Source organism: Streptomyces roseirectus (assembly GCF_014489635.1).
In the GTDB taxonomy this organism is placed as follows: domain Bacteria; phylum Actinomycetota; class Actinomycetes; order Streptomycetales; family Streptomycetaceae; genus Streptomyces; species Streptomyces roseirectus.
Window position 1 is genome coordinate 6820795 of record NZ_CP060828.1, and the last position, 57671, is coordinate 6878465.

The 57671-nt window shown below is 70.8% G+C and carries 50 protein-coding genes, 2 pseudogenes and 1 riboswitch (2 of these 53 only partly in view); of the genes and pseudogenes, 29 read left to right on the forward strand and 23 right to left on the reverse strand.

Translation table 11 applies throughout. From position 1 onward, the window contains the following. From aceE to IAG44_RS29270, 5 genes are all read right to left on the reverse strand, one after another. Positions 1-2128, reverse strand: partial view of a pyruvate dehydrogenase (acetyl-transferring), homodimeric type gene (gene aceE / locus IAG44_RS29250; protein ID WP_187750064.1) — the 5' portion only. Its footprint begins 575 nt before the window's first position; the window shows 2128 of its 2703 coding nt (coding positions 1-2128); it begins with the start codon at positions 2126-2128; the stop codon falls past the left edge of the window. Between the two features lie 514 nt (positions 2129-2642). Next, the gene (locus IAG44_RS29255; protein WP_187750065.1) at positions 2643-3266 is read right to left on the reverse strand and encodes a GntR family transcriptional regulator; all 624 of its coding nucleotides are present in this window, start codon (positions 3264-3266) and stop codon (positions 2643-2645) included. A gap of 173 nt (positions 3267-3439) precedes the next feature. Next, positions 3440-5227, reverse strand: coding sequence for a 2-oxoglutarate dehydrogenase, E2 component, dihydrolipoamide succinyltransferase (gene sucB, locus IAG44_RS29260; protein ID WP_187750066.1), 1788 nt, complete (start codon positions 5225-5227; stop codon positions 3440-3442). A 62-nt stretch (positions 5228-5289) separates the two neighbouring features. Then, positions 5290-6678 (reverse strand): dihydrolipoyl dehydrogenase, encoded by a 1389-nt coding sequence (gene lpdA, locus IAG44_RS29265; protein WP_187750067.1) that lies wholly within the window; start codon positions 6676-6678, stop codon positions 5290-5292. A 528-nt stretch (positions 6679-7206) separates the two neighbouring features. Next, on the reverse strand, positions 7207-8730 hold the full coding sequence (locus IAG44_RS29270; RefSeq protein WP_187750068.1) for a leucyl aminopeptidase: 1524 nt from the start codon (positions 8728-8730) through the stop codon (positions 7207-7209). Between the two features lie 308 nt (positions 8731-9038). On the opposite strand from IAG44_RS29270, the gene IAG44_RS29275 reads away from it, so the two are divergent. Further along, positions 9039-9857, forward strand: coding sequence for an endo alpha-1,4 polygalactosaminidase (locus tag IAG44_RS29275; RefSeq protein WP_246562166.1), 819 nt, complete (start codon positions 9039-9041; stop codon positions 9855-9857). A 16-nt stretch (positions 9858-9873) separates the two neighbouring features. Here IAG44_RS29275 and IAG44_RS29280 read toward each other — a convergent pair whose 3' ends face one another. Then, on the reverse strand, positions 9874-10647 hold the full coding sequence (locus IAG44_RS29280; RefSeq protein ID WP_187752901.1) for an adenosylcobinamide-GDP ribazoletransferase: 774 nt from the start codon (positions 10645-10647) through the stop codon (positions 9874-9876). A gap of 87 nt (positions 10648-10734) precedes the next feature. Here IAG44_RS29280 and IAG44_RS29285 point away from each other — a divergent pair, with 87 nt between their 5' ends. Next, on the forward strand, positions 10735-11487 hold the full coding sequence (locus IAG44_RS29285) for a hypothetical protein (RefSeq protein ID WP_187750070.1): 753 nt from the start codon (positions 10735-10737) through the stop codon (positions 11485-11487). A 570-nt stretch (positions 11488-12057) separates the two neighbouring features. Here IAG44_RS29285 and IAG44_RS29290 read toward each other — a convergent pair. From IAG44_RS29290 to cobT, 3 genes and pseudogenes are all read right to left on the reverse strand, one after another. Beyond that, positions 12058-12729 (reverse strand): annotated as a pseudogene (locus IAG44_RS29290) (hypothetical protein); the annotation flags it as partial. Beyond that, positions 12726-14417: a phosphatidylglycerol lysyltransferase domain-containing protein gene (locus tag IAG44_RS29295; protein WP_187750071.1), complete on the reverse strand. Its 1692-nt coding sequence runs from the start codon at positions 14415-14417 to the stop codon at positions 12726-12728. The gene IAG44_RS29295 and the pseudogene IAG44_RS29290, both read right to left, overlap by 4 nt. Before the next feature lie 69 nt (positions 14418-14486). Further along, positions 14487-15593: a nicotinate-nucleotide--dimethylbenzimidazole phosphoribosyltransferase gene (cobT, locus tag IAG44_RS29300; RefSeq protein ID WP_187750072.1), complete on the reverse strand. Its 1107-nt coding sequence runs from the start codon at positions 15591-15593 to the stop codon at positions 14487-14489. 138 nt (positions 15594-15731) lie between these two features. Between cobT and IAG44_RS29305 the strand changes: the two genes are divergently transcribed. Continuing rightward, the gene (locus IAG44_RS29305) at positions 15732-16610 is read left to right on the forward strand and encodes a class I SAM-dependent methyltransferase (protein ID WP_187750073.1); all 879 of its coding nucleotides are present in this window, start codon (positions 15732-15734) and stop codon (positions 16608-16610) included. A gap of 33 nt (positions 16611-16643) precedes the next feature. Here the strand turns inward: IAG44_RS29305 and IAG44_RS29310 are convergent, their stop codons facing one another. Beyond that, positions 16644-17843, reverse strand: a complete 1200-nt coding sequence (locus IAG44_RS29310) for a bifunctional adenosylcobinamide kinase/adenosylcobinamide-phosphate guanylyltransferase (protein WP_187750074.1) — start codon at positions 17841-17843, stop codon at positions 16644-16646. Between the two features lie 221 nt (positions 17844-18064). On the opposite strand from IAG44_RS29310, the gene IAG44_RS29315 reads away from it, so the two are divergent. Further along, on the forward strand, positions 18065-18274 hold the full coding sequence (locus tag IAG44_RS29315; protein WP_187750075.1) for a hypothetical protein: 210 nt from the start codon (positions 18065-18067) through the stop codon (positions 18272-18274). Between the two features lie 55 nt (positions 18275-18329). Here IAG44_RS29315 and IAG44_RS29320 read toward each other — a convergent pair whose 3' ends face one another. Both IAG44_RS29320 and IAG44_RS29325 read right to left on the reverse strand, forming a co-directional pair. Then, on the reverse strand, positions 18330-19031 hold the full coding sequence (locus IAG44_RS29320; RefSeq protein ID WP_187750076.1) for a class I SAM-dependent methyltransferase: 702 nt from the start codon (positions 19029-19031) through the stop codon (positions 18330-18332). An 86-nt stretch (positions 19032-19117) separates the two neighbouring features. Continuing rightward, positions 19118-19747 carry a DUF3043 domain-containing protein gene (locus IAG44_RS29325; protein WP_187750077.1) on the reverse strand — a complete coding sequence of 210 codons (630 nt, stop codon included), beginning with the start codon at positions 19745-19747 and terminating at the stop codon, positions 19118-19120. Between the two features lie 215 nt (positions 19748-19962). On the opposite strand from IAG44_RS29325, the gene IAG44_RS29330 reads away from it, so the two are divergent. Both IAG44_RS29330 and pspAA read left to right on the forward strand, forming a co-directional pair. Then, positions 19963-20763, forward strand: coding sequence for a PspA/IM30 family protein (locus tag IAG44_RS29330; RefSeq protein WP_187750078.1), 801 nt, complete (start codon positions 19963-19965; stop codon positions 20761-20763). Positions 20764-20786: 23 nt separating this feature from the next. Beyond that, positions 20787-21065 (forward strand): PspA-associated protein PspAA, encoded by a 279-nt coding sequence (gene pspAA, locus IAG44_RS29335; protein ID WP_187750079.1) that lies wholly within the window; start codon positions 20787-20789, stop codon positions 21063-21065. Positions 21066-21067: 2 nt separating this feature from the next. On the opposite strand, the gene IAG44_RS29340 is transcribed toward pspAA, so the two are convergent. Continuing rightward, positions 21068-21508 (reverse strand): VOC family protein, encoded by a 441-nt coding sequence (locus IAG44_RS29340; RefSeq protein ID WP_187750080.1) that lies wholly within the window; start codon positions 21506-21508, stop codon positions 21068-21070. A gap of 187 nt (positions 21509-21695) precedes the next feature. Here IAG44_RS29340 and IAG44_RS29345 point away from each other — a divergent pair, with 187 nt between their 5' ends. The 6 genes and pseudogenes from IAG44_RS29345 to IAG44_RS29365 all read left to right on the forward strand — a co-directional run bounded on the left by IAG44_RS29345 (position 21696) and on the right by IAG44_RS29365 (position 31241). Beyond that, positions 21696-22922, forward strand: a complete 1227-nt coding sequence (locus tag IAG44_RS29345) for a sensor histidine kinase (protein ID WP_187750081.1) — start codon at positions 21696-21698, stop codon at positions 22920-22922. After that, entirely contained in the window at positions 22919-23602 is a 684-nt protein-coding gene (locus IAG44_RS29350; protein WP_187750082.1) for a response regulator, read from the forward strand. Before IAG44_RS29345 ends, IAG44_RS29350 begins: the two co-directional genes overlap by 4 nt. A 135-nt stretch (positions 23603-23737) precedes the next feature. Further along, on the forward strand, positions 23738-26839 hold the full coding sequence (locus IAG44_RS29355) for an efflux RND transporter permease subunit (protein ID WP_187750083.1): 3102 nt from the start codon (positions 23738-23740) through the stop codon (positions 26837-26839). Between the two features lie 94 nt (positions 26840-26933). After that, a pseudogene (locus IAG44_RS43800) lies at positions 26934-27776 on the forward strand (serine/threonine-protein kinase); the annotation flags it as partial. Between the two features lie 93 nt (positions 27777-27869). Then, a complete protein-coding gene (locus IAG44_RS44585; RefSeq protein ID WP_343075772.1) occupies positions 27870-30041 on the forward strand; it encodes an outer membrane protein assembly factor BamB family protein in 2172 nt (723 codons plus the stop codon). A 207-nt stretch (positions 30042-30248) separates the two neighbouring features. Beyond that, positions 30249-31241, forward strand: a complete 993-nt coding sequence (locus tag IAG44_RS29365) for a PLL family lectin (protein WP_187750085.1) — start codon at positions 30249-30251, stop codon at positions 31239-31241. A 5-nt stretch (positions 31242-31246) separates the two neighbouring features. On the opposite strand, the gene IAG44_RS29370 is transcribed toward IAG44_RS29365, so the two are convergent. From IAG44_RS29370 to IAG44_RS29385, 4 genes are all read right to left on the reverse strand, one after another. Further along, entirely contained in the window at positions 31247-31825 is a 579-nt protein-coding gene (locus IAG44_RS29370) for a Uma2 family endonuclease (RefSeq protein ID WP_246562168.1), read from the reverse strand. 84 nt (positions 31826-31909) lie between these two features. Continuing rightward, entirely contained in the window at positions 31910-32089 is a 180-nt protein-coding gene (locus IAG44_RS29375) for a DUF397 domain-containing protein (protein WP_187750086.1), read from the reverse strand. A gap of 23 nt (positions 32090-32112) precedes the next feature. Next, positions 32113-32310 (reverse strand): DUF397 domain-containing protein, encoded by a 198-nt coding sequence (locus tag IAG44_RS29380; RefSeq protein ID WP_187750087.1) that lies wholly within the window; start codon positions 32308-32310, stop codon positions 32113-32115. 2 nt (positions 32311-32312) lie between these two features. Further along, on the reverse strand, positions 32313-33134 hold the full coding sequence (locus IAG44_RS29385) for a helix-turn-helix domain-containing protein (protein WP_187750088.1): 822 nt from the start codon (positions 33132-33134) through the stop codon (positions 32313-32315). A 154-nt stretch (positions 33135-33288) separates the two neighbouring features. On the opposite strand from IAG44_RS29385, the gene IAG44_RS29390 reads away from it, so the two are divergent. Beyond that, positions 33289-33561, forward strand: coding sequence for a hypothetical protein (locus tag IAG44_RS29390; RefSeq protein WP_187750089.1), 273 nt, complete (start codon positions 33289-33291; stop codon positions 33559-33561). 87 nt (positions 33562-33648) lie between these two features. On the opposite strand, the gene nadA is transcribed toward IAG44_RS29390, so the two are convergent. After that, entirely contained in the window at positions 33649-34833 is a 1185-nt protein-coding gene (nadA, locus tag IAG44_RS29395; RefSeq protein WP_187750090.1) for a quinolinate synthase NadA, read from the reverse strand. 253 nt (positions 34834-35086) lie between these two features. Here nadA and IAG44_RS29400 point away from each other — a divergent pair, with 253 nt between their 5' ends. Continuing rightward, positions 35087-35443, forward strand: coding sequence for an iron-sulfur cluster assembly accessory protein (locus tag IAG44_RS29400; protein ID WP_030951236.1), 357 nt, complete (start codon positions 35087-35089; stop codon positions 35441-35443). A gap of 60 nt (positions 35444-35503) precedes the next feature. Here IAG44_RS29400 and IAG44_RS29405 read toward each other — a convergent pair whose 3' ends face one another. Then, positions 35504-37273, reverse strand: coding sequence for a hypothetical protein (locus IAG44_RS29405; protein WP_187750091.1), 1770 nt, complete (start codon positions 37271-37273; stop codon positions 35504-35506). Positions 37274-37609: 336 nt separating this feature from the next. Between IAG44_RS29405 and IAG44_RS29410 the strand changes: the two genes are divergently transcribed. Next, complete coding sequence (locus IAG44_RS29410) at positions 37610-38584, forward strand: carbohydrate kinase family protein (RefSeq protein ID WP_187750092.1); 975 nt, start codon at positions 37610-37612, stop codon at positions 38582-38584. 94 nt (positions 38585-38678) lie between these two features. Here the strand turns inward: IAG44_RS29410 and IAG44_RS29415 are convergent, their stop codons facing one another. Next, on the reverse strand, positions 38679-39995 hold the full coding sequence (locus IAG44_RS29415; protein ID WP_187750093.1) for a cysteine desulfurase/sulfurtransferase TusA family protein: 1317 nt from the start codon (positions 39993-39995) through the stop codon (positions 38679-38681). A 270-nt stretch (positions 39996-40265) separates the two neighbouring features. Between IAG44_RS29415 and ctaC the strand changes: the two genes are divergently transcribed. The 4 genes from ctaC (at position 40266) to IAG44_RS29435 (ending at position 44755) form a co-directional block, all read left to right on the forward strand. Further along, a complete protein-coding gene (gene ctaC / locus IAG44_RS29420; protein WP_187750094.1) occupies positions 40266-41225 on the forward strand; it encodes an aa3-type cytochrome oxidase subunit II in 960 nt (319 codons plus the stop codon). After that, positions 41222-42952 (forward strand): aa3-type cytochrome oxidase subunit I, encoded by a 1731-nt coding sequence (gene ctaD / locus IAG44_RS29425; RefSeq protein ID WP_187750095.1) that lies wholly within the window; start codon positions 41222-41224, stop codon positions 42950-42952. The genes ctaC and ctaD overlap by 4 nt, the downstream gene beginning before the upstream one ends. Then, entirely contained in the window at positions 42949-43347 is a 399-nt protein-coding gene (locus tag IAG44_RS29430) for a cytochrome c oxidase subunit 4 (protein WP_187750096.1), read from the forward strand. The genes ctaD and IAG44_RS29430 overlap by 4 nt, the downstream gene beginning before the upstream one ends. 151 nt (positions 43348-43498) lie before the next feature. After that, positions 43499-44755, forward strand: coding sequence for a L,D-transpeptidase (locus tag IAG44_RS29435; protein ID WP_187750097.1), 1257 nt, complete (start codon positions 43499-43501; stop codon positions 44753-44755). Positions 44756-44790: 35 nt separating this feature from the next. Here the strand turns inward: IAG44_RS29435 and IAG44_RS29440 are convergent, their stop codons facing one another. Next, positions 44791-45192, reverse strand: a complete 402-nt coding sequence (locus tag IAG44_RS29440; protein WP_187750098.1) for a response regulator transcription factor — start codon at positions 45190-45192, stop codon at positions 44791-44793. Positions 45193-45359: 167 nt separating this feature from the next. On the opposite strand from IAG44_RS29440, the gene ctaE reads away from it, so the two are divergent. The 6 genes from ctaE (at position 45360) to IAG44_RS29470 (ending at position 52469) form a co-directional block, all read left to right on the forward strand. Then, complete coding sequence (gene ctaE, locus IAG44_RS29445) at positions 45360-45980, forward strand: aa3-type cytochrome oxidase subunit III (RefSeq protein WP_187750099.1); 621 nt, start codon at positions 45360-45362, stop codon at positions 45978-45980. Positions 45981-46061: 81 nt separating this feature from the next. After that, positions 46062-46874, forward strand: a complete 813-nt coding sequence (gene qcrC, locus IAG44_RS29450) for a cytochrome bc1 complex diheme cytochrome c subunit (protein ID WP_187750100.1) — start codon at positions 46062-46064, stop codon at positions 46872-46874. Beyond that, complete coding sequence (qcrA, locus tag IAG44_RS29455; RefSeq protein WP_187750101.1) at positions 46871-47929, forward strand: cytochrome bc1 complex Rieske iron-sulfur subunit; 1059 nt, start codon at positions 46871-46873, stop codon at positions 47927-47929. Before qcrC ends, qcrA begins: the two co-directional genes overlap by 4 nt. Further along, complete coding sequence (gene qcrB / locus IAG44_RS29460) at positions 47926-49569, forward strand: cytochrome bc1 complex cytochrome b subunit (protein WP_187750102.1); 1644 nt, start codon at positions 47926-47928, stop codon at positions 49567-49569. The genes qcrA and qcrB overlap by 4 nt, the downstream gene beginning before the upstream one ends. Positions 49570-49702: 133 nt before the next feature. Then, positions 49703-50767 (forward strand): anthranilate phosphoribosyltransferase, encoded by a 1065-nt coding sequence (gene trpD / locus IAG44_RS29465; RefSeq protein WP_187750103.1) that lies wholly within the window; start codon positions 49703-49705, stop codon positions 50765-50767. A gap of 201 nt (positions 50768-50968) precedes the next feature. Then, positions 50969-51085: riboswitch (SAM riboswitch) on the forward strand. Positions 51086-51125: 40 nt separating this feature from the next. Then, complete coding sequence (locus IAG44_RS29470; RefSeq protein WP_187750104.1) at positions 51126-52469, forward strand: aminotransferase class V-fold PLP-dependent enzyme; 1344 nt, start codon at positions 51126-51128, stop codon at positions 52467-52469. Positions 52470-52475: 6 nt separating this feature from the next. Here IAG44_RS29470 and IAG44_RS29475 read toward each other — a convergent pair whose 3' ends face one another. Together IAG44_RS29475 and IAG44_RS29480 are read right to left on the reverse strand one after the other, a co-directional pair. Then, the gene (locus tag IAG44_RS29475) at positions 52476-52757 is read right to left on the reverse strand and encodes an Lrp/AsnC family transcriptional regulator (protein ID WP_055722347.1); all 282 of its coding nucleotides are present in this window, start codon (positions 52755-52757) and stop codon (positions 52476-52478) included. After that, positions 52754-53461 (reverse strand): rhomboid family intramembrane serine protease, encoded by a 708-nt coding sequence (locus IAG44_RS29480; RefSeq protein WP_187750105.1) that lies wholly within the window; start codon positions 53459-53461, stop codon positions 52754-52756. Before IAG44_RS29480 ends, IAG44_RS29475 begins: the two co-directional genes overlap by 4 nt. Before the next feature lie 155 nt (positions 53462-53616). Between IAG44_RS29480 and IAG44_RS29485 the strand changes: the two genes are divergently transcribed. The 4 genes from IAG44_RS29485 to IAG44_RS29500 form a co-directional block, all read left to right on the forward strand. Beyond that, positions 53617-53856: a hypothetical protein gene (locus tag IAG44_RS29485; protein ID WP_187750106.1), complete on the forward strand. Its 240-nt coding sequence runs from the start codon at positions 53617-53619 to the stop codon at positions 53854-53856. Between the two features lie 37 nt (positions 53857-53893). Next, on the forward strand, positions 53894-55234 hold the full coding sequence (locus IAG44_RS29490; protein ID WP_187750107.1) for an NYN domain-containing protein: 1341 nt from the start codon (positions 53894-53896) through the stop codon (positions 55232-55234). A gap of 196 nt (positions 55235-55430) precedes the next feature. After that, entirely contained in the window at positions 55431-56471 is a 1041-nt protein-coding gene (locus tag IAG44_RS29495; protein WP_187750108.1) for a C40 family peptidase, read from the forward strand. Between the two features lie 198 nt (positions 56472-56669). Beyond that, positions 56670-57671, forward strand: partial view of a C40 family peptidase gene (locus IAG44_RS29500; RefSeq protein ID WP_187750109.1) — the 5' portion only. It continues 15 nt past the right edge of the window; only the first 1002 of its 1017 coding nucleotides appear in the window; it begins with the start codon at positions 56670-56672; the stop codon falls past the right edge of the window.

Sequence of the window (57671 nt, forward strand, 5' to 3'; positions counted from 1 at the left end):
TGTAGACGGTGAGGTAGTAGAAGACGTCCGGGTCCTCACCCGGCGCCGCCTCGCCGTACATCCGGCGCAGCCCGTCCTTGACGATCGTGGCGATCTCGTAGGCGAACGCGGGGTCGTAGGAGAGCGCGGCGGGGTTCGTCGCGGCGATCACCGGCGAGTGGCCGTCGGCGTGCTGCAGACCCTCGCCCGTCAGCGTCGTCCGCCCGGCCGTCGCGCCGACGAGGAAGCCACGGCCGAGCTGGTCGCCGAGCTGCCACATCTGGTCGGCCGTGCGCTGCCAGCCGAACATCGAGTAGAAGATGTAGAACGGGATCATCGCCTCGCCGTGCGTCGCGTACGACGTCGCCGCGGCGATGAAGTCGGCCATCGAACCGGCCTCGGTGATCCCCTCGTTGAGGATCTGCCCGTTCTTCGCCTCCTTGTAGTACATCAGCTGGTCACGGTCGACCGGCTCGTACGTCTGGCCCTTGGGGGAGTAGATCCCCAGCGACGGGAACAGCGACTCCATGCCGAACGTCCGCGCCTCGTCGGGCACGATCGGCACCCAGCGCTTGCCGGTCTCCTTGTCGCGGACCAGGTCCTTGACGAGCCGGACGAACGCCATCGTCGTCGCCACGTTCTGCGAGCCGGAGCCCTTGTCGAAGGACGCGAACGCCTTCTCCGACGCGGACGGCAGCGGCGCGATCGCGTGCGTACGGCGGGCCGGGGCCGGACCGCCGAGGGCCGCGCGGCGCTCCTGGAGGTAACGGACCTCGGGCGAGTCGGCGCCGGGGTGGCCGTACGGCACCTTGCCGTCGACGAACGCGCTGTCCGGGATGGGGAGTTCGAGCAGGTCCCGCATCGTCTTGAACTCGTCCACCGACAGTTTCTTCATCTGGTGGTTGGCGTTCTTCGACGCGAAGCCGGTGCCGAGGGTGTGGCCCTTGACCGTCTGGGCCAGGATCACGGTCGGCGCGCCCTTGAACTCCAGCGCCGCCTTGTACGCCGCGTACACCTTGCGCGACTCGTGCCCACCGCGCGAGAGGTGGAAGCACTCGAGGATCTTGTCGTCGCTCAGCAGCTTCGCCATCTCGGCGAGCGCCGGGTCCTTGCCGAAGAAGTCGGCACGGATGTAGGCCGCGTCACGCGTCTGGTACGTCTGCACCTGCGCGTCCGGGACCTCACGCAGACGACGGACCAGCGCGCCGGTCGTGTCCAGCGCGAACAGCTCGTCCCACGCGTTGCCCCACAGGGACTTCACGACGTTCCAGCCGGCGCCCCGGAACTGGGCCTCCAGCTCCTGCACGATCTTGAAGTTCGCGCGGACCGGGCCGTCGAGCCGCTGGAGGTTGCAGTTGATGACGAACGTGAGGTTGTCCAGACCCTCACGGGACGCCAGCGCGAGAGCCGCCGTCGACTCCGGCTCGTCCATCTCGCCGTCACCGAGGAACGCCCAGACGTGCGAGCCCGAGACGTCCTTGATGCCGCGCGCGGTGAGGTAGCGGTTGAAGCGGGCCTGGTAGATCGCCGAGAGCGGGCCGAGGCCCATGCTCACGGTCGGGAACTCCCACAGCCACGGCAGGCGGCGCGGGTGCGGGTACGACGGCAGACCGTTGCCGCCCGCCTCCTGGCGGAAGTTGTCCAGGTGCGCCTCGGTGAGACGGCCGTCCAGGAACGCGCGGGCGTAGATGCCGGGGGAGGCGTGGCCCTGGATGTAGAGCTGGTCGCCGGAGCCGTCCGCCTCCTTGCCCTTGAAGAAGTGGTTGAAGCCGGTCTCGTACAGCCAGGCCGCCGACGCGAACGTCGCGATGTGGCCGCCGACGCCGTACTTGGAGCCCCGGGTCACCATCGCGGCGGCGTTCCACCGGTTCCACGCGGTGATCCGGCGCTCCAGCGCCTCGTCACCGGGGACGCCGGGCTCGCCGGACGTCGGGATGGTGTTGACGTAGTCCGTCTCCAGCAGCTTGGGCAGCGCGATGCCGGTGCCCTCGGCCCTCTCCAGCGTGCGCCGCATCAGGTACGCGGCACGGTGCGGTCCGGCCGCCTTCGCGACGGCGTCCAAAGACGCCTGCCACTCGGCAGTCTCCTCCGGGTCACGGTCGGGGAGCTGGTCGAGTGCGCTCGGCCGGATGGCGTTGGGGTCGGTCATGTCGCCGCCTTCCTCAGTCGAAGGGGGGTGCCCTTGGTCTTTGGCAGGACAGGGCTACGGACCTCGGTGGAGGTCCGCCCGTGACTGTAACCCCCTGATCGATGATCGATCAAAGGGTTGAAGGGCAAAACTTCCCGAACGAGAGAAAGTAGGCACGCGGTGCCTTTCGGGCAGGCACGGGGTGCCGCACATTTTGACGGTTTGCGCAGGTGGGGGTGCGTTCCGTAGTTCGGCGGCCGCGGGTGGTGGGTGGCCGTTCGCGCAGTTCCCCGCGCCCCTGAAAAGCGGCGCGAAGCGCCGGCTTTTGTCTTTCAGGGGCGCGGGGCTGTGTCGATATGCGGCTTCGCCGCGGGGCGCGACCAGGCTACGGCGCACGCGTACTTGCCACCGCTGCGGTGGCAGCCGAAGAACTCACCGCAACCACGTCTTTCAGGGGCGCGGGGAACTGCGCGAACGGCCACGACGCACCCGCACTCGCCAGACCCCCGACACCACCCCACCCCTTAGGCACCCCTCACGTGCTCGGCGCACACCCCAGCACATGCGCCTTCACCAGTTCCGCGATCCGAGGATCACGCCTCTTGAAGGCCGCCACCAACTCCTCGTGCTCCTCCGCGTACGACTGCTGAACGGTCCCCAGCCACCGGATGGACAACGCGGTGAACACCTCGATCCCCAGCCCCTCCCACGTGTGCAGCAGCACGGAGTTCCCCGCCGCCCGCACCAGCTCACGGTGGAAGGCGACCGTGTGCCGCACCTGCCCGGTCCCGTCCGCGAGGCGATCCGCCTCGTACAGGGCCGTCACATGCGGCTCCAACGCCGAGCAGTCCACCGCAAGCCGCTCCGCCGCCAACTCCGCCGCGATGGCCTCGAGCCCGGCCCGCACGGGGTAGCTCTCCTCAAGATCCGCCGCCGTCAGATTCCGCACCCGCACGCCCTTGTTCGGCGCGGACTCGATCAGCCGCAGCGACTCCAGCTCACGCAACGCCTCCCGCACCGGCGTCTGGCTGACCTCCAGCTCCGTCGCGATCCGCCGCTCCACGATCCGCTCGCCCGGCTTCCAGCGCCCGCTGACGATCCCCTCCACGATGTGCTCGCGGATCTGTTCGCGCAGCGAGTGGACGACGGGCGCGGTCATGTGTGCTCCTTAAGGCGTTTGACGTTTAGACAATAAGGCCGGGAGCTGTCGTGAGCAGGGCACGTGGACGGCCTTTTACGCAGGTGAGACGAGACTTACATGGCCCTGACGAGAGAACACGACGATGCCCTCGCCGGAAGATTTCCGGCGAGGGCATCGACGCACAGCAGGAGTTACAGCCCGAGCTCGACCTCGAACTCGCCCGCCTCCAGGATCGCCTTGACGGCGGTCAGGTAGCGGGCCGCGTCCGCGCCGTCCACCAGACGGTGGTCGTAGGACAGCGTCAGGTAGGTCATGTCGCGGACGGCGATGACCGTACCCTCCTCCGTCTCCAGCACGGCCGGACGCTTGACGGTGGCACCGATCCCGAGGATCGCGACCTGACCCGGCGGCACGATGATCGTGTCGAAGAGCGCGCCACGCGACCCCGTGTTGGAGATCGTGAACGTCGCCCCGGACAGCTCGTCAGGCGTGATCTTGCTGGCGCGGACCTTGCCGGCGAGGTCGGCCGTGGCCTTGGCGATACCGGCGATGTTGAGCCCGCCGGCGCCCTTGATGACCGGGGTCATCAGGCCCTTCTCGGAGTCCACCGCGATCCCGATGTTCTCGGAGTCGAAGTAGGTGATGGTCCCCTCGGCCTCGTTGATCTTCGCGTTGATGACCGGGTGCGCCTTGAGCGCCTGCGCCGCGGCCTTCACGAAGAACGGCATCGGGGAGAGCTTGACGCCCTCACGCGCCGCGAAGGAGTCCTTCGCCTGCGCGCGCAGCTTCATCAGCTTGGTGATGTCGACCTCGACGACCGAGGACAGCTGCGCCTGCTCGTGCAGCGCCTTGACCATGTTGTCGCCGATGACCTTGCGGATGCGCGGCATCTTGACGGTCTGGCCCCGCAGCGGCGACGCCTCCAGAACGGGGGCCGTCTTCTTCGGCGCGGCGGCAGCGGCCGGGGCGGCGGCGGGCGCCGGAGCGGCGGCGGCCTTCGCGGCCTCGGCGGCGGCGACGACGTCCTGCTTGCGGATCCGGCCACCGACGCCCGTGCCCTTGACCGACGCGAGGTCGACACCGTTCTCGGCGGCGAGCTTGCGGACCAGCGGCGTGACGTACGCACCGTCGTCACCGGCGGTGGCGGCGGGCGCGGGGGTGACCGGCGCGGCGACGGGCGCCGGAGCGGCGGCCGGAGCCGGGGCGGCGGCGACCGGCGCGGGGGCCGGAGCAGCAGCGGGGGCCGGGGCCGGGGCGGGCGCCGGGGCAGCGGCCGGAGCCGGAGCCGGAGCCGGGGCGGCCGGGGCAGGCGCCGGAGCAGCGGCCGGAGCCGGGGCGGCAGCGGCGGGCGCGGCGGCCGGAGCGGCACCGGGCGCACCGATGACGGCCAGCTTGGCACCGACCTCGGCCGTCTCGTCCTCGCCGACGACGATCTCGAGGAGGACACCCGCGACGGGCGCCGGGATCTCGGTGTCGACCTTGTCGGTCGAGACCTCAAGCAGCGGCTCGTCCTCCGCGACCTCCTCGCCGACCGACTTCAGCCAGCGGGTGACGGTGCCCTCGGTGACGGACTCACCGAGCGCGGGCAGGACGACGTCCGTGCCGGACGCGCCACCGGCGGGCGCGGCGGCGGGGGCCTCGGCCACGGGGGCCGGAGCGGCGGGGGCCTCGGCGACGGGCGCCGGGGCAGCGGCAGGGGCCGGCTCAGCCGCCGGCGCCGGAGCGGCAGCGGGCGCGCCGGAGCCGTCGTCGATGATGGCCAGCTCGGCGCCGACCTCGACCGTCTCGTCCTCGGCGACCTTGATGGACGCGAGGATGCCGGACGCGGGCGCGGGGATCTCGGTGTCGACCTTGTCGGTCGAGACCTCGAGCAAGGGCTCGTCGGCCTCGACGCGCTCACCCTCGGCCTTCAGCCAGCGGGTGACGGTGCCCTCGGTGACGCTCTCGCCGAGCGCCGGAAGGGTTACGGAAACCGCCATGGTTTCGGTTGCTCCTTACGAGTTGCGGAAAGTCTGTGTCGTCGCTTCGGTGACCGAGGGGGTCAGTCGTGCGCGTGAAGCGGCTTGCCGGCCAGGGCCAGGTGGGCCTCGCCGAGCGCTTCGTTCTGGGTCGGGTGGGCGTGGATGAGCTGGGCGACCTCGGCCGGCAGCGCCTCCCAGTTGTAGATCAGCTGGGCCTCGCCGACCTGCTCGCCCATGCGGTCGCCGACCATGTGGACGCCGACCACGGCACCGTCCTTGACCTGGACGAGCTTGATCTCGCCCGCGGTCTTCAGGATCTTGCTCTTTCCGTTGCCCGCCAGGCTGTACTTCAGGGCGACGACCTTGTCCGCACCGTAGATCTCCTTGGCCTTGGCCTCGGTGATGCCCACGGAGGCGACCTCGGGGTGGCAGTACGTCACCCGCGGGACACCGTCGTAGTCGATCGGGACGGCCTTGAGGCCGGCCAGCCGCTCCGCCACCAGGATGCCCTCGGCGAAGCCGACGTGCGCGAGCTGGAGCGTCGGGACGAGGTCGCCGACGGCGGAGATGGTCGGAACGTTGGTGCGCATGTACTCGTCGACCAGGACGTAGCCGCGGTCCATCGCGACGCCCTGCTCCTCGTAGCCGAGACCGGCGGAGACGGGCCCGCGGCCCACCGCGACCAGCAGGACCTCGGCCTCGAACTCCTTGCCGTCGGCCAGAGTGACCTTGACGCCGTCGGCGGTGTACTCGGCCTTCGAGAAGAAGGTGCCCAGGTTGAACTTGATGCCGCGCTTGCGGAACGCGCGCTCAAGGAGCTTGGAGGAGTTCTCGTCCTCGACGGGGACGAGGTGCTTCAGGCCCTCGATGACCGTGACGTCGGCGCCGAAGGACTTCCACGCGGAGGCGAACTCGACGCCGATGACGCCGCCGCCCAGGATGATCGCGGACTGCGGGACGCGGTCCAGGACGAGGGCGTGGTCCGAGGAGATGATCCGGTTGCCGTCGATCTCCAGGCCCGGCAGCGACTTCGGCACGGAGCCGGTCGCCAGCAGGACGTGACGGCCCTGGATGCGCTGGCCGTTGACGTCCACCGAGGTCGGCGACGACAGACGCCCCTCACCCTCGATGTACGTCACCTTGCGGGAGGCGACGAGACCCTGGAGGCCCTTGTACAGGCCCGAGATGACGTCGTCCTTGTACTTGTGGACGCCCGCGATGTCGATGCCCTCGAAGGTGGCCTTGACACCGAACTGCTCGCTCTCCCGAGCCTGGTCCGCGACTTCGCCCGCGTGCAGCAGGGCCTTGGTGGGGATGCAACCCCGGTGCAGGCAGGTGCCGCCGACCTTGTCCTTCTCGATCAGGGCGACGTCCAGACCCAGCTGCGCCCCGCGCAGGGCCGCGGCGTAACCACCGCTACCACCGCCGAGGATCACTAGGTCGAAAACGGTGCTGGCGTCGTTCGCCACGTCACGTCCTCCATGCTGTGCGCCGTACGCCGGTCGTCACTGACCGGCAGGCGGCTGGTGTCCGGCCGCTCTTTGCTTCGGCCCTTCGGTGGGGGCCCTGTCCTGCCGAGCCCCATCCTCGCACTTGTCAGACCTGGACGAGACACGGGGCTGGGGTGTGAGACACCACACGGAAGGCTTGATCGAGATGGAGAGAGGGGGGACTTCCTAACAGGAAGAGAGGGGGCCTCTTGACGTACGAGGCGGATATGTCCCTAAGGGGCGCGGGGCTGTGTCCATGTGCGGCTCCGCCGCGCGGGCGCGACCAACCTCGGATGGCGGATCGGTGACGACGGGCAGCAACCACCCTCCAGGGGTGCGGGGCTGTGTCCATATGCGGCTCCGCCGCGCGGGCGTGACCAGCCCCGGACGGCGGATCGGTGACGACGGACAGCAACCCCTCTCCAGGGGCGCGGGGAACTGCGCGATCAGCCCCCGCGCACCTGAAGCCGCCCTACGACGGAAGCACCCCTCTCAGTGGGCGAACATTCAGCCCAGGTCACCCGAGGCGGTCAGCTCGGCGAGACGGACCAGCGTCCGCACCGCAGACCCCGTCCCCCCCTTGGGCGTGTACCCGAACGGCCCACCGTCGTTGAAGGCCGGCCCGGCGATGTCGAGGTGCGCCCAGGTGATGCCCTCGCCGACGAACTCCTGGAGGAAGAGCCCGGCGACGAGCCCGCCACCCATCCGCTCACCCATGTTGGCGATGTCGGCGGTCGGCGAGTCCATCCCCTTGCGCAGGTGCTCCGGCAGCGGCATGGGCCACGCCGGCTCCCCGACCTCCTCGGCGGCGTCGTAGATCGCGGAGCGGAACGCGTCGTCGTTGGCCATGACCCCGAACGTCCGGTTCCCCAGCGCCAGCATCATCGCCCCGGTCAGCGTCGCGACGTCCACGATCGCGTCCGGCTTCTCCAGCGACGCCGCCCACAGCGCGTCCGCGAGGACGAGCCGGCCCTCCGCGTCCGTGTTCAGCACCTCGACGGTCTTCCCGCTGAACATCCGCAGCACGTCACCGGGCCGCACCGCCGTCCCGGACGGCATGTTCTCGGCGAGCGCCAGCCACCCGGTGATGTTCACCTCCAGCTCGAGCCGCGCGGCGGAGACGACCGCGGCGAACACGGCGGCGGCCCCGCTCATGTCGCACTTCATCGTCTCGTTGTGCCCGGCGGGCTTCAGCGAGATACCACCGGAGTCGTACGTGATCCCCTTGCCGACGAACGCGAGGTTCTTGCCCGCCTTCGGGTGGCTGTACGACAGCTTGACCAGCCGGGGCGCCGCCGCGGACCCCCCGCCGACGCCGAGGATCCCGCCGTACCCGCCCTTCGTGAGCGCCTTCTCGTCCAGGACCTCGACCTTGAGGCCGTGCTCCTTGCCCGCGTCGACGACGAGCGCGGCGAACGCGGCCGGGTCGAGGTCGTTCGGCGGCATGTTGATCAGGTCACGCGCCCGGTTCAGCTCCTCGGACACGGCGACGGCACGGGCCAGCGCCGCCTTCTGGACGGCGTCCCGGGGCTTGCCCCCGAGCAGCGCGGCCTCGCCGAGCGGCGCCTTGCCGCCCTTGCCCTTGCCCGCGCCGTTGCCCTTGTACGTGTCGAAGGAGTACGCCCCGAGCAGCACGCCCTCCGCGACCGCCCCGACGTCCCCGGCGTCCCCGAGCGGCAGCGCGAACGCGGCCTTCTTGGTCCCGGCCAGCGCCCGCGCGGCCGACCCCGCGGCCCGGCGCAGCGCCTCCGCGTCGTACGCGGCGTCCTTCGCGGGCTCGGCGCCCAGGCCCACCGCGACGACGAGCGGTGCCTTGAAGCCGGCCGGCGCCGGCAGCTTCGTGATCTCCCCCTCGGCGCCGGACGCGCCAAGGGTCTCCAGGACGGCGGCGAGCTTGCCGTCGTAGGACTGGTCCACGGCTTCCGCGCCCGGCGCGACGACCGGGCCCTTCGCGCCCTTGGCGACACCGATCACGATCGCGTCGGCCCGGAGGCCGGGCGCCGCGGCGGTGCTGAGAGTGAGAGCAGTCACGGTGGTGATTTCTCCGCTTCCGATATGTGTTGCAGTGGCCGAACGGTGTGGGTCGACCGGTCCCGGCGGACGACCTTAGGTCGGACGTGGGGGCACGGCCGTGCCGGGGTCGTCCCGTCGGCGCGGCGAACCGGCGTGACAGATCCCGCCATGAGCCTACGCGGGTGTGTGCGTTCGCTCACGCCTGCGCTGATTCACCTCTCGGTGAAGCCATGGCCATACCTGCCTTCCCCTACGCCATGAGGTGGGTCACAGTCGACGGGAGATCATCCCTGGGGAACCCCGCCGCACAGTCTGGAGCCGGTCCGTTGAGACGCGCCCCCCTCGCCCTCCTCCCGTTGCTGCTGCTCATCGGCTGCACGAGTACATCGACCACATCGACGCCGGACGACAAGCCGACGCCGGCGCCGAACCCCGCCTCTCCCGGCGGGCGTTGGCAGCCCAGGCCCGGTGTCGCCTGGCAGTGGCAGCTCAACGGCAAGCTCGACACGTCCGTCGACGTCCCCGTCTACGACATCGATGGCTTCGACCAGCCCGAGTCCACGGTCGCCGCGCTGCACGCCGCGCACCGCAGGGTCATCTGCTACATATCCACCGGCGCGTACGAGGACTGGCGCCCGGACGCCGCGAAGTTCCCCAAGTCCGTCATCGGCAAAGGCAACGGCTGGGACGGCGAAAGTTGGCTCGACATCCGTCAACTCGACGTCCTCGAACCCCTGATGGCCGCCCGCTTCGACATGTGCGAGGCGAAGGGCTTCGACGCGGTCGAGCCCGACAATATGGACGGCTATCTCAACGACACCGGTTTCCCCCTGAGTTCGGCCGACCAACTCGCCTACAACCGCCTCATCGCCGAACTGGCCCACGACCGCGGCATGTCCGTCGGCCTGAAGAACGACATGGACCAAATCCCCCAGCTCATCGACGACTTCGACTTCGCGGTCAACGAACAGTGCGCCCAGTACAAGGAATGCGACACCCTCACCCCGTTCATCGACGCGGGCAAGGCGGTCTTCCACGTCGAGTACGAACTCTCGGCGTCCGAGTTCTGCGCGGAATCAAGGAAGTTGAAGCTCAGCTCGTTGGAGAAGAAGTACGAACTGGGGGCGTGGCGCAAGAGCTGCTGAGCCGTCGGACGGGGGGTCACCCCACCGCCGTCACCACCAGGCTCACCACCGCCGCCACCTCCGCGACCCCGCCGAACACATCCCCCGTCACTCCGCCGAACCGCTCCCGGCAGCGCCGCAGCAGCAGTTCCGCCGCCCCCACCCCCAGCACGACGGCCGGCACGGCCGTGACCACCCCGGCCCACCAGCCGACCGCCCCCGCGCACAGGGTCACCGCGCCCCCGACCGCCCAGGCCCACCGCCCCGGCACGACCCCCGCGACGGCCGCCCCCAGCCCCTCCGGCCGGGCGGCCGGCACGCCGGCGCGCGCGGTGAACGTGAGCGCGAGCCGCGCCACGACCGCCGACAGCACGACCGCGAAGGCGCCCCGCACCCAGGACTCCCCGTACGTGTCGTACAGCGCGGCCACCTGGGCCAGCAGCACCAGCACCAGCGTCAGCACACCGAACGGCCCGATGTCGGACTGCTTCATGATCCGCAGCGCGTCCTCCGCCGGCTTCCCGCTGCCCAGCCCGTCCGCCGTGTCCGCGAGCCCGTCCAGATGCAGCCCCCGGGTGAGCGCGGCGGGAACGGCGACGGAGGCGACGGCGGCCAGCATCGCCCCCGTCCCCAGCGCGAGCAGCCCCACCCCCAGCGCGGCCGCGCACACCCCCACGACCACCCCCACGACCGGCGCGGCCAGCATCCCGCCCCGCGCGGCCTCCCGGTCCCACCGGTGCACGCGCACGGGGACGACCGTCAGCGTGCCGAAGGCGAAGCGCAGACCGTGCAGGGGGAGACTGGCGGACATCGAGGGCATCGGGGCAGATTATCCGACGGTCGCCAGAGCCTCACCGGTACCGCTGGCCCCCACCACCAACAGGGATAAAGTGCGCACATGGGACATTGGCTGCAACGGAACATCGTGGAACCGGGCAAACTCCCCCTCCTCCTCGCCCTCACCGCCTTCGTCCTGACGTTCCTCCTCACCCGCCTGATCACCCGCCTCATCCGCGCGGGCAAGGGCCCCTTCGGCAACGTCAAGGCGGGCGGCCTGCACATCCACCACGTCGTCCCCGGCGTCGTCCTCACGGTCATCGGCGGCTTCGGCGCGATCGCGACCGGCGCGCACGGCGCCGGCGTCGGCGCGGGCGTCTCCGCCGTCTGCTTCGGCGTCGGCGCGGGCCTGGTGCTGGACGAGTTCGCGCTGATCCTCCACCTGGACGACGTCTACTGGAGCGAGGAGGGCCGCAAGAGCGTCGAGGTGGTCGTCCTCACCGCCGCGCTGGTCGGCCTGGTCCTCCTCGGCTACTCCCCGCTCGGCGTCGACGACCTCTCCCACGACGAGGTCGCGGGCCGGGGCGTCGCCCTGTCGACGATCGTCATCAACTTCCTCCTCTCCCTCGTCTCCCTCGCCAAGGGCAAACCCCGCACCGCCCTCTTCGGCGCCGTCGTCCCCACCGTCGCCCTCATCGGCGCCCTCCGCCTGGCCCGCCCCACCTCCCCCTGGGCCCGCCGCTTCTACACCCACCGCCCCCGCACCCGCGCCCGCGCCCAACGCCGGGCCGAAGCCCACGACCGCCGCTGGTCCCGCCTGCGCCGAACCATGGAAGAACTCCTCGGCGGCAAACCGAACCCTTCGTCACGGTGAGGCCGAGCACCCTGAGGCGAACCGGGGCCCTGTGCTGCCGAGCGGCGTGAGCGGAGACGGGGCGGCCGGGGGTCGGGTTGGCGGAGATTGGGCCGGCGGAGACCGGGTCGGTGGGCACGGTGTCCGGGCGGAGCACGCCGGCTGAAAGCCGAGTCGGCTCTGCCGGGGCCGGCTGAGGCGACGCGCTCGTCCGGCCCGCCGCCGGAACGGCCGAAGGGCGGGCCCCGTCTGACGAGGGGGTCGGGCGGGCTGGTCCGCGTCGGTCGCCCTTCACCGGAGCGGGCACCGGCAGCGTGACCGTTCTCCTCGCACCGCGTCCACGCCCCCGTGGCCTGGCGCCGTTCAGTCGGCCGACGGCCGGTGCGCCCCGCCGTCGGAACGGCCCGGTACCGACCGGAAGCGGTCGTCGAAGTGGCCGGGGACCGGCTCGGGCCGGCTGCCGGCGCGTCCGGCGGGGGAGCCGGTGGTGTCGTCCGGGGCGGCGGCGCCGTCCGGGTCGCGTGACGGACGCCCGTCCCCCGAGCCCCGGCGCCCGGCCCTGTCGTCCCGGCGCCCGGCCCTGTCGTCCCGGCGCCCGGCCCCGTCGTCCCGACGTCGGCCCTCAGCCCGCCGTCTCCGCCACTCCCCGACCCCCGCCACCCCCGCGACGGCGACGATCGCGGCGACGTGCTCCTTGCCCGCCAGGTTCGGCTTGATCGCGACCTCGACCAGCATCGCCAGCACGACCACCGCTCCCGTCGCGTACGCCCGGTACCGCCAGGCGAGGTACACCGCGAGCCCCACGACGGCGGCGGACGGCCCGGTGTCGACGGTGTGCGCGTCCGAGGCGGGGAGCCCGAGGACCGGCACGTCGGGACCCAGGGCGACGCCGACGCGCGCGTACAACGTCCCCGCGAGCGTCGCCGCGTACGCGACCGCGAGGGTCCGCGCCCACCCCAGGCACAACTCCGCGACCCCGAACACCAGCAGAATCTGGGCCAGCGCACCCCAGACCGGCAGATCGAGCGCGGGGACGAAGAGCGACAGCGGCGTCCGGGCGAGCGCGAGCGGCAGCGGATCGGCCGCGCGGACGGCACCGAGATCCTGGACGACCTGATACCCCCAGTCGAGGTTCTGGACGGCCTGAAGCACCGAGGTCGTACAGACGGCCGCGACGGTCATCACCGGCACCGCCCACCCCCGCCGCACAGCGAGCCAGAGCGCTCCCCACTCCCCGCGCACCCACCGACCGACGACGTTCACGACCGCCCCCCGAACGACCACCCCGGTGTCTCCAGGAACCCCTCCGCGCGGGCCGACGCCAAGCCGATCCGGGGCAGGTCCGCGGTCTTCTCGAACAGCAGGAACCGGGGCTCCCAGACGGGCCGGTACTTCGCGTTGGCGCGGTAAAGGGACTCGATCTGCCACCACCGTGAGAAGAAGCTGAGCAGCGACCGCCACAGCCGCAGCACGGGACCGGCCCCGAGCCGGGCCCCGCGTTCGAAGACGGACCGGAACATCGCGAAGTTGAGCGAGACCTGCGTGATCCCGATCTCCCGCCCGCGCCGCAGGAGTTCGATGACCATGAACTCCATGAGCCCGTTGTCGCTGTCGCGGTCCCGCCGCATGAGGTCGAGGGAGAGCCCGGAAGGACCCCAGGGCACGAAGGACAGCAGGGCCCGCGGCACACCGTCCGCGTCGGCGCACTCGACGACCACGCACCGCCCGTCCGCGGGGTCCCCCAGCCGCCCGAGCGCCATGCTGAACCCTCGCTCGGTGGCCCCGTCCCGCCACGCCTCGGCCCGCCTGAGGAGCCCGGCCATCTCGTCGGCGGAGATCTCCCCGTGCCGCCGGACCCGCACGGAGTACCCCGCCCGCCGCACCCGGTTGTACGCCTGCCGGACCGTCCGCATCGCCCTGCCCTCCAGCGTGAACTCGGCCACCTCCACGATCGCCTCGTCGCCGAGTTCCAGCGCGTCGAGCCCGTGCCGCCGGTAGACGGTGCCCGCCTCCTCGCTCGCCCCCATGACCGCCGGAACCCACCCGTGCGCCCGCGCCCGCGCGAGCCACGGCTCGATCGCCCCCGGCCACGCCTCGGGATCCCCGAGCGGATCCCCGGACGCGAGACACACCCCGCCGACGACCCGATAGGCGACGGCCGCTTTCCGCGTCGGCGACCACACCACGCTTTTCTCCCGGCGCAGCGAGAAATACCCGAGGGAATCCCGCTCACCGTGTCGTTCGAGCAGTTCCCGGAGCCTTTCCTCGTCCTCCGGGGACAACGGGTCGACGGTCCGCCGGGAACGGAACGCCGCATACAGCACGGCGAGCACCAGGGCCGTACTCATCCCGTTGACGGCGACGTCCACCCACACCGGCGGCGCGACCCCGGCGGCCCCCGCCCCGGCGCCCTCCTCGGACACGGAGACGAGCCGCAGCGTCCCGTACCACCACCGCTGGAGGAACCCCGACGTCCCCTGGTCGGTGAGGCTCACCAGGGCCCCGGCCAGCAACGACGCCCCCAGCAGCCCGCCCCCGCCGACCAGCGCCGCCAGCCTGGGGTTCGCCCGGTCCCCCTTCGCGTAGAACTCACGCCGCCCCGCGACCAGCGCCCCCACGAAGGCGGCGGTCACCCCGAAAGAGACCCAGTTCTGCGGATACCGCCGGATCTCCGGCAGCAGCAACGCCACCCCGAACAACACGAGAAAAGCCCCGCTGAGCCCGAGATTCAGAATCCACGCGGCTCTTTTCCGCCGTCTCATCATCACGGCGAGAAACGCGGCGAAAACCCCGGACGAGAAACCGGCGGTCAGCAGATAGGGCGTGAAGAAATCCGCCTGATTGTGCCGCCGCACGCCCTGCCCCAGCGAAACCCACACCCCGCTGAGGACATTGACGAACGCGACCACCCGCAGATACCAGACGACGACAGCAACCCGAACGCTTCCCATGCGACGGGATGCTATGTCGCCTTTTGTCCGGATCGGCCGACCGCAACTCCCCGGCCCGCGCCGAGCCCTTTACTCCTCAGCAGCCTCCTCAGCAGCCTCCTCGGCGTCCTTCTCGGCCACCTCCACCTCGGCCTCCTTCTCCGGCAGCTCCGCCGCCAACGCCGCCGCGGCCCGCACCAACGGCAACGCCAGCACGCCCCCGGCACCCTCGCCGACCTGCACGCCCTGCTCAAGCAGCGGCTCCAGAGCCATCCGGTCCAGCGCCTTGACCTGCCCCGGCTCCCCGCTCCGATGCGCCGCGAGCCACCAGTCGGGCGCCCGGAACGCCACCCGCTGCCCCACGAGCGCGCACGCCGCGGCCACCACCCCGTCAAGCACGACCGGCAGCTTCCGCACGGCGCACTGGAGCAGGAACCCGGTCATGGCGGCGAGATCCGCGCCCCCGACCGTCGCCAGCAACTGCAACTGATCGCCCAGCACGGGCCGGGCCCGCCGCAGCGCGTCCCGGATCGCCGCGCACTTGCGCATCCACGCGAGGTCGTCGATGGCGACCCCGCCCCGCCCGGTCACCACCGACGCGTCGGTTCCGCACAGCGCCGCGATCAGCACCCCGGCGGCCGTCGTCCCGCCGACGCTCACATCACCCAGCACCACGAGGTCGGTCCCGGAGTCCGCCTCCTCGTCCGCGACGGCGACCCCCGCCCGGAACGCCGCCTCCGCCTCGTCGAGCGTCAGCGCGTCCTCGATGTCGATCCGCCCGCTGCCGCGCCGCACCCGGTGGCGGACGACGTCGGCGGGGAAGGCGTCCGGCTCGCAGTCGAGGGACATGTCCACGACGCGCACGGGCACCCCGGCGCGCCGGGCGAGGACGGAGACGGGACGGCCGCCCTCCAGCACCGCCCGCACCAGCTCGGCGGCGCTCCCGGCGGGCCGCGCGGAGACACCCAGCTCCGCGACCCCGTGGTCCCCGGCGAAGAGGACGACACGCGGCTTGTCGACCGGCCGTACCGGCACCGAACCCTGCGCCGCCGCCAGCCACTCACCGAGATCGTCGAGGCGCCCCAGCGCGCCGGGCGGCACGACCTGACGCTCCCGACGCGCCTCCGCGTCGCGCCGCACCCCGCCGTCGGGGCGCTCGATCAGATCGGTGAAGTCGTCGAGATTAAGCGAGCTCATTCGCCGAACAGTACCGGCCCCGCTCGAACACTTTCCGCGCCACATCACCAGCTCGCGGGTGCGGCGTCGTTGCGGGCGAGATCGCGATCCCATACGTTCCGTTTCGCGAGGAATGTCACGACTCAACCGGGAGCCCCGATGCAGGACCTCCAGGAACCGCGCCGCACGGACTGCCCCTGGTGCGGATCGCGACACCTCCGCACCCGCCGCCCCGGCACGCCCGCCGTCGACGAGTGCCAGGACTGCGCCCACACCTTCCGAAACCCCGGCCGACCGGCCCCGCACCGACGGGACATCGACGACGGCCTCCTGACCCGCGTCCTCGCCGCCCGCACCACCGGACGCCGCCTCAGAGCCACCGCCCGCGCGATGACCGCCTTCCCCGAACCCGAGAGCTGGCTCGACGTCGGCACCGGCCACGCCCGCTTCCCCGAAGCCGCGAAGGACCTCTTCGCCTACACGTCCTTCGACGGCGTCGACCCCACCCCCCGCGTCGACCGCGCGCGAGCCGAAGGGCGCGTCGAGGAGGCCCACCGCGCCCTCACCCCGGCCCTGGACGCCCGCTACGACGTCGTCAGCGTCCTGCACCACCTCGCCCACGCCCCCGACCCCCGCGCCGAACTCACCGCCGCCCTCAGGGCGTTGCGTCCAGGCGGCCACCTCCTCCTCGAACTCCCCGACCCCGCCTGCGCGTTCGCCCCCCTCCTCGGCAAGTGGTGGCTCCCGTACGGCCGTTCCCACCACCTCCACCTCATCCCCCTGGACAACCTCCGCACCGAACTGGAGGCCCAGGGCTGCGAGATCGTGACGACGGACCGCCGCGCGGCCCACGTCCCGTACGACCTGGCGGCAGCCACGGCCCTCCTCCTGACCCGCCACGTCCCCCCACGCGCCCGCCGCCTCACCACCCCCCTCACAGCCCTCGCGGCGGCCCTGGACCACACCCTGTCCCCCCTCCTGCGCCGCACCCGCTTCTCGAACGCCTACCGGGTCATCGCGAGAAAACGCCCCGCCTGAGCCCCGACCGGCACCCGCCCCGGCGAAGCCCCCTCACCCCCGCAACACCACCGCCTGCCCCGCCACCACCAGCACCACCTGCTCGCACTCCGCGCCCACCGCCGCGTTCAGCCGCCCCAGCTCGTCCCGGTACCGCCGCCCCGACGCCGTCGCGGGCACGATCCCCGACCCCACCTCGTTGGAGACGACGACCACGGTCCGCCGGGTCCCGCGCAGCGCCGCCACGAGGTCCGCGACCCGCTCCCGCAGGGCCTTCTCACCGCCGTCCGCCCACACCGCGTCGTCCCAGGCCCCGACGGAGTCCATCGCGTCGGTGAGCCACAGGGACAGGCAGTCGACGAGGAGCGGGGGCCCGTCCGCCGCAAGGAGCGGAACCAGGTCGCAGGTCTCGGCCGTCCGCCACGACCCCGGCCGCCGCACCCGGTGCGCCGACACTCGCGCCGCCCACTCGGTGTCCCCGCCCCGCGTACCGCCCGTCGCGACGTACAGGACGTCCGGGAACGCCTCCAGCCGCCGCTCCGCCTCCACCGACTTCCCCGACCGCGCCCCGCCGAGCACGAGCGTGCGCCGGGGCACGTCGGGGACGTCCTCGTAGACGCCGACCGTCAGCGTCGTCCCGTCCGCCACGGCCCGCGCGCCCGCCGCCGCGAGCCGGCGCCGCAGCTCGGCCCCCGGCGGCACGTCGTGATCCAGATGGACGGCGACGACATCGGTCGTCGCCCCGACCGCGCCCACCGCCCGCAGCCGCGCGAGCGCGTCCGGCCGCCCGACGACGTCCAGCAGGACCAGGTCGTACCGCTCGCCGCCCTCCCCGAGCCCCGCCGGAGCCGCGCCCGGCGGCAGATACAGCACCCGCTGCCCGTCCGGCCCGCTCACCGCGTACCCCGTGCCCCCCGAGTCCATCGCCACGGCCCGCACCCGATGCCCCGTCAACAACGCCAACTCCCGCCCGTCCGGCACCCGCCCCGGCCGCGGCAGCCCCAACGGCACCTCGACCGCCGGCCCGTCATGCGGATGCGACAACAACACCTGCCGCACCCCCGCGAGCGAATGCCCCGCCCGAGCGGCGGCGAGCGCGGCCCCGGGCGTCAGATCGAGCAACAACGCCCCGTCCACGAGCACAGCGGTGGCAGCCCGCGCCCCGCCCCCGAGGGAGAGCGCACAGACGGCACAGGGGCAATCGGGCCGAGGAAGCCCAGCGGGGCCACCGGTACCGAGGAGAGTCAATTCCACGGGAAGATTTTCACCCGAAGGGGGCGAGGACGCGCGCCATGAAATGCCACTGCCCGCAGGGCAGTGCATTTCAGGGGCGCGGGGCTGTATCTGATGTGCGGCTCCGCCGCGTGGGCGCGACCAACCCCACGGCGGGAAAGTCGAACGACAACCCCCTACGCCCCACACCCCGAACCGCATACTCTGGGCCACCGGACCAAGATCAGACCCAGGAGGCGTACATGGCGGCATGGACGTGGCGGTTCGAGAAGGCCGACGGGACGGAGGTCCAGCCCGCGGTGGAACCGGAGGAGTTCACCACGCAGGGGGATGCCGAATCCTGGATCGGCGAACAGTGGCAGGCACTTGCGGACGGCGGCGCCGACCAGGTCCGCCTGTTCGAGGACACCACGGAGATCTACGGCCCGATGAGCCTGCACCCGGCAGACTGACCGACCCCGGCACGCCGCCCGGTGAAACCCTCACCGGGCGGCACCCCGAAAAACCTCAGCCCCGCACCCCGCACAGGTGCAACAACGCGGCGACCCCCCGATAGGGATCCGTCCGCCCGGCCCGCTCCTCGGCTGCCAGCAACGGCCCAAGATCCTCCGGCACGACCGCGTCATCAGGCGCCGCGTCCGTGAACACCCGCACCCCGTACCAGGCTTGAAGCGGCGCCCCGATCCCCGCGAGCGCGTCGGTCAGCGTGGCCAGCCGGTCCGCACGGACGTCGAGCCCGAGCCGGTTCGTGTAGTCGACCGTGTCGAACGCGGCCTGCGCGGTCGCCCAGTCCCCCGACAACCCGGGCCGCATCGCGAGCGCGTCACCGTTGCGCACGAGCAGCGACACCATCCCGCCGGGCGCCAGCATCCGCCCGAGCCCGGCGAGGAGCGCGTCCGGATCGGGCACGTACATCAGCACACCGTGACAGAGCACGATGTCGAAGCTGCCCGGCAGGAAGTGCACGCCGGTCTCCCGGCCGTCGCCCTCTATGATCCGCACCCGCTCGCGGATCCCCTCGGGCTCGCGCGCCAGCACCTCACGGGCGGTCGCCAGCATCAGCGGGCTCTGTTCGAGACCGGTCACCTCGTGACCGAGCCGGGCCAGCCGCAGCGCCTGCGTGCCCTGGCCCATCCCGACGTCCAGCACCCGCAGCCGCCGTCCGACGGAGTACCGCCCGGCTATCTGCTCGTCGAGCTGGCGTGCCACCAGTTCCTGTCGTACGACATCCCGCAGCCCGCCCAGCCGGTCGAGCCAGGCCTCGGCCGCGTCCCCGGAGAACGACGGCGTCGCGCTCAGAGCTTCGCACCCCGCTTGACCTGCGGCTTCGGCAGGCGGAGCCGACGGACCTGGAGGGAGCGCATGAGCGCGTACGCGACGGCGCCCTTGTGGCGCTCCTCCGGGAAGCGGGCCACGAGCTGCTTGCGCAGCCGGAAGCTGATGAGGATCGAGTCGAGCACGATCAGCACGATCAGGACCAGCCACAGCAGCAGCGACAGCGTCTGGAGCTCGGCGACGCGGACGATGCTCATCACGAGGATGACGACGGCCATCGGCAGGAACGTCTCCGCGACGTTCAGCCGGGAGTCGACGAAGTCACGCGTGAACTTGCGGACCTTGCCCTGGTCGCGGGCGGGCAGGTAGCGCTCGTCGCCCCCGGCCAGCGCTTCGCGCTGCTTGTCCAGCTGGCGCCTGCGCTCCTCGCGCTGGCGCTTGGCCGCCTCCTTCCGCGTCATCGGCGTGTTGGAGACACTGCGGCGCTGGGAGCGGGCCTCACTGCGCTTCGGCGTGGGCCGGCCCTTGGGGGCCTGCGGGTCTCGGGGCTGCGTGGAGTCGGCCGGCGGCGCCTCGGCGGCGGCGGCCTTCTCGTCCTTGGTGGCACGGCTACGGAACACAAAACCCAAGGGTAAGCGGTCCGGGCGCATGGACCCCAGCCGAGCGGGGAACGATCCGGCAACACCACTCGTCCTGTAACCAAGGGGTGCACCTACTCCTTACGCCGGATCGGGGGCGGGCGCAGTCGTCCTTGGGGAGGAGCGCATCCGTCCCGGAACAGTGCGTCAATGGAGACAGGGCCCGTACTGTGGGTTCTGTCGCAGATCGTGAGCTGGAGTCCGTCAGAAGGGGGCGCGCGAAGCCCATGAGCGGTGTCATGAAGCGTATGGGGATGATCTTCCGCGCGAAGGCGAACAAGGCCCTTGACCGGGCCGAGGACCCGCGCGAGACCCTTGATTACTCGTATCAGAAGCAGCTGGAGCTGCTGCAGAAGGTCCGCCGGGGTGTGGCCGACGTCGCCACGTCCCGCAAGCGCCTCGAACTCCAGCTGAACCAGTTGCAGTCCCAGTCGTCCAAGCTGGAGGACCAGGGCCGCAAGGCCCTCGCGCTCGGCCGTGAAGACCTCGCCCGCGAGGCGCTGTCCCGCCGCGCGGCGCTCCAGCAGCAGGTGACCGACCTGGAGACCCAGCACTCCACGCTCCAGGGCGAGGAGGAGAAGCTGACGCTCGCGGCGCAGCGCCTCCAGGCCAAGGTCGACGCGTTCCGCACGAAGAAGGAGACCATCAAGGCGACGTACACCGCCGCCCAGGCCCAGACCCGCATCGGCGAGGCGTTCTCCGGCATCTCCGAGGAGATGGGGGACGTCGGCCTCGCGATCCAGCGTGCCGAGGACAAGACCGCCCAGCTCCAGGCCCGCGCGGGCGCCCTCGACGAACTCCTCGCCTCCGGCGCCCTCGACGACCCCACGGGCCTCGCGAAGGACGACATCCAGAGCGAGCTGGACCGGCTCTCCGGCGGTACGGACGTCGAGCTGGAGCTTCAGCGCATGAAGGCCGAGCTGGCCGGGGGCCCGTCCGCCTCCCAGCAGGCCATCGAAGGCGGCACCGGCCAGCCCCAGCCCCAGCAACAGCAGTCCCAGGACACCCCCCGCTTCGACAAGCAGTAGCGGGCCTCGCCAAGGAGGGCGACATGATCATCCGGATCATGGGGGAGGGCCAAGTGAGCCTGGCGGAAAGCCACCTCACCGCCCTGAACAAACTGGACGACGAACTCCTCGCCGAACTCCAATCCGGCGACGAGCCCGCCTTCCGCCGCACCCTCACCGCCCTCCTGGACGCGGTCCGTCACCTGGGCACCCCCCTCCCGGACGACGCCCTGGAACCCTCAGAACTGATCCTTCCCGCCCCCGACGCCACCCTCGACGAGGTCCGCGCCATGCTCAACGACGACGGCCTCATCCCCGGCTGACCTCACCGGCTCCCGGGCGGCCGCTCCTCCCCGAACACCCACGGCGCGAGCACCACCAGCCATCCGTCCGGATCCTCGAACAGCACGGCCCCGTGCTGATCCCAGTAGGGATTGGCCGGCGCCACGGGCTGATGCCCGTGCTCGCTGAGCCGCGCGACAACTCCAGCGACCGCCTCGGGCCCCCGCAGATACAGCACGAGCTGATTCTCCGGATGCGCCTCCGGAATCCGGGGCGCCCGCGCGTACTGCAACAACTCCATGTTCACGGGCGCCCCGGGCAACCCGAACACCACCCCGTCATACCCACTGTGCCCCCGCCACTCGGCCAGCACAGGCAGCCCGAGCACATCCCGATAGAACACGAGCACGTCGTCGTAATGAGCGGTGGGCCGGGCGAACCGCACAGCACCGACATCGAGATGGGAGGGCCAGGAGTGAGTCATGACGCGATGTTGACAGCAGTTCGGGGCGGCGGGGATCGGGCTGCGGCTGTAACACGGGAGTTGTCGGGACCTAAGCCTCACGACGCAGGCCGGGCCGCCGCTTTCAGGGGCGCGAGCAACCACGACGAACCCGCACCCGGCACCGAGCAAGTACCACCCCCCACACCCCCCGCCGTATTTTGACAACGTGAGCACACTCGACCGAGCCCGCTGCGAACTCAAAGCGCACCCCTCCGCCCTGGACACCGCCCTCGCAGCGGGCGTCCTCGTGTGCATGCTCGCCGGCAGCTTCGTCGACCCCCACGGGGAGCGCGGCGTCAGCTGGAGCATCCGCACCCCCGACCCCCTGAGCCTGGTCCTCATGACGCTCGGCGCGATCGCGCTGATCTTCAGGCGCCGGGCCCCGATCAGGGTCCTCGCAGTCACCTCCGCGCTCTCCTTGACGGAGTGCCTGACGGCCGGCGACCCCCGCGCCCCGGTCGTGATGTCGGCCGTGATCGCCCTGTTCACGGTCGCCGCGACCACGGACCGCTCGACGACCTTGCGCCTGGGCGTCCTGACGGTCACGGTCCTGACGGGCGCCGCGATGCTGGCCGGCCCCCTTCCCTGGTACGCGCAGGAGAACCTGGCCGTGTTCGCGTGGACCGGCATCGGCGCGACGGCGGGCGACGCGGTGCGCAGCAGGCGTGCGGTGGTCCAGGCGATCAGGGACCGCGCGGAGCGGGCGGAACGCACGAGGGAGGAGGAGGCGCGCAGGCGGGTCGCGGAGGAGCGCCTGCGGATCGCCAGGGACCTGCACGACGTCGTCGCCCACCACATCGCCCTGGTGAACGTACAGGCCGGCGTCGCCGCGCACGTCATGGACAAGCGCCCCGACCAGGCCAAGGAAGCCCTCGCGCACGTCCGCGAGGCAAGCCGCTCGGCGTTGAACGAACTCCGCGCGACCGTCGGCCTGCTGAGGCAGTCCGGCGACCCGGAGGCCCCCACGGAACCGGCCCCGGGCCTGGGCCGCCTCGACGAACTCGCCGACACCTTCCGCAACGCCGGCCTGAAGGTCGAGGTCGCCCGCGCCGACCAGGGCACGACCCTCCCGGCGGCCGTCGACCTCGCCGCGTACCGCGTCATCCAGGAAGCCCTGACGAACGTCCGCAAGCACGCGGGCCCGGAGGCGAAGGCCGAGGTCAGCGTCGTACGGGTCGGCCCGAACGTCGAGATCACCGTCCTCGACGACGGCACCCTCTCCGACGCGCCGCCGGGTGAGTCGGGCGGCGGCGGGCACGGGCTGCTCGGCATGCGCGAGCGCGTCAGCGCCCTGCGGGGCACCCTCACCACCGGCCCCCGCTACGGCGGCGGCTTCCGCGTCCATGCGATCCTGCCGGTCAAGACGACCAGCAAGGCGGAGACCCCCCTATGACACCGATCCGAGTCCTGCTCGCCGACGACCAGGCGCTGTTGCGCAGCGCGTTCCGGGTGCTGGTGGACTCGGAGCCGGACATGGAGGTCGTGGGCGAGGCGTCGGACGGCGCGGAGGCCGTGCGCCTGGCGAAGGAGACCCGCGCCGACGTCGTCCTGATGGACATCCGCATGCCCGGCACCGACGGTCTCGCCGCGACGCGGATGATCAGCGCGGACCCGTCGCTCGCGCACGTGCGGGTCGTCATCCTGACGACGTTCGAGGTGGACGACTACGTCGTGCAGTCGCTGCGGGCGGGCGCCTCCGGGTTCCTCGGCAAGGGCAGCGAGCCGGAGGAACTGCTGAGCGCGATCCGCGTCGCGGCGGGCGGCGAGGCCCTGCTCTCCCCGGCGGCGACGAAGGGCCTGATCGCACGGTTCCTCGCGCAGGGCGACGGCGACGAGGACGGCGACCCGGTGCGCGCCGCCCGCCTGGAGGCGCTGACCGTGCGCGAGCGCGAGGTCCTGGTCCAGGTCGCCGGGGGCCACTCGAACGACGAGATCGCCGAACGTCTTGAAGTCAGCCCGCTGACCGTGAAGACGCACGTCAACCGGGCCATGGCCAAGCTGGGCGCCCGCGACCGGGCCCAACTCGTCGTCATCGCCTACGAGTCGGGGCTGGTACGCCCGAGGGTGGAGTGACGTCCGCGCGCTGTACTGCGGGCGGAGTAGGCGCGGGATAAGGAACGGGACCTCGGGGCTACAAAACCCCGGGCGGCCATGAACCAGGGTGGAGGAGCCCACTTCTGCCGCTCACAGAAGAGAGAACTCCCGCCCATGTCCCGGCTGTCCAGATTCAGCCTCGCCCAGCGTGCCCTGATCGGGCTGGTCTCACTGGTCGCCCTCGTCTTCGGGCTGATCGCGATACCCCAGCTCAAACAGCAGCTCCTGCCCACCATCGAACTGCCCATGGTGTCGGTGATCGCGCCGTACCAGGGCGCCTCTCCCGACGTCGTCGAGAAGCAGGTCGTCGAGCCCATCGAGAGCAACCTCGAAGGCGTCGACGGCCTCACCGGCGTCACCTCCACCGCGAGCGAGGGCAGCGCCGTCATCATGGCGTCCTTCGACTACGGCAACGACACCAAGCGCATCGTCGCCGACGTCCAGCAGGCCGTGAACCGCGCCCGCGCCACGCTGCCGGACGCCGTCGACCCGCAGGTCGTCGCGGGGTCCACGGACGACATCCCGACGGTCGTCCTCGCCGTCACCTCGGGCCGCGACCAGCAGGCGCTGGCCGACCAGCTCGACTCGACGGTCGTCCCGGCGCTGCGCGACATCGACGGCGTCGGCCAGGTCGCCGTCACCGGCGTGCGCGCCCTGCGCGTCACGGTCACCCCGGACGACGCGAAGCTCGCCGCCGCCGGCCTGACCACCCAGACCCTCGCCCAGGCCCTCCAGGCGGGCGGCGTCACCCTGCCCGGCGGCTCCTTCGACGAGGGCGGCGCGAACCGCACGGTCCAGATCGGCGGCGGCTACACGTCCGTCCGGCAGATCGCGGACCTCCGCATCCCCGGCAAGTCCGTCAAGGTCGGCGATGTCGCCACCGTCCGCGAGGAGGAGGCCCCGGCCGACTCGATCACCCGCACCGACGGCAAGCCCAGCCTCGCCGTCTCGGTGACGATGGCCCACGACGGCAGCGCGGTGACGATCTCGAACGCGGTCGAGGACAAACTCCCCGAACTCCGCAAGGACCTGGGTGCCGGCGCGGAGATCACCGTCGTCAGCGACCAGGGTCCGGCCGTCTCCAAGTCCATCAAGGGCCTCACCACCGAAGGCGCGCTCGGCCTGCTCTTCGCGGTCCTGATCATCCTGGTCTTCCTCGCGTCGATCCGCTCGACGCTGGTGACGGCGGTGTCGATCCCGCTGTCCGTGGTGCTCGCGCTGCTCGTCCTGTGGTCGCGCGACCTCTCCCTCAACATGCTGACGCTGGGCGCGCTGACCATCGCCATCGGCCGCGTCGTCGACGACTCCATCGTCGTCCTGGAGAACATCAAACGGCACCTCGGCTACGGCGAGGAGCGGCAGACGGCGATCCTCACGGCCGTGCGCGAGGTCGCGGGCGCGGTGACGTCGTCCACGCTGACGACCGTCGCCGTGTTCCTGCCGATCGGCCTGGTCGGCGGCATGGTCGGCGCCCTCTTCGGCTCCTTCAGCCTGACGGTGACGGCGGCCCTGCTGGCGTCGCTGCTCGTGTCGCTGACGGTCGTGCCGGTGCTGTCGTACTGGTTCCTGCGCGCCCCCAAGGGCACCCCCGAGGACGCGGCCGAGGCGCGCCGGATCGCCGAGGAGAAGGAGGAGAGGAGCCGGCTCCAGCGGGCGTACGTGCCCGTCCTGCGGTTCGCGACCAGGCGGCGGCTGACGAGCGTGGCCATCGCCGTCGTCGTCCTGCTCGGCACGTTCGGGATGGCGCCGCTGCTCAAGACGAACTTCTTCGACCAGGGCGAGCAGCAGGTCCTGACGGTCAAGCAGGAGCTGAAGCCGGGCACGAGCCTCGCGGCGACCGACGCCGAGGCGAAGAAGGTGGAGGCGCTGCTGGCCCGTACCGAGGGCGTCAAGGACTACCAGGTCACCATCGGCTCCTCCGGGTTCCTCGCGGCGTTCGGCGGCGCGACCGACAGCAACCAGGCGTCCTACCAGGTCATGCTGGAGGACTCCGCGTCCTACGACGACGTCCAGAAGCGCGTCGAGGACGGGCTGAAGAAGCTCGGCGACAGCGCCGGGACGACGACCGTGTCCGCCGGGGACGGCTTCGGCGCGCAGGACCTCAGCGTCGTCGTCAAGGCGGCCGACGGGGACACCCTGCGCACGGCCTCCGAGGAGGTCCGCAAGGCCGTCGCCTCCCTCGACGACGTCACCGACGTCAGCAGCGACCTCTCCCAGAGCGTCCCGCGCATCTCGGTCAAGGCCAACGCCAAGGCCGCCGCCGCCGGTTTCGACGACCAGTCGCTGGGTCTCGCCGTCGCCCAGGCGGTGCGCGGCACGAACGCCGCGAAGGCGGTCCTCGACGACACCGAGCGCGACGTCGTCATCACCTCCGCGAAGCCGGCGCGCACGCTCGCCGAACTGCGGGCGCTGTCGCTGGGGGCGGTGAAGCTGGGCGACGTGGCCACGGTCAAGGTCGTCGACGGGCCGGTCTCCATGACCCGCATCGACGGGCAGCGCGCGGCGACGGTCACCGCGAAGCCGACGGGCGACAACACGGGCGCGGTCAGCACCGCCCTCCAGTCCAAGATCGACGCCCTGAAGCTGCCGGAGGGCGCGCGGGCCGAGATCGGGGGCGTGACGTCCGACCAGGACAGCGCGTTCAAGAACCTCGGTCTGGCGATGCTGGCGGCGATCGCGATCGTCTTCATGCTGCTCGTGGCGACGTTCCGGTCATTGGCTCAGCCACTGATCCTCCTGGTGTCGATCCCCTTCGCGGCCACCGGCGCGATCGGCCTCCTGCTGATCACCGGCACCCCGATGGGCGTCCCGGCGATGATCGGCATGCTGATGCTCATCGGCATCGTGGTCACCAACGCGATCGTGCTGATCGACCTCATCAACCAGTACCGCGAACAGGGATACGGCGTCGTCGAAGCGGTCGTCGAAGGCGGCCGGCACCGTCTGCGCCCCATCCTCATGACGGCCCTCGCGACCATCTTCGCGCTGCTGCCGATGGCCCTCGGGGTCACCGGCGAGGGCGGCTTCATCTCGCAGCCGCTGGCGGTCGTCGTGATCGGCGGGCTGATCACCTCGACGCTGCTCACGCTGCTGTTGGTCCCGACGCTGTACGCGATGCTGGAGCTCCGCAAGGAGCGCCGGGCGGCGAAGAAGGCGGCCAAGCGGGGCGAGACCCCGCAGGTCAACGCCGAGGAACCGGAACCGGCCGGGGTCTGACAGACCGGGCACCGGCGCTCCCGATGTCCCCTCCCGCACAGGGTGTCCCTATCCTGTGATCCGGAACAGCTCTGCGGGGGAGGGGATCGGGGCGTTGGCACTGCGTGAGGGCGATCCAGAGGTACTGGGTGAGTACCGGATCGTCGACCGGCTCGGGGCGGGCGGGATGGGGGTCGTGTACCGCGCCCGGTCCCGGTCCGGGCGGGAGGTCGCCGTCAAGGTCGTGCACGACCAGTACGCCGCCGACGCCGTGTTCCGGGCCCGGTTCCGGCAGGAGATCGCCGCCGCGCGGCGGGTGAGCGGCGCGTTCACGGCGCCCGTCGTCGACGCCGACCCCGACGCCGAGCGGCCCTGGATGGCGACCCAGTACGTACCCGGCCGCTCCCTCGCGGCCCGCGTCCGCGACGACGGCCCCCTCACCGGCACCGAACTGCGCCGCCTCGCCCTCGGGCTGGTCGAGGCGCTGCGGGACATTCACCGCGCGGGCGTCGTCCACCGCGACCTCAAACCGGCGAACGTGCTCATGGCCGACGACGGCCCCCGCGTCATCGACTTCGGCATATCCCGCGCCGCCGGGAACCAGCAGCTCACCGAGACCGGCCACATGATGGGCACCCCGCCCTTCATGTCCCCCGAGCAACTGACGGACGCGCGCACGGTCGGCCCCGCGTCGGACGTCTTCTCCCTCGCCGCGCTCCTGACTTACGCCGCGACCGGCCGAGGCCCCTTCGACGCCGACAGCCCCTACATCTCCGCGTACAAGGTCCTCACGGAAGAACCAACCCTCACAGCCGTCCCCGCCCCCCTCCACCCCATCCTCGCCCGCTGCCTCACCAAGGACCCCACCACCCGCCCCGCCCTCACCGAACTCGCCCCCTTCTTCGCGGAGGCCCTGTCACCGGGGGAGTGGGACGAACCGGAAACGGTGTCCCGCCGGGTACCGGATCCGGTGCGGACGGTACTGCCGGGGGCTGTGGCAGGTCCGGGGTCTGTGGTGGCGCCGGGGTCTGTGGCGGGTCCGGGGGCTGTGGTGGCGCCGGGTGCTGCGGTGGTGCCGGGGGAGAGCGCCGCTGGCGAACTGCCGACGACCGCCCCCGCGCCGGGCGGGCCGCTGGCGGCCGACGTTGCGTCGGCCGGGCCGCAGGCGGGCGGGTTCTCGCCGGGCGGGCCGTCGGCCGCCGGGTTCTCGCCGGCTGGGCCGCAGGCAGCCGGTTTGTCGCCGGCGGGTTCGTCGGGGGCGGGGTTCTCGCAGGCCGGGCCGTCGGGGGCGGGACTCCCGCAGGCCGGGCCGTTGGGGGCGGGGTTCTCGCCGGGCGGGTCGCAGGTAGGCGGTTTTTCGTCGGCGGGTTCGTCGGCTGCGGGACTTCCGCCGGCCGGGTCGCCAGAGGCCGGGTCCTCGCCGGGCGGGTCACGCACGGACGAGCCTCGGCCGGGCGAGCTGCCGACAGTCGCCCCCTCACCGGCCGCCCCCTCACCGGCCGCCCCCTCACCGGCCGTCTCTTCGCAGGCCGCCCCTTCACCGGTCGCCTCCTCACCGGTCGCCTCTTCATCGGCCGTCTCTTCGCAGGCCGCCTCCTCACCGGTCGCCCCCTCGCCGACCGCCTCTTCATCGGCCGTCTCTTCGCCGGCCGCCTCTTCATCGGCCGTCTCTTCGCAGGCCGCCCCTTCACCGGCCGCCTCCTCACCGGTCGCCTCTTCATCGGCCGTCTCTTCGCAGGCCGCCTCCTCACCGGTCGCCCCCTCGCCGACCGCCTCTTCATCGGCCGTCTCTTCGCAGGCCGCCCCCTCACCGGCCGCCCCTTCACTCGCCGCCCCCGAGCCGCCCCCAGGGTCGGGTCTCGGGGCGTTTCAGGCCGCGCCCGACTCGATCACCCCCGCCGGGTCCTACACCCCCGCCCCGCGCACCCCCGCACGGCGGCGCCGTCGGATGCCCCTGCTGGCCGGTGTCGCGGGCGTTCTGGCCGTTGCCCTGACCGTCTACCTCGTCGGCTCCCTGAACACGAAGGGCACGGTCGGGACGGAACCGTCCGCCGGGCCCACCGCCACCCGCTGGGCCGCTCTCCCGAAGGGCTGGCGGGCGTGGCAGACGACGCTGTTCGCGGCGGCGGAGGCCGGTGTGCGGGAGGCGCCGGAGCGGGGGAGCAGCCGGGGTCCCGACCCGCAGCCGTCGTGTGTGGAGGGCGGCGGCGCGGTCTACTGCGTGGGCGTCGGCGTGCTGCCGGCGAAGGTCGACGCGACGACGGGCCGCACCCTGTGGCGCGCCCGCTCCCTCCCCGAGGGCACCTCCGTGGACCGCTACGGAGCCAAGGCCCTCGGCGTGCGGGACGACGCGCTGCTCCTCGTCGAGACCATCACGAACGCGGCGGCGAACGACACCTCGTCCAGGGTCACCGCGTACGCCGTGACGGACGGCCGGCGCCTGTGGACCCGCCCGGTGGACGAGCGGTACGTGGACGCGGTCCTCCTCGGGGAAACCGTCCTCATGGGCGACGGCACGGCCACGACCGCCCGCTCCCCGCGCGACGGCACGAAGCTGTGGACGGCGACGCCGCTCGCCGGTTACCGCTGCGACTACCGCGAGGCGGGCGACGCCCTGTACGCGGACTGCGTCAACTACCACACGGCGTCCGGCGCGGACCGCGTCCTGTTCGCCGTCTCCGCGACCGACGGCACGACCCGGCGCCTGAATTCCGCGCCCCCGGTGCACGCCGCCTACGCGGGCGACCTGGACGGCAGCCTCCTGTACGCCGCCCAGGAGGGGGAGGACGACGGCGCCTACACCAAGACCGTCCTGATCGACCCCACGGCGGACACCGCCCGCACCACCCCGCTCAGCGAGCCCCTACAGGGCTGGCCCGTCCTGGTCCACGGCGTCCTGTGCGCCGCCGAGTCCAGCGGCCGGGTGACGGCGGTCTCGCCCCGCACCGGGGCCCGCCTGTGGCAGACCGCGACCACCCTCGAACAGCCCAGCGCGCCGGTCGCCGACACCCTGCGCAGCCTGTTCGTCACGACCGCCAGCGGCCGGATCGCGGCGCTCGACGCGCAGACCGGCACCGCCCTCTGGGAGTCCTACCCGCGCGCGGCCCGCGTGAGCGGCACCGTCACCACCATCCCCACGCTCCTCCTCCACCGGGGCGCCCTCGTCGTCCCCACCCCCGACGGCTCCCTCTTCAGCATCGACCCGGCGAACCCCGGGAAATGACGTCCGGGGCTGGCCGGAACAAGTCTCACCACCCACCGCCGGACATGCCACGCTCTTTGCCGACAGTCCCGCACCACGCGGACCGGGCGCACATGGCTCTGACGGCAAGCGCGTTCCCCGATGGTGCGATCCCGCACCCCGGTGGGCCCCGCCGGGCGACGCCCTGGACCCGCGAGCCTCTTTCCCGACCAGAAAGCAGGTAGTCGCATGGGCACCCTTCGACGTCGTATCCCCCGCCTGGTGGCCTCCGCCGCCATCGCGGCCATGCTGGTCGCCGCACCCGGCATCAGCCTCTCCACCACGGCCTCGGCGGCCCCCACCCCCGCCGCCAGCACCGTCGCCGCCGTCTCCCCCTACGGCTCCTCCATCGGCTCCGCCAGAAACGCCGACGGCCGACTCGCCCTGTTCGGCACCAACAGCGCCGACAACATCTGGCACCGCACGCAGGCCGCCGTCGGCAGCGGCACCTGGTCCGCCTGGACCCAGTTCGACGGCGCCCTCCGCTCCATCGCCGCCGAGACGAACGCCGACGGCCGCATCGAGGTCTTCGGCGTCAACGGCGCGGGCCAGATCTGGCACCGCGCCCAATCCACGCCGGGTGGCGCGTGGTCGCCGTGGGTCCAGTTCGACGGCGCGCTCTCGTCGATCGCGGCGGCGCGTAACGCGGACGGGCGGTTGCAGATCTTCGGCTCGAACAGTGCGGGTCAGATCTGGACGCGGTCTCAGGTGAGCATTGGCGGCGCCTGGTCGAGTTGGGTGCAGCTGGACGGCGGCCTCTCGCAGGTGGCGGCTGAGACCAATGCGGACGGTCGTATCGAGTTGTTCGGCGTCAATAGCGCGGGCCAGGTCTGGCACCGGTCGCAGACGACGCCGGGTGGTGCCTGGTCGCCGTGGGTGCAGTTCGATGGCGCGTTGGACTCGATCGCGGCGGCGCGTAACGCGGACGGTCGCTTGCAGATCTTCGGTTCGAACAGTGCGGGTCAGGTGTGGACGCGGTCTCAGGTGAGCATTGGGGGCGCCTGGTCGAGTTGGGTGCAGCTCGATGGCGGCCTCTCGCAGGTGGCGGCTGAGACCAATGCGGACGGTCGTATCGAGTTGTTCGGCGTCAACAGCGCGGGCCAGGTCTGGCACCGGTCCCAGACGACGCCGGGCGGCGGCTGGTCGAGCTGGGTCCAGTTCGACGGTGCGCTGAGGCCGTAGGCGGCTCAGAGGAATTCGGCGGTTTCGAGATCGAAGCCGAAGGGGTGGGGGAGGGGGACGGACTTACCGAACGGCACGGTGGTGTGCTGGCGGTAGTCCTCCTTCCCCGGCTCACTGAAGAGGGTGACGGAGGCGTCGTCGCGGTCGATGAGGAGGTAGAGGGGGATGCCGGAACGGGCGTAGGCGCGGAGTTCGAGTTCGGGGTCGTGCCTGCGCTTGAAGGGGGTCACCTCCAGAACCATGGCGACGCCGTCGCCGGGCATCCAGGAGTCGGCGCCACGGAAGAGGCGGAGGCTCGTGGGGGCGAAAGTGCCGTCCGGGATCGCGTGGTCTTCGGGGCGGCCATCGCCCTTCTCCAGTTTCAGCCCCTTGTTCCCCGAGAACTGCATGTCGACCCGGGACTTCCGGATCACTTGGCTCACGAGCAAGCTGATGTAGTCCTCGTGATCCCCGTCCGGCGGCGGCGTCACAATGATCTCCCCCTCGATCAACTCGGCCCGGAAACCCTCCGGGACGTTCAGGGCGAGAAAACCCTCCAGCAGGACGTCTTCGTGTGTGAACGGCTCATGGACCATGGCAGCCATGTCACGCCTTTCCCTGAGGACGGAGACCGGTGGCACACAACAACGGCCGGGGCCCGCATGTGCTAGGCCCCGGCCGTCGCGGGTTCACCTCTTCAGCGACCTGATGAACACGTCCCAGACGGGCGCTGGGACGGTGAGGACTGGGCCGCCGGGGTTCTTGCTGTCGCGGATGGGGACGAGGCTGAAGCCGTCGGCGACTTCGAGGCATTCGCCTCCGTTCGCGTTGCTGTAACTGCTTCGGCGCCAGCGGGTGTTGGGCGGCATGGGGTCCTCCGTCGTGGCGGGGCCTATGACTTGAGGGAGCTGATGAACGTGTCCCAGGCAGAGGTTGGGACAGTGAGTACGGGGCCGTGAGGGTTCTTGCTGTCGCGGATGGGGACGACTCCGGTGAAGTCCTCGGCGATCTCGACGCAATCGCCCCCGTTGGTGTTGCTGTAGCTGCTTCGGCGCCAACGGGCCGAGCTCAGCTCGGGGGTGTGTCGCATTGCTAGTAGTCCTCCATCGCCTGTCGGATCACTGCCGCCGAAGTAGCCAACGAGAGGGAGTTGGCGCGCAGCACCTCGTACTGGCGACGCCAGTTGTTCACCGAATCCGGGTCCTCGTGGAGGCGGCCGATCTCGATGCCCTCTTCGTAGGCCATGGCGGAGCCTTTGGGAAGGGTCAGCAAGGTCAGATTACCGCCCATCAGTGAGTGCGGACCCGAACTGAAAGGCGAGACCTGCACCTTGCTGTCCGGAGTATCTACCTGTTTGAGCAGGTGGGCCAGTTGGTTGCGCATGCACTCGTCGGTACCGACCTGACGCCTGAGGACCGACTCGTCGATGATCGCCCAGTAGTAAGGGGGATTCGCGCCTCGCAGCCGATCCTGCCGCGACAGACGGGCGTCGACGCGCTGTTCGAGCTGTTCCGGGGTCAGCCGATCCTGGACGCTGAGCTGCGCGTGCGCGTACTCCCGCGTCTGCAACAACCCCGGTACCACCTGCGGTCCGTACGTCTCGATCACCTCCGCCCGCGCCTCGAAGTCCATGAACCTCTTGTACTGGTCCGGATGAGCCTCGCGCCGCGCCAACTCATACAGGTTGGAGTACTTGTCCCCCGTCCCAAACGCCGCGTCGAGGTGCGGCGGCAGATCCGGCGGCGGCATCAACTCCGCCGTCTCCACCCGCGCCAACGTGCTCTTGCTCGACGCCACGATGCCCGCGAGCTGCACGAGCGACATCCCGGCCCCCTCCCGATCCCTCCTCAACTCCGCCCCGAAGTAGTGCCGAGCCGACAGAAAAGGGTTCAGCTCCTGCGGCGTGAACGTCATTGTTCGACCCCTCTCTTTCACCGGTGTCCCATTCCCAACAGCGGGACCGGAAACCCCGGTTGGGATTTGTTCCGGACAGCCATGATGGTGGCACAGACGGTGACACCGTGAGGGAAAGAGAGAAAAGAACGTGCGAGATTCGAGTGGACGTCCGATGCGCCTGCTGCCGTGGACCTCGGACACGGGCCAGCCCTGCTACCTGAGCACGGACAACCCGGACAGCAGGATGAGCCGCCTCGCGGACAGGGTGGAGGCGGAACTGCTGGAGTCGGCGAGTGACGTGTTGGACCACGCCAAGGACCTCTTCCGCGGCCGGCCTCCCCACCGCAGGGAGTTGACGTTCGCCGGAACGCAGCTCGCGGCGGCGCTGGAGGACACCCTGCGGATCGCGAAGAGCCGAGGCGTACGCCTGGCCCCGGAGGAATAGCCGAAATCATTGGCCAAAGAAACGCCACAGGGCGCCCCCTCGATATCGACCGAGAGAGCGCCCCGCGTACCGGCCCCGAATAACCCTTTACGGCAGCGCCAGCATCCGCTCCAACGCCAACTTCGCGAACTTCTCGGTCTCCTTGTCGACCTCGATCCGATTGATCAGCTTCCCGTCGGCGAGGGATTCCAGCGTCCAGACGAGGTGCGGCAGATCGATCCGGTTCATGGTCGAGCAGAAGCACACCGTCTTGTCGAGGAACACGATCTCCTTGCCCTCGGCGGCAAACCGGTTCGCCAACCGCCGCACAAGGTTCAGCTCGGTCCCGATGGCCCACTTGGACCCGGCCGGGGCGGCCTCAAGCGCCTTGATGATGTACTCCGTCGACCCGACATAGTCCGCGGCGGCGACAACTTCATGCCGGCACTCAGGGTGCACCAGCACATTCACGCCGGGTATCCGAGCCCGCACGTCCTCCACGGACTCCAGGCTGAACCGCCCGTGCACGGAGCAGTGCCCCCGCCAGAGGATCATCTTGGCGTCCCGAAGCTGCTCGACGGTCAGCCCGCCGTTCGGCTTGTGCGGGTTGTAGACGACACAGTCGTCGAGGGACATCCCGAGATCCCGCACGGCGGTGTTCCGCCCGAGGTGCTGGTCGGGAAGGAAGAGCACCTTCTCGGCCTGTTCAAAGGCCCACTCCAGCGCCCGCTGCGCATTGGACGACGTGCAGATCGTCCCCCCGTGCCGCCCGGTGAACGCCTTGATGTCGGCGGACGAGTTCATGTACGAGACGGGCACGACCTGCTCGGCGACCCCGGCCTCGACCAGCACGTCCCAGCACTCGGCGACCTGCTCGGCCGTCGCCATGTCGGCCATCGAGCACCCGGCGGCGAGGTCGGGCAGGACGACCTTCTGCTCGTCGGACGTCAAAATGTCCGCCGACTCGGCCATGAAGTGCACACCGCAGAACACGATGTACTCCGCCTCGGGCCGAGCGGCAGCGTCCCGCGCCAGCTTGAAGGAGTCGCCCGTGACGTCGGCGAACTGGATGACCTCGTCGCGCTGGTAGTGGTGGCCGAGCACGAAGACCTTCTCGCCGAGCCGTTCCTTGGCCGCGCGGGCCCGCTCGATCAGGTCGGGGTCGGACGGCGAGGGCAGGTCGCCGGGACACTCGACGCCCCGCTCGCTCCGGGGGTCGGCCTCACGGCCGAGCAGCAACAGGGCGAGCGGAGTCGGCTGTACGTCGAGCTCCGTGGTCTGGGCGGTGGTCACGGCACGCACCCTTTCTACTTTTCGTCGATCTGACGTTATCTATCATAACGCGATTAGTGTCACTTTGACGATGGTCATAGCGTCGATGTGACGTGAATCCCTGTGAGGCCCGCTACGGCGTCCACTGGGGCGTTTCCGTGCCCGGAGCCATGTGCGAGCATGAAGAGAGAAACGCCAGACCCGGAATGAATCCGGGGCCCCGTCGGTTGAAACCGTCGGCAAGCAGTCTCCGTACAACCCGGGAGAGATGTAGATGTCCGTATCGGACGAGACCAGCACCGCCACCGACGGCATCATCCTGAGTGACGCCGCCGCGGCCAAGGTCAAGGCCCTGCTCGACCAGGAAGGCCGGGACGACCTCGCCCTGCGTGTCGCCGTCCAGCCCGGCGGCTGCTCCGGCCTGCGCTACCAGCTCTTCTTCGACGAGCGCTCGCTCGACGGCGACGTGGTCAAGGACTTCGGCGGCGTCAAGGTCGTCACCGACCGCATGAGCGCCCCGTACCTGGGCGGCGCCTCCATCGACTTCGTCGACACGATCGAGAAGCAGGGCTTCACGATCGACAACCCCAACGCGACGGGCTCCTGCGCCTGCGGCGACTCGTTCAGCTAAGCGGGACGAAAAAGGAGGGCCCCCTGCGAAAAGGGGGCCCTCCTTTTTCCATGTACCCGATTACCGCACCGGCTCCGGCAACCGCGCCCCCGCCTTCGCCAGCGGAATCGCCGCCCCGTCCACCCCGACGACCGCCCGGTCACCCAGCGGCCTGCCCAGCTCCACCGTCCGGCTGAACTCCTTGGCGATCATGATGCAGACCTTGTCCTTCCACGGCGTCTGCGTCACGGTCACCGTCACCTGCGCGTCGGTCTCCCGCACGGCCACGTTGTAGTCGCCGCACACCCCGCCGGTGAAGTTCACCGTCAATTCGTTGCCGGACGCGCTGTATCCGTCGACCTTCACGTTCCGGGGAGCCGACTGGTCCGGCGACGGGGACGGGGGAGCCGGAGTGGCCTCCGCCGCCAGGTACTCGGGGTCCACCGCCGGGTACGTCACCACGTACGGCTCAGCCGCCTGCACGGTGAACAGCCAGGACGGCACCAGCAGTTGACGTCCCTGCGAGGTGTGCGCGGCCAGCCCGAACGTCGCACCCGTGACCTTCGCGACCGACGGCTGCGGCGCCCCGGTCAGCTTCCCGCACGGCCGCTCGGGCCCGTCCTCCAGCGGCATCGGCGTCGCACACCCCCCGATGCCCATCCGGTGCGTGTTCGCCTGCGCCGAGTTGAGCAGTTCCAGCGTCCGCGCCGCGCTCAGCACCGGGTACGCGTCACCCTTCTCCGGCGCCGCCAACTGCCCGGTCCCGCTGATGACCTCACCGGTCCCGCTCACGGTGACACCCGTGGTCCACCCGTTCGTCGGAAGCTCGCCGATCACCGGGTCGGCGTTCACGATCCGCTGCGCGCCCGCCGTCCCGCTCGCGTCGATCTTCGCGTCGTCCTGCCCGACCGCCTTCAGCACCGGCTCGGCGGCCTTCCGCGCCTCGGCCTCGCCGACCGGGGCCCCCGTCCCGTCCAGCGGCTTCTTCTCGCAGACCGGGCCGCGCGCACAGTCGTCCGTGCCGGGGGCGTAACGGGTGAACGTCCACATGCCCGGGGCGGTCCGGTTGACGCGCAGCACCGGGCCCGTCCCGTCCTGCCCCTCGCCGACCCGCCACGCGGGCCCCTCCACGACCGGCGCGCCGTCGATCCCGAACGCCTTCGCCAGCCGGACGACCTCGGCCCGGTCGACCTCACCGTTCGCCCAGTAGACGGGCGCCTCCTTCGGCCCGTCCGGCAGGCTCCCGGTCGCCTGGTACGTCGTCCCGTACGGGTTCGGCTCCCCGGGCGCGATCCCGTTCCCGCCACCCGCGCCCGGCGCGGTGTACCCGTCGAGCGACAGGCCCGGCGGCGGCCCGTCCGTCCCCTCGCCCGCCGGCACCCCGGCCGACTCCTTCTCGTCCGCCCCACCGGACGCGTTCGACGCGACCAGCGCCCCGCCGCCCCCGACGAGCAGCACGGCCACCGCGGCGGCGAGAGCGACGACGAGCGCGGACGGCCGACGCCGCCGCCCGCCCTCGACGACCTCGCCGGGAGCTTCCCCGGGTGCCTCTTCGGGAGTCTCGGCGGGTGCCTCCTCCACGGGGCCGAGCCGCCGGATGCGCCCGGTGTCCTCGACGACCACGTCGTCGTCGGCGGACGCCTCCGCGTCCGTGGCGGCTTCCTCCGAAACGGGCGTTCCGGAGGAAACGTCAGCATCCGCTTCCACACCTGCGGATTCCCGCACGCCTTCGACTTCGGCCTCGTTCGCGGCCTCCGCCTTCGTTTCCTTCGCCTCCGTCTCCTCCGGCGTCGTATCGCGTTTCGGAGTCGGTGACGCGGCGTCGTCGTGGTCGGGTCGGTCGGTGTTCACCGCATCGCTCCTTTTACTGCGCAACTGTTCCGTCGGGGGTGGCGGGCGGGGCGTACCCCGCCTCCCCTTTACGGGGGACAGCGATGGGACGCAGCGGGGGAGCGCACGGTTCCCCCGGACGCGCCCCGGGCCGGTCGGCGTGGGCCTCCGACGTCCTCGAAGTCGGCCGGAACCATCGTCGAGGACCATCGGAAAGTAGCCACGGCGGCAAGGCGGTCATGCTCCGACCTGCCGGGAAAGACCTCCTATCAGGTAATTTCGCCCGCTTCTGCGCTCTCACCCGAACGGGTAGCGTGAACTGTCATTTCGCCTCCCCCTAAATGGAGAGACCCCGCCGTGCGCATCGCAGTCACCGGCTCCATCGCCACCGACCACCTCATGTCGTTCCCCGGCCGCTTCGCCGACCAGCTCGTCGCGGACCAGCTGCACACGGTCTCGCTCTCCTTCCTCGTGGACAACCTGGAGGTCCGCCGAGGAGGGGTCGGCGCGAACATCGCGTTCGGCATGGGCCAGCTCGGCACCCAGCCGATCCTCGTCGGCGCGGTCGGCGCGGACTTCGACGAGTACCGCGCCTGGCTCGACCGCCACGGCGTCGACACGGCCTCCGTCCACGTCTCGGAGACCCTGCACACCGCGCGCTTCGTCTGCACCACCGACGCGGACCACAACCAGATCGGCTCCTTCTACGCCGGCGCGATGAGCGAGGCCCGGCAGATCGAGCTCAAGACCGTCGCCGACCGCGTCGGCGGCCTCGACCTCGTCACCATCGGCGCGGACGACCCCGAGGCGATGCTCCGTCACACGGAGGAGTGCCGGACGCGGGGCATCCCCTTCGCCGCGGACTTCTCCCAGCAGATCGCCCGCATGGACGGCGAGGAGATCCGCATCCTCCTCGAAGGCGCGACCTACCTCTTCTCCAACGAGTACGAGAAGGGGCTCATCGAGTCCAAGACCGGGCTCTCCGACGCGGAGATCCTTTCCAAGGTCGGGTGCCGGGTCACCACCCTCGGCGCGCGCGGCGTCCGTATCGAGCGGCAGGGTGAGGCCGTCATCGAGGTCGGCGTGCCCGAGGAGGAGCGCAGGGCCGAGCCGACCGGTGTCGGTGACGCCTTCCGCGCCGGGTTCCTGTCGGGACTGGCCTGGGGGGTCTCGCTCGAGCGTGCCGCTCAGATCGGGTGCATGCTCGCGACGCTCGTCATCGAGACCGTGGGGACTCAGGAGTACACGCTGCGGCGGGGGCACTTCCTGGAGCGGTTCGCCAAGGCGTACGGGGATGACGCGGCTGCTGAGGTGCGGGCCCATTTGAGCTGAGTGGGTTCGTTGTCGGGTGCGGGTGGGCTGTGGCTGGTCGCGCCCACGCGGCGGTAGCCGCAGATCAGACACAGCCCCGCGCCCCTGAAGAACCTCACCTGGTCCGGCGGATTGAATAAGCCGTTCCTTCTGCTCCCACATACTCGTGGCCCGTCATTTCGCACCACGCCGGGATGTCCAACCGCGCTGCCTCATCGTCGGCCAGCACTGTCACTACAGCCCCTACGGGCACGTTCTTGATGGCCTTCGCCAGTTCGATGACCGGGATCGGGCACCGCTTCCCTAGTGAGTCGACGGTCGTGCCCTGAGGTGGTGTCACCTCGCCGCCCAGCTTCTCGCGCACGCCCGCGACGACTCCCGGCAGCACCTCCAGGAAGCGGTCCACCTCCGCCGCTTCCACGTCCCTCGGCAGGGACACGCGGACGTTGCCCTCGCTGAGGACGCCCATCGCCTTGAGGACATGGCTGGGCGTCAGTGTGTCGCTGGTGCAGGAGGAGCCGGAGGAGACGGCGAACCCCGCGCGGTCCAGCTCGTGCAGCAGCGTCTCGCCGTCGACGTAGAGACAGGAGAACGTGACGATCCCCGGCACCCGCCGCTCCGGATCCCCGACGACCTCCACGTCCGGCACGGAGACGGCGACCCGCTCCCGGATCCGCCCCGTCAACTCCCGCACCCGCGCGGCCTCGACGGCGGCCTCCGCCTGCACGGCCCGCAGCGAGGCCGCCGCCGCGACGATCGCCGGCAGATTCCCGAACTCCTCGTCCTCCCGGGGCGCGAACCGCACCCCCTTCCGCACGGCGAGCACCCCGACCCCGGCGGGCCCGCCCCACTTCCGCGCACTCCCCGTCAACACGGACCACGCCCCGTCCACCTTCCCCCACCCCAACGACTGAGCCGCGTCCACCAGCAACGGCACCCCGGCGGCCCGGCACACCTCAGCCACCTCCTCCACCGGCTGCACCGTCCCCACCTCATGATTGGCCGACTGCAGACAGGCCAGCGCGGTATCCGCACGCAACGCCTCCGCGTACGCCGAGACGGCCACACCCCCCTCCCGCCCCACCGGCACGGACGTCACCTCCCCGCCCCACCCCTCGGCCATATGGAGCACGGAAGAGTGCTCGACCGCTGACACGATCAGGTGACTCCCGACGCGCCGCCGCCCCACCAACACCCCACCCATGCCCACCTGAACGGCCCGAGTCCCGGAGGACGTGAACCGCACCTCGTCCGGCCGGCACCCGATGGCGTCGGCGGCGGCTTCCCGAGCGGCATCGAGAAGCACCCGGGCCCGACGCCCCTCCCGGTACAACTTCCCAGGATCCGCCCACCCCTCATCCAAAGAGGCCAACAGGGCCTGCCGGGCTACCGGATGGAGTGGCGAAGCGGAAGCAGCGTCGAAATATGACATCCGGCAACGCTAACTCCGCCAGGGGCACGGGGCTGTATCCAATTAGCGGCTCCGCCGCGGGGCGCGATCGCCCCAAACCGACCCGCACCCGCCAAACCAGCGAACCCCCCGAGCTACTAGGCACCCTCCCCGCGACCCCCGGATGGGCGTCGGCTAGGGTTTGGTCCGCATAAACATCCAAACCCCTGCCCGACGCAGGGCGGCGACCGACCACCGACGGAGGCAGGCCGCAGCCAACCCGCGCGGGCGAGACTCTCGGGAAGGCGCTACGTGAGTCCCAACGGCTCCGACCGCTCGCCGCGGCGCCCGATGCGGCGGAAGCTGCTCCAGGCATTGACCGCGGGCCTGGTCCTGGCGACCGCCACCGGTTGCACATCCAAGGACTTCCCCCGCCTTGGTATGCCCACCCCGACCACGGAAGAGGCTCCGCGGATCCTCTCCCTGTGGCAGGGCTCCTGGGCTGCCGCGCTGGCTACCGGCGTGCTGGTGTGGGCTCTGATCTTGTGGAGTGCTTTCTTCCACCGGCGCAGCCGCACCAAGATCGAGGTACCTGCACAGACCCGGTACAACATGCCGATCGAGGCGCTCTACACGGTCGTGCCGATCGTCATCGTCTCGGTCCTCTTCTACTTCACGGCCCGCGACGAGACGAAGCTGCTCAGCCTGGAGAAGAAGCCGGACGTCACGGTCAACGTCGTCGGGTTCCAGTGGAGCTGGTGCTTCAACTACATCGAGAACGTCGACGGTTCGACCGGCGACGCGAAGACCGACGAGAACCTGGACGCGATCCCGGACAGGTTCAAGAAGGACTTCCCGGCGAACGCGGGCGGTGTCTACACCTGCGGTGTCCCCGGTGAGCGCAACCCGCAGACCAACAACCCGGGCCCGACCCTCTGGCTCCCGAAGGGCAAGACGGTCCGCTTCGTCCTGACCTCCCGTGACGTCATCCACTCCTTCTGGGTGGTGCCGTTCCTGATGAAGATGGACGTCGTCCCGGGCCACACCAACGCCTTCCAGGTGACCCCCAACAAGGAGGGCACCTTCCTGGGCAAGTGCGCCGAGCTCTGCGGCGTCGACCACTCCCGGATGCTGTTCAACGTGAAGGTCGTCTCTCCTGAGCGCTACGAGCAGCACCTCAAGGAACTCGTAGAGAAGGGGCAGACCGGTTACGTTCCCGCGGGCATCGAGCAGACCGCCCACGAGAAGAACCGGGAGACGAACAACCTGTGAGCATCCTCAACGAACCCCAGGGTGCCGAGGCCGACTCGTACGAGAACGAGCTGCCGGTCCGGCGCAAGCAGCCCGGCAACGTCGTGGTCAAGTGGCTCACCACCACCGACCACAAGACGATCGGGACGCTGTACCTCGTCACGTCGTTCGCGTTCTTCTGCATCGGCGGCGTCATGGCGCTGCTGATGCGCGCCGAACTGGCCCGTCCGGGCCTGCAGCTCATGTCCAATGAGCAGTTCAACCAGGCGTTCACGATGCACGGCACGATCATGCTGCTGATGTTCGCGACGCCGCTGTTCGCGGGCTTCGCGAACTGGATCATGCCGCTCCAGATCGGCGCTCCCGACGTCGCCTTCCCGCGACTGAACATGTTCGCCTACTGGCTCTACCTGTTCGGCTCGCTCATCGCCGTCGGCGGCTTCCTCACCCCGCAGGGCGCGGCCGACTTCGGCTGGTTCGCCTACAGCCCGCTGTCGGACGCCGTCCGCTCGCCGGGCATCGGCGCCGACATGTGGATCATGGGTCTGGCCTTCTCCGGCTTCGGCACGATCCTCGGCTCGGTCAACTTCATCACCACGATCATCTGCATGCGCGCGCCGGGCATGACCATGTTCCGCATGCCGATCTTCGTGTGGAACGTGCTGCTGACGGCCGTTCTGGTGCTGCTGGCCTTCCCGGTGCTGGCCGCCGCGCTGTTCGCCCTGGAGGCGGACCGCAAGTTCGGTGCCCATGTCTTCGACGCCGCCAATGGCGGGGCCCTGCTATGGCAACACCTCTTCTGGTTCTTCGGCCATCCAGAGGTGTACATCATCGCGTTGCCGTTCTTCGGCATCATCTCCGAGATCATCCCGGTCTTCGCCCGCAAGCCGATGTTCGGCTACATGGGCCTGGTCGGCGCGACGATCGGCATCGCCGGTCTCTCCGTGACGGTGTGGGCGCACCACATGTACGTCACCGGCGGGGTGCTGCTGCCGTTCTTCTCGTTCATGACGTTCCTCATCGCCGTCCCGACCGGTGTGAAGTTCTTCAACTGGATCGGCACGATGTGGAAGGGCTCGCTGTCCTTCGAGACACCGATGCTGTGGGCCACCGGCTTCCTGATCACCTTCACCTTCGGTGGTCTGACCGGTGTCATCCTCGCCTCGCCGCCGATGGACTTCCACGTCTCCGACTCGTACTTCGTGGTGGCCCACTTCCACTACGTCGTCTTCGGCACGGTCGTCTTCGCGATGTTCGCCGGGTTCCACTTCTGGTGGCCGAAGATGACGGGCAAGATGCTCGACGAGCGCCTGGGCAAGGTCACCTTCTGGACGCTGTTCATCGGCTTCCACGGCACGTTCCTCGTCCAGCACTGGCTGGGCGCCGAGGGCATGCCGCGCCGGTACGCGGACTACCTCGCGGCCGACGGCTTCACCGCGCTCAACACGATCTCCACGATCAGCTCGTTCGTCCTCGGTCTGTCGATCCTGCCGTTCCTCTACAACGTCTGGAAGACCGCCAAGTACGGCAAGAAGATCGAGGTCGACGACCCGTGGGGCTACGGCCGTTCGCTGGAGTGGGCGACCTCCTGCCCGCCGCCGCGGCACAACTTCCTCACCCTGCCGCGGATCCGCAGCGAATCCCCGGCGTTCGACCTGCACCACCCGGAGATCGTCGCGCTGGAACAGCAGCAGCTTGAGCACGCGCACGCCGGTGCCATCGCGGGCGGCAAGGAGGCCGGCAAGTGAAGGTCCAAGGCAAGATGTTCATCTGGCTGAGCGTCTTCGTCCTCGCCATGGCGATCGTCTATGGCGTCTGGTCGAAGGAGCCGGCCGGTACGACGGCGCTGTTCCTGTCCTTCGGCCTGTGCATCATGGTCGGCTTCTACCTGGGCTTCACCGCCCGGCGGGTCGACACGGGCGCGCAGGACAACAAGGAGGCGGACGTCGCCGACGACGCCGGCGAGCTGGGCTTCTTCAGCCCGCACAGCTGGCAGCCGCTGGCCCTGGCCGCCGGTGGCGCCCTCGCCTTCCTGGGCGTCGCGGTCGGCTGGTGGCTGCTGTACTTCTCGGCGCCGCTGATCCTGCTCGGTCTGTGGGGCTGGGTCTTCGAGTACTACCGCGGTGAGAACCGCACCCAGTAACACCCACCGCACGCGGTCGAGGCCGGACACTCCGCCAGGAGCGTCCGGCCTCACGCGTTCGCCGTAACGGCGTCCCCGTTCGCCGGACGCCGTGTCCCTCGTCCGAGTGACCCACCGCGCCGGGGCGGGGCGGGGTTCCTAGCGTGAAGCCATGAGCCACCCGAACCGCGCGCCCCGCCCCATCGTCCGCTGCACGCTGCTGGTGAGCGCGCTGGCCGCGGGCGCCACCGCCTGCGGCTCGGGCGGCCACCCGCTCGCCGCCCGGCCGTACGACGCGAGCGACCAGGTCGTGTTCGCCGGGTTCCCCGACGGCGGGCGCAAGGCGGACCCGGACAAGCCGCTGGAGATCACCGTCAAGGACTCCGAGGGGCCGCTCACGGACGTCACCGCCGTGGACGCCGCAGGACGCTTCGTGGCGGGCGAACTCGCCGCGGACGGCCGCCGCTGGCACTCCACCGAGCCACTGGCCGCGAACGCCCACTACACGGTCCGGGTGAGCACCGAGGACGACGACGGGGCCCCCGGCCGGCGCGTGTTCACCTTCGACACGGGCGCGCCGGTCTCCAAGAAGCGCCTCGACGTCACCTTCGGACCGGACGCGGGCACCTACGGCGTGGGCCAGCCCGTCACCGCCGAGCTGAGCCGGCCGGTCAAGGACCCCGCCCAGCGGGCCGTCGTCGAACGGGGCCTGAAGGTCGAGTCCACGCCCGCCGTCCCCGGCGCCTGGCACTGGGTCGACGACAAGGAACTGCACTACCGCCCGCAGGAGTACTGGCCCGCGCACGCCCGGATCCGGGTCCGCTCGACCCTGGACGGCATCAAGATCGGCGACCGCCTCTGGGGCGCCCCCGCCAAGGACCTCGACCTGAGGATCGGCGACAAGGTCGTCGCGGTCACCGACGCCTCGTCCCACTGGATGACCGTCTACAAGAACGGCGAGGAGATCAACTCCATCCCCGTCACCACCGGCAAACCGGGCTTCGAGACCCGCAACGGCGTCAAGGTCGTCCTCGGCAAGGAGTACTACGTCCGGATGCGCGGCACCACGGTGGGCATCTCCGCCGGCTCCTCCGAGGCGTACGACCTCCCCGTCTACTGGGCCACCCGCGTCACCTGGAGCGGCGAGTACGTCCACGCCGCCCCCTGGTCCGTCGCCTCCCAGGGCTCCGCCAACGTCTCCCACGGCTGCACCGGCATGAGCACCGGCAACGCCGCCTGGTTCTTCGAGAACGTCCGCCGGGGCGACGTCGTCAAGGTCGTCAACAGCTACGGCGACGACATGGAGCCCTTCGGCAACGGCTTCGGCGACTGGAACGTCCCCTGGAAGAAGTGGAAGGAGGGCAGCGCGTTGACGACGAAACAGGAAGCCCCCGGAGCCGAGCAGCGGCTGACTCCGGAGGCTGTGTAGGTACCCAGGCAGGCCCAGTTGGTCTCAGGCGCCCCTCAGGCGCTCTGGAGCCGCCCCTGGCGCAGCAGGGACGCCAGGGCGCCCGCGAACTCCACCGGCTCCACCGGGAGCGTCACAGCGGCGTCCGCGCGGCTCCAGGTGGCCAGCCAGGCGTCCTGGGGGCGGCCCATGAGGATCAACACCGGGGGACAGCCGAAGACTTCGTCCTTCAGCTGACGGCACAGCCCCATGCCGCCCATGGGGACGGCCTCCCCGTCGAGGACGACGGCGTCGATGCCGCCCTTGTCCAGCTCGCGGACGACCGCCGCCGGCGTCGCGCATTCGAGGAAGTCCACCGACGGGACGTCAGGCGCGGGCCTGCGCCCGGTCGCGAGCCTCACCTGCTCCCGCGTACCCGAGTCGTCGCTGTAGACCAGCACCGTGACTGTCGGCTGCATCGTTCCTCCGTGACTTCGGCGACATTGGCGTCGTACGGAAAAGGCCCGTCCGCCGGGATGCTACTCCCCGGGGCACCGCCCCGAACACCACGTCAACACCGGTTCGGCGGGCAGTGACACTCCGAACGGCACCCCCCGGAGTGAGGGCGGGATAAGCGACCGACATAATGTCGGTCGTGGCGACAGCAACGACAGCAGAAACCGGGCACGCGCACCCGTCGGTCAACCGACCGAACCTCACCAGCGTCGGAACCATCATCTGGTTGGCATCCGAGCTGATGTTCTTCGCGGCCCTCTTCGCGATGTACTTCACCCTCCGATCGGTGACCGGACCGGATCACTGGAAGGAGATGGCGGCGTCCCTGAACTTCCCGTTCTCGGCGACCAACACCACGATCCTGGTGCTCTCCTCCCTCACCTGCCAGCTCGGCGTCTTCGCCGCCGAACGCGGTGACGTGAAGAAGCTCCGGGGCTGGTTCATCATCACGTTCGTGATGGGCGCGATCTTCATCGGCGGCCAGATCTACGAGTACACCGAGCTCGTGAAGCACGAGGGCCTTTCGCTCTCCTCCGACCCCTACGGCTCGGTGTTCTACCTGACCACCGGCTTCCACGGGCTGCACGTGACGGGCGGTCTGATCGCCTTCCTCTTCGTCCTCGGCCGTACCTACGCGGCAAAGAGGTTCACGCACGAACAGGCGACCGCCGCGATCGTCGTGTCCTACTACTGGCACTTCGTCGATGTCGTCTGGATCGGCCTCTTCGCGACGATCTACATGATCAAGTAGCCGGGGCCCGATCCCGCCCGCGTTATCGCAACGCACATCCCAGAAGCATCGACGCAGAAGATCCTGACACCGGAGTAATCCGTGAAAAAGCTCTCCGCACGACGACGCCATCCCATGGCGGCGCTCGTCGTCCTACTCCTTGCGCTGTTGGGCTCGGGGACGCTCTACTCCGCGTTCGCGCCCGCGGAGAAGGCGAAGGCTGATGAAACCGCCCAGTCCCTGACCATCGAGGAGGGGAAGAAGCTCTACGCGGTGGGCTGCGCCAGCTGCCACGGCACTGGCGGCAAGGGCTCCTCCGACGGTCCGAGCCTCGTCGGCGTGGGCGCCGCGGCCGTCGACTTCCAGGTCGGCACCGGCCGCATGCCGGCCGCGACCTCCCAGGGCGCCCAGGTGCCCCGGAAGAAGGTCATCTACACGCAGGCGCAGATCGACCAGCTCGCCGCGTACATCTCCTCCCTGGGCGCCGGCCCGACCGTCCCGACGAAGGCCGAGTACGGCCCGGACGGTGCCGACATCGCCAAGGGCGGCGAGCTGTTCCGCACCAACTGCGCCCAGTGCCACAACTTCACCGGCAAGGGCGGTGCCCTCACCAAGGGCAAGTTCGCCCCGACGCTGGAGGGCGTGGACCCGAAGCACATCTACGAGGCCATGCAGACCGGCCCGCAGAACATGCCGTCCTTCGGTGACGGGACGCTCTCGCCGCAGAACAAGAAGGACATCATCGCGTACCTGCACGCGGTCAACGGTGACGAGACCGAGAACCCCGGTGGACTTGAGCTCGGCGGCCTCGGCCCGGTCAGCGAGGGCCTGTTCGCCTGGATCTTCGGCCTCGGAGCGCTCATCGCGGTCGCCGTCTGGGTCGCCGCTCGGACCGCAAAGGCCAAGAAGTCATGAGTAGCCAAGACATTCCAGAAGAGAACCTGCCGGCAGAGCAGGACCACGCGCACGGCGACGTGAACCGCGCGGACGAGCGCAACCCGTTCGCCGACCCGGGGCTCCCGCCCCACGAGCACCGCATCCAGGACATCGACGAGCGGGCCGCCAAGCGGTCCGAGCGCACGGTCGCGATGCTGTTCACGGTCTCGATGCTGGCGACCGTCGCCTTCATCGTCTCGTACGTGGCGATCCCGCACGACAAGGCCGTCTACGTCTTCCCGATCGGCCACCTCAACGCGCTGAACTTCGCGCTGGGCCTCACCCTCGGCCTCGCCCTGTTCTGCATCGGCGCGGGCGCGGTCCACTGGTCCCGCACCCTGATGTCCGACGTCGAGATCGCCGACGAGCGCCACCCGATCGAGGCGGCCCCCGAGGTCAAGGCGAAGGTCCTCGCCGACTTCAAGCAGGGCGCCAAGGAGTCCGCGCTCGGCCGCCGCAAGCTGATCCGCAACACGATGTTCGGCGCGCTGGCCCTGTTCCCGCTCTCCGGCGTCATGCTGCTGCGCGACCTCGGCCCGCTGCCCGGCACCAAGCTCCGCCACACGATGTGGCGCAAGGGCAAGCTGCTCGTCAACATGAACACCAACGAGCCGCTGCGTCCCGAGGACGTCGCCGTGGGTTCGCTGACCTTCGCCAAGCCCGAGGGCCTGGAGGAGCACGACCACGAGTTCCAGACGGAGATCGCCAAGGCCGCCCTGATGATCGTCCGGATCCAGCCGGAGAACATCAAGGACAAGCGCGAACTCGAGTGGTCGCACGACGGCATCGTCGCCTACTCGAAGATCTGCACCCACGTCGGCTGCCCGATCTCGCTGTACGAGCAGCAGACGCACCACGTGCTGTGCCCCTGTCACCAGTCCACCTTCGACCTCTCCGACGGCGCCCGGGTCATCTTCGGCCCCGCCGGCCACGCCCTGCCGCAGCTGCGCATCGGCGTGAACGACGAGGGCTACCTTGAGGCGCTCGGCGACTTCGATGAGCCCGTCGGTCCTGCCTTCTGGGAGCGCGGATGAGTACCACGACGGAAACCACCGAGGCCCGCGACGAACGCGGCAAGGCACCGGCCGGCGAGCGCATCGCCGACTGGGCCGACGGCCGGCTGGGGATCTACTCCCTCGCCAAGGCCAACATGCGCAAGATCTTCCCCGACCACTGGTCGTTCATGCTGGGCGAGATCTGCATGTACAGCTTCATCATCATCATCCTGACGGGTGTCTATCTGACGCTGTTCTTCCACCCGTCGATGAACGAGGTGGAGTACCACGGCGCCTACGTCCCGCTCCAGGGACAGCTGATGTCCGAGGCGTTCAGCTCGACCCTGCACATCTCCTTCGAGGTGCGCGGTGGTCTGCTCATCCGGCAGATCCACCACTGGGCGGCGCTGATCTTCCTCGCGGCGATGTTCGTGCACATGATGCGCGTCTTCTTCACGGGTGCCTTCCGCAAGCCGCGTGAGGTCAACTGGCTGTTCGGCTTCCTGCTGTTCGTCCTCGGCATGTTCACCGGCTTCACCGGTTACTCGCTCCCGGACGACCTGCTCTCCGGCACCGGTGTCCGCTTCATGCAGGGCGTGCTGCTGTCCGTCCCGGTCGTCGGCACCTACCTGTCGATGTTCCTGTTCGGCGGCGAGTTCCCCGGCGGCGACTTCGTGGCCCGCTTCTACTCGGTCCACATCCTGCTGCTGCCGGGCATCATGCTCGGCCTGATGGTGGCGCACCTGATCCTGGTCTTCTACCACAAGCACACGCAGTACGCGGGTCCCGGCCGGACCGAGAAGAACGTCGTCGGCATGCCGCTGCTGCCGGTCTACATGGCGAAGGCGGGCGGGTTCTTCTTCCTCGTCTTCGGTGTCATCGCGGTCATCGCCGCGGTCGCGCAGATCAACCCGATCTGGGTGCTCGGCCCCTACCGTCCGGACCAGGTGTCGACCGGCGCCCAGCCCGACTGGTACATGGGCTTCGCCGAGGGCTTCGTGCGCGCCATGCCCGGCTGGGAGATCGACTTCTGGGGCCACACCCTGGTCCTGGGCGTCTTCATCCCGATCGTGATCTTCCCGGTGGCGCTCGGCATCATCGCCGTCTGGCCGTTCCTGGAGTCCTGGGTCACCGGCGACAAGCGCGAGCACCACATCCTGGACCGCCCGCGCAACGCCCCGACGCGCACCGCGTTCGGCGTCGCCTGGATCACGATGTACATGATCGGTCTGGTCGGCGGTGGCAACGACCTGTGGGCCACCCACTTCCACCTGTCGATCAACGCGGTCACCTGGTTCGTCCGGATCGGCCTCTTCGTCGGCCCGGTCCTCGCGTTCATCGTCACCAAGCGGATCTGCCTCGGCCTCCAGCGCCGCGACAAGGACAAGGTGCTGCACGGCCGCGAGACCGGCACCATCAAGCGCCTGCCGCACGGTGAGTTCATCGAGATCCACGAGCCGCTGAGCCAGGAGCAGCTGCACACGCTGACCTCGCACGAGCAGTACGAGCCGGTCGCGATCGGCGCGTCCGTCGACGAGAACGGTGTCGAGCGCAAGGTGAAGGGCTCCGAGAAGCTCCGCGCCAAGCTCAGCGAGTCGTTCTACGGCGAGGACGGGCAGATCGCCAAGCCGACCGTCGAGGAGTACAAGGAGATCACGAGCGGCCACGGCCACCACTGATCCCATCCCGTAGGTAAGTCGCCACAGAAGGACCCCGTCCGATTCCCGGACGGGGTCCTTCGGCATGTGCGCGGGCTGGATAAGGTTGGGTGGAACTTTTCTGTACCACCACACCAAGACCTGGAGCGGCCGTATGAGCGCTGTGACCCCCGCTGGAGGCGACACCGCGGCGGGCCGTTCCTGGCCGCAGGTGCTGAACGCCCTGCTGTCCGGGCACGACCAGAGCGCCGACGCGACCGCCTGGGCGATGGACCGGATCATGCGCGGCGAGGCGACGGACGCGCAGATCGCCGGGTTCGTGGTGGCGCTGCGAGCCAAGGGCGAGACGGTCGAGGAGATCACCGGCGTCGTCCGCGCGATGTACGAGCACGCCAACACGATCGAGGTGTCCGGCCGCACGGTCGACATCGTCGGCACAGGCGGGGACGGCGCCAGGACGGTCAACATCTCCACCATGTCGGCGCTCGTCGTCGCCGGCACCGGCGCGAAGGTCGTCAAGCACGGCAACCGGGCGGCGTCCTCGTCCTCGGGCGCCTCGGACGTCCTGGAGAAGCTGGGCGTCAACCTCGAACTGACGCCCAGGCGGGTCGCCGAGGTCGCGGAGGAGGCGGGCATCACCTTCTGCTTCGCCGTCAAGTTCCATCCGGCGCTGCGTCATGTGGCCGCCGCGCGCGGGCAGTTGGGCATCCGCACGGTCTTCAACGCGCTGGGCCCCCTCACCAACCCGGCCCGTGTCACGTCCCAGGCGGTCGGGGTGGCCGACCCCCGCATGGCCCCCATGATCGCGGGCGTCCTCGCGGACCGGGGCAACTCCTCCCTGGTCTTCCGGGGCGACGACGGCCTCGACGAGCTGACGACGACGGCGACGTCCAGGGTCTGGATCGTCGGCGACGGCAAGGTGACGGAGGAACGCTTCGACCCGCGCGACGTGGGCATCGACCTCGTCCCCGTCGAGGCCCTGCGCGGCGGCGACCCCTCCTACAACGCCGAGGTAGCCCGCCGCCTCCTCACCGGCGAACAGGGCCCGATCCGCGACGCGGTCCTCCTGAACTCGGCGGCGGCCCTGGTAGCCCTGAACCCGGGCACGGGCACGCTGGCCGAACAACTGCGGGACGGCATGGCCCAGGCGGCGGAGTCGATCGACTCGGGCTCGGCGAGGGAGACGCTGGAACGCTGGGTGAGGGCGACGAACAAGTAGGGGCGGGATGCTGCCGAGGGGGGCAGGCGGTGCTGGAGGGTAGGCGGCGAAGCCGCCACCCTCCAGGGGCGCGGGGAACTGCGCGACCAGCCACAACGCACCCGCACCCGCACCCGCCACAGCTCTCCCCGAGCTATTAGGCATCCCGCGATCCGGACAGAACTTGCGCCCCCGCGATCACCTCATCTACTTTCTGAACCAGGTCATGAGTGACAGTCATGAGGCCCCGGCCGACTGTCCGGCAACCCTCCGTCCGTGGCGGGGTGCCCCGGGTGAAGACCAGGCCGTGGGCAGCAAGGCCCTCGGCAAGCGCGGACCCTCCTGAGACCGGGGGTCCTGGTCGTCGAGGAGGCCCCATATGTCCGTCACCACGCTCGCCCGCACCGAGGTCGCGCACGCCCCCTTGGACGTCCTGGGCGCGGACGTCACCGTCCCCCTGGTCACCGGCGGCGAGATCACCTACGCGGCCCTCGACTACGCCGCGAGCGCCCCGGCGCTGAAGCGGGTCTGGGACGACGTCGCCGCGTACGCCCCGTACTACGGCAGCGTCCACCGCGGCGCCGGCTACCTCTCCCAGCTCTCCACGGACCTCTTCGAAGCCGCCCGAGGGACGGTCGCGGAGTTCCTGGACTGCCGCGCGGACGACGAGCTGATCTTCACCCGCTCGACGACGGACTCCCTGAACCTGCTGGCCCGCGCGGTCCCCGCCGGCTGCCAGGTGTACGTGTTCGAGACGGAGCACCACGCCTCCCTGCTCCCGTGGCAGCACACGGACGTCACTTACTTGGACGCCCCCCGCACCCCGGCGGACGCGGTCGCCACCCTGGCCCGCGCCCTGGAGTCCCGCGACACCACCGCCCCCGCCCTGGTCTGCGTGACCGGCGCCTCCAACGTCACCGGCGAGCTGTGGCCGGTCCGCGACCTCGCGGCGACGGCCCACGCGCACGGCGCCCGCATCGTCCTGGACGCCGCCCAGCTCGCCCCCCACCACCCGGTGTCCGTGCGGGACCTGGACGTCGACTGGGTCGCCTTCTCCGGCCACAAGCTGTACGCCCCGTTCGGCGCGGGCGTCCTCGCGGGCCGCACGGACTGGCTGCACGCCGCCCAGCCGTACCTCGCGGGCGGCGGCGCGAGCCGGAAGGTGAGCCGCGCGGCGGACGGCTCCGTCGAGGTCGAGTGGCACGAGAACGCGGCGCGGCACGAGGCCGGTTCCCCGAACGTGATCGGCGCCTACGCGATCGCCTCGGCGTGCAAGGCGCTGACGGAGGCCGGCTTCGACACGCTGGTGGCCCGTGAGCGGCACCTGATCGACAAGGTCCGCGCGGGCCTGGCGGACGTCCCCGAGGTCCGCGTCCTGTCCCTGTTCGGCGACGACGCCCCGCGCGTCGGCGTCCTGTCCTTCGTCGTCGACGGCTGGAACAGCTCCCACTTCGCCGCCGCCCTGTCCGCCGAGTACGGCATCGGCGTGCGGGACGGCCTGTTCTGCGCCCACCCGCTGGTCCACCACCTGCTGGGCGCCACCGCGCCGGCGGCGGGGGAGTGCGGCGAGGCGACGTCCCTGAACGCGATCCGGGTGAGCTTCGGCGCGGGCACCCCGGACGAGCACGTCGAGCGGTTCGTCACGGCCGTGCGTGAACTGGTCACGCAGGGCGCGAAGTTGACGTACCGGACGGAGAACGGCCGCTGCGTGCCGGTCTCTTGAGACGGCCTAGGAGTCGAGGCCGATCGCGAACGCGGCCTCCAGGTCGTGCTGCGAGTACGTCCGGAACGCGACGTGCGTGTCCGTCGCCTCGACGCCGGGGATCTTGCTGATCCGGCCGGGGATGACGTCGGCCAGGTCCTCGTGCTCGCGCACCCGGACCATCGCGACCAGGTCGTACGTCCCCGTGACGGAGAAGACCTCGCTGACGCTCTCCAGGGAGGCGATCTCCTCGGCGATCTCCGGAATCCGGTCCACGCTGGTCTTGATCAGGACGATCGCGGTGATCACGGCTGGTTCTCTCCCTCGGCGACGGGTGAAGCGGCGGCCCCAACTGTAGTCGTACGGGTGAATCGCGCCCACGCGTACAGGAACCCGAGCGTGAATCCGACGACATGCGCGAGGTAGGCGACACCGGGCCCTGCGGAGGCGCGGCCGGCTGCGATCCACTGGAGGGCGGCCCAGAACGGCAGGACCAGCCAGGCGGGGAAACGCAGGGGGAGGAAGAAGAGGAACGGCAGGAGACTGGTGACACGGGCGCGGGGGAAGAGGTAGAGGAAGGCCCCGAGGACGGCCGAGATCGCGCCGGACGCCCCCACGAGGGACTGCGCGGAGGTGGCGTTGGCGGCGGCGTACCCCAGGAGGGCGAGGCAGCCGCAGCCGAGGTGGAAGAGCGTGAACTCGACGCGGCCCATGCGTTCCTCGGTCATCGCGCCGAAGACGTGGAGGAAGAGCATGTTGCCGAGCAGATGGACCCACCCGCCGTGCACGAACAGCGCGGTCAGCGGCGTGAGCGCGGCCCGCGCCGAGCCCTCGAAGAGCTCGACGGGGACGACGCCCCAGCGGTGGAAGTACGCCGTCTGAGCGGCGCGCAGCGCCTCGCCGGAGCCGTACGCGGGGCTGAGGCCCGACGCCGGGCCGAGGACGAAGACCGCGCAGCACAGCGCGATCAGCCCGTAGGTCACCGGCGCGGCCGGGCGCCACTTCTCGATCATGGCTACAGAGCATGGCGTAACCGAACGAAGCGGCCGATATCGCCTCGCCGTCGTGGACAGGCGGGCGGCGAGTCCCCGCCAGGCCGTAGGGTTACCGCCACACGCACCGGGGCACGCCCCCGGCGCACGGCCCAGAAAAGGAGCGGACGGTTCCGATGACGGTTACCCTGCCGACCGCCACCACCCGGTGGCGCTGCACCCTCTGCGGAAACCTCACCCGGTTCGACGTGACCCGCTCCTCGAAGGTCGTCGAGTACGTCCACCTCGACCTGGCCGGAGAGCCGAAGGTCGAGGAGCGCGAGGTGGTCAGTGAGACCATCGAGTCGGTGCGCTGCCGCTGGTGCAACGCAGTCGATCAGGTGGAACTCGTGGACAGGCCGGGCGCCGACTCCTGAGAGGGAGCGGCCCCGCACGGCAAGTGGGGTGTGACGGATGGCGGAGACCACGGGCGAGCCGGGCGACGGCGCCGCCGAGGTGCTCGACCGCCCCCTGCCCGACGGGGTGCGCCGCAGAGTCGTCCAGATCGTGTCGGACGGCTTCGGCGGGCTGACCCTCGGCGAGCTGCCCGCGCAACTGCGGCAGTACGCCCGGTTCGCACCGAACCGCCGGGCCAAGTTCGCCGGGAACGCGATGGCCTCCGCCCTGGAGACCGACGCCCTGTTCCGGCAGCGCATCGGCGAGAAGCTGCGCGAGGCCCAGCCGGAGCTGACCGGCGCCCTCGACTCCGGCTCCCCGCCCCCCGCCGCCGACCCGCTGGACGTCGCGGCGGCGGCCTACGTGCTGCGCCCCACCGGCTGGGTCAAGCTGGTCACCGCGGCCGGCGAGGAGGCCCAGCGCGCCGACGCCGAACGCGCCGACGAGGAGAGCCGGGCCGAACTGGAGCGGCTGCGCGAGGAGTTGGCGCACGCCCAGGGCCAGGTCAGGACCGAGACCGAGCGGCTGCGCCAGGAACTCGACACCGTCCGGCGGGAGTCGGAGTCCCTGCACCGCAAACTCCGCTCCGCCCTCAGCGACGTCAAGCGTGGCGAGGCCGCCCTGCGCAAGCTCCAGGGCGAGATCGAGGCCGTCCGCGCCGAGGGGCAGGCCCAGGTGTCCGCCGCCGAGAGCGAGACCCGGCGCGTGAAGGGGCGGCTCGGCGAGGTCGAGGCCGCCCTTGAGGCCAGCCGGCGCGCCGCCCGCGAGGGCCGCAGCGTCGAGGACATGCGCGTGCGCCTGCTGCTCGACACGGTCCTCGAAGCCGCCCAGGGGCTGCGCCGCGAACTCGCGCTGCCGCCGGTGTCGGTGCGGCCCGCCGAGACCGTCGACGCCGTCGAACCGGGCCGGATGACGCCGAAGGACATCGCCGCGCGCGCCCTGTCGGAGCACGATCCGGCCATTCTCGATCAGTTGCTCGCGCTGCCGCAGGCGCATCTCGTCGTCGACGGCTACAACGTGACCAAGACCGGCTATCCGCAGATGCCGCTGGAGAAACAGCGGCTGCGGCTGCTCGGCCAGCTCTCCGGGCTCGCCGCGCAGACCGGGGCCGAGGTGACCTGCGTCTTCGACGGCGCCGAACTCGCCGCCCCGGTCCTGCTCGCACCGCCGCGCGGTGTGCGCGTCCTGTTCTCGAAACCCGGCGTCACGGCCGACGAACTGATCCGGCAACTCGTGCGCGCCGAACCGCCGGGCAGACCCGTCATCGTCGCCTCCACCGACCGCGAGGTGGCCGACGGGGTCGCCAAGGCCGGGGCGCGGCCGGTGGCTTCGGCGATGCTGCTGAAGCGGCTGTCCTGAGCACGTACCTCTACGGACGGTCAACCGGGCGTCACCGCGCGTCGGTTGAATGCAAATTATGCGTTGCGCGACCGCTTTTTCGCGCCACAGGATTTGAACTGATCACAGTCGGGTCACTAGGGTCTCGGTTCGAACCTCCGCGCGCGTGCTCGATCAACTGTGCGGGGTGATCGGTCAAGAGAAGGAGTCCGTCTCCGTGGCGTCCCACCGTCGGCCCAAGCCGCCGTCCCGCACCCGCGTGACTCTGCTGACCACCGCGGCCGCGGCCGCCGTCGCCTTCAGCGCGAACTCCGCCAACGCGGCGCCGAGCGAGAAGCCGACCAAGGACGAGGTCAAGTCGAAGGTCGACAAGCTCTACGAAGAGGCGGAGCAGGCCACCGAGGCCATGAACGGCGCCGAGGAGAAGGCGGGGAAGCTCCAGAAGGAGATCTCCACCATCCAGGACAACGTCGCCCGTGGCCAGGACGAGCTGAACCAGCTGCGCGACTCCATAGGTCTGGCGGCCGCCGCCCAGTACCGCACCGGCACCATCGACTCCTCCGTGCAGCTCTTCCTCTCGTCCGACCCGGACAGCTTCCTGGACCGCGCCTCCACGCAGGACCAGCTCAGCGCCCAGCAGGTCGAGGCGCTGAAGAAGATCCAGGAGAAGCAGCGCCAGCTCGCCCAGCAGCGCGCCGAGGCGTCCGCGAAGCTCGCCGACCTCTCCTCCACGCGCGCCCAGCTCGCCAAGAAGAAGAAGGAAGTCCAGGGCAAGCTCGCCGACGCGCAGAAGCTGCTCAACTCCCTCACCGCCGCCGAGAAGGCCGCCCTCGCCGAGCAGGACAACCGCGCCAGCCGCGACGCCGGCGAGCGCGTCGACCTCGGCAACGTCGGCTCCGCCTCCGGCCGCGCGGGCGCCGCGTTCGCCGCCGCCCAGACCCAGCTCGGCAAGCCGTACTCCTACGGCGCCACCGGCACGGCCACCTACGACTGCTCCGGCCTCACCTCCTGGGCCTACGCCCAGGCCGGTATCACCATCCCGCGCACCTCCGAGTCCCAGGCGAACATCGGCACGCGCATCTACAACGTCAACGACCTGCGCGTCGGTGACCTGGTGTTCTTCTTCAACGACCTGCACCACGTCGCGCTGTACGCGGGCAACGAGACCGTCATCCACGCGCCGCGCACCGGGACGGTCGTCCGCTACGAGTCGATGAGCACCATCGGCGGGCCGTTCATGTTCGGCGTCCGCGTCTGAGGCGACACACCCCGTTGCCGGGTCCCCCCGAACGAGTGGATTACCGGCCCCCGCGCTGACCCTCCGTCCCGCCCATGACCTGCGTGTGGGCCGGGGCGTCACCGTCCGTGTCCGTCCCGGGTCGTTGGCCGCCCCCTGCCCACGGGGCTACTGTCTGCCGCGTTTCCTCGTCCGTCAGCGGAAGGAGTGCGGCTTCCCGTGGGGTCCCATCGCAGCGTTGTACCGGCGTCCGGGTTCAACAGGGGGGCGGGTGCGGCGCTGTGCGCCCTCTCCGCCGCCGCGGCGGCGCTCGGCGTCGTCCCCGCCCACGCCGCGCCCTCCGGGGAGACGCGCGCCGAGGTCGACCGGCTCTACACCGAGGCCGAACAGGCCACCGAAGCCTTCAACAAGGCCGGTGAGCGGGCCAAGGACCTCCGCCGCGAGGTGAGCGGGGCGCAGGACGCCATCGCCGAGCAGCAGGAGCGGATCAACGCCATGCGGGAGAGGCTGGGGGCGCTCGCGGGGGCGCAGTACCGGGCCGGGGGGCTCGATCCGTCCATCGCGCTCCTCTTCTCCGACGACCCCGACGAATACCTCGACAAGGCCGCCACCCTCGACCGGCTCACCGTCCACCAGGCCGGGAAGCTGCGGGAACTCCAGGAAGCCATGCGGGAGTTGGCCCAGGAGCGGACCGAGGCCGCCGGGAAGCTGAGCGAGCTGGAGAAGAGCCGGCAGGCCGTCGCCCGGCACAAGCGGACCGTCGAGCGGAAACTCGCGCGGGCCCGGGAACTGCTCAACTCGCTGTCCCCCGCCGAACGGGCCGACTACGACCGGGCGTCCCGGTCCGGACGGGACGACATGCCGTTCCTCGGCGGCGGCGAGGCGTCCTCCGCGCGGGCCGCGGCCGCCGTCGCCGCCGCGCGGTCCGCTCTCGGGCGGCCCTACGTGTGGGGGGCCAGCGGGCCGACCGGGTTCGACTGCTCCGGGCTCATGCAGTGGTCCTACGGGCAGGCCGGGGTCTCGCTGCCCCGGACGTCGCAGGCGCAGGCGCACGCCGGGCGGCGGGTGCCGCTGTCGCAGGCCCGGCCCGGGGACATCGTCACGTACCGGTCCGACGCGAGCCATGTCGGGATGTACGTGGGGAACGGGCAGGTGATCCACGCGCCGTATCCGGGGGCGCCGGTGCGGTACGACCCGGTGGGCATGATGCCGGTCTCCTCC

Excerpts from the sequence above, each read along its gene's own strand:
- IAG44_RS29255 (WP_187750065.1), bottom strand. The coding sequence starts at position 3,266 with ATGACCGCGCCCGTCGTCCACTCGCTGCGCGAACAGATCCGCGAGCAC.
- sucB (WP_187750066.1), bottom strand. The coding sequence starts at position 5,227 with ATGGCGGTTTCCGTAACCCTTCCGGCGCTCGGCGAGAGCGTCACCGAG.
- IAG44_RS29280 (WP_187752901.1), bottom strand. The coding sequence starts at position 10,647 with ATGTCCGCCAGTCTCCCCCTGCACGGTCTGCGCTTCGCCTTCGGCACG.
- IAG44_RS29285 (WP_187750070.1), top strand. The coding sequence starts at position 10,735 with ATGGGACATTGGCTGCAACGGAACATCGTGGAACCGGGCAAACTCCCC.
- IAG44_RS29295 (WP_187750071.1), bottom strand. The coding sequence starts at position 14,417 with ATGGGAAGCGTTCGGGTTGCTGTCGTCGTCTGGTATCTGCGGGTGGTC.
- cobT (WP_187750072.1), bottom strand. The coding sequence starts at position 15,593 with ATGAGCTCGCTTAATCTCGACGACTTCACCGATCTGATCGAGCGCCCC.
- IAG44_RS29305 (WP_187750073.1), top strand. The coding sequence starts at position 15,732 with ATGCAGGACCTCCAGGAACCGCGCCGCACGGACTGCCCCTGGTGCGGA.
- IAG44_RS29315 (WP_187750075.1), top strand. The coding sequence starts at position 18,065 with ATGGCGGCATGGACGTGGCGGTTCGAGAAGGCCGACGGGACGGAGGTC.
- IAG44_RS29325 (WP_187750077.1), bottom strand. The coding sequence starts at position 19,747 with ATGCGCCCGGACCGCTTACCCTTGGGTTTTGTGTTCCGTAGCCGTGCC.
- IAG44_RS29330 (WP_187750078.1), top strand. The coding sequence starts at position 19,963 with ATGAGCGGTGTCATGAAGCGTATGGGGATGATCTTCCGCGCGAAGGCG.
- pspAA (WP_187750079.1), top strand. The coding sequence starts at position 20,787 with ATGATCATCCGGATCATGGGGGAGGGCCAAGTGAGCCTGGCGGAAAGC.
- IAG44_RS29340 (WP_187750080.1), bottom strand. The coding sequence starts at position 21,508 with ATGACTCACTCCTGGCCCTCCCATCTCGATGTCGGTGCTGTGCGGTTC.
- IAG44_RS29350 (WP_187750082.1), top strand. The coding sequence starts at position 22,919 with ATGACACCGATCCGAGTCCTGCTCGCCGACGACCAGGCGCTGTTGCGC.
- IAG44_RS29355 (WP_187750083.1), top strand. The coding sequence starts at position 23,738 with ATGTCCCGGCTGTCCAGATTCAGCCTCGCCCAGCGTGCCCTGATCGGG.
- IAG44_RS29365 (WP_187750085.1), top strand. The coding sequence starts at position 30,249 with ATGGGCACCCTTCGACGTCGTATCCCCCGCCTGGTGGCCTCCGCCGCC.
- IAG44_RS29370 (WP_246562168.1), bottom strand. The coding sequence starts at position 31,825 with ATGGCTGCCATGGTCCATGAGCCGTTCACACACGAAGACGTCCTGCTG.
- IAG44_RS29375 (WP_187750086.1), bottom strand. The coding sequence starts at position 32,089 with ATGCCGCCCAACACCCGCTGGCGCCGAAGCAGTTACAGCAACGCGAAC.
- IAG44_RS29380 (WP_187750087.1), bottom strand. The coding sequence starts at position 32,310 with ATGCGACACACCCCCGAGCTGAGCTCGGCCCGTTGGCGCCGAAGCAGC.
- IAG44_RS29385 (WP_187750088.1), bottom strand. The coding sequence starts at position 33,134 with ATGACGTTCACGCCGCAGGAGCTGAACCCTTTTCTGTCGGCTCGGCAC.
- IAG44_RS29390 (WP_187750089.1), top strand. The coding sequence starts at position 33,289 with ATGCGCCTGCTGCCGTGGACCTCGGACACGGGCCAGCCCTGCTACCTG.
- IAG44_RS29400 (WP_030951236.1), top strand. The coding sequence starts at position 35,087 with ATGTCCGTATCGGACGAGACCAGCACCGCCACCGACGGCATCATCCTG.
- IAG44_RS29415 (WP_187750093.1), bottom strand. The coding sequence starts at position 39,995 with ATGTCATATTTCGACGCTGCTTCCGCTTCGCCACTCCATCCGGTAGCC.
- IAG44_RS29435 (WP_187750097.1), top strand. The coding sequence starts at position 43,499 with ATGAGCCACCCGAACCGCGCGCCCCGCCCCATCGTCCGCTGCACGCTG.
- IAG44_RS29440 (WP_187750098.1), bottom strand. The coding sequence starts at position 45,192 with ATGCAGCCGACAGTCACGGTGCTGGTCTACAGCGACGACTCGGGTACG.
- ctaE (WP_187750099.1), top strand. The coding sequence starts at position 45,360 with ATGTCGGTCGTGGCGACAGCAACGACAGCAGAAACCGGGCACGCGCAC.
- qcrA (WP_187750101.1), top strand. The coding sequence starts at position 46,871 with ATGAGTAGCCAAGACATTCCAGAAGAGAACCTGCCGGCAGAGCAGGAC.
- qcrB (WP_187750102.1), top strand. The coding sequence starts at position 47,926 with ATGAGTACCACGACGGAAACCACCGAGGCCCGCGACGAACGCGGCAAG.
- trpD (WP_187750103.1), top strand. The coding sequence starts at position 49,703 with ATGAGCGCTGTGACCCCCGCTGGAGGCGACACCGCGGCGGGCCGTTCC.
- IAG44_RS29470 (WP_187750104.1), top strand. The coding sequence starts at position 51,126 with ATGTCCGTCACCACGCTCGCCCGCACCGAGGTCGCGCACGCCCCCTTG.
- IAG44_RS29480 (WP_187750105.1), bottom strand. The coding sequence starts at position 53,461 with ATGATCGAGAAGTGGCGCCCGGCCGCGCCGGTGACCTACGGGCTGATC.
- IAG44_RS29485 (WP_187750106.1), top strand. The coding sequence starts at position 53,617 with ATGACGGTTACCCTGCCGACCGCCACCACCCGGTGGCGCTGCACCCTC.
- IAG44_RS29490 (WP_187750107.1), top strand. The coding sequence starts at position 53,894 with ATGGCGGAGACCACGGGCGAGCCGGGCGACGGCGCCGCCGAGGTGCTC.